We start from the raw sequence: 57,671 nt of genomic DNA, 5'->3' as shown, positions 1-57,671 counted from the left end.
CCATGACCCTCTACTGTGGTGTTTCCTTTTTCAGGTTCGTATCCTGCCAAGTAGTGGTATTGTTCCTCAGTGAGTCCATCCAACTCTTTAACAATAGTTACTAGTGACACAGGATCATTTTGCAATTTCCCTACTAGCCATTTGTTGAATTTCAATTCAGAAGATATACCCCCATATGCAGTAAGACCTGTTTCTCGTTTAAACATATTGACAATGACATCTTCGTCGAATTTCATTACCACTAATGTTCCATTGTTTGTTTGACTGTTCCATCGGATGAATCCTACCATGTTTGTGCCTGCCATTGTTGCAACTCCAATGTAGGCGCGTTTACCAGGTGTATCATCCATGGCGTACACAAAGGCATCATCATCTGAGTTTCCGGGTACACCTAAAACTAGGTAACTAACTCCCTCCAGTGGTAACCCAGTGTCAGTGGTGGGAGGATAATATTTCAGTAGAGTTTGTATCATGGCCTGTCCACTGATAGTTCCCAGACAAACATGACCATGGAAAGCAGCCTGTCTCAAAACATCAGTTGAAAGTCCAATTGCCCATGCATTTGCCAGACTGACATAACCAAAAGCATCATCCCCTATCGCAGGAACTATAATGTTGGTCCAGTGATCCTGACTCATGTTTTCAGAGAAAGTACCCTGATAAGACGGCGTTAGTCCACCATTCTTAAAGAAAACTGCCGTTAAATCTGTTCCTCTTCTGGTTATGAAGGCAAAATCCACAGGATCCGCCCGATTTTTTCTGAGCGTTAAGAGGTTACCTTGACCGTAGCTAATTTTTCCATTTGAACCGTTTAAAATACCTTCTAAACAGTCTTCAGTAGTAGTGCCATTACGGTATGTTAATCCTGCGGTGGTTATGCATAGCACTTCATCTGCAGTTGCAAAGTTTAATGCCTGGTCTGCTTTGGCTGTAACTTCACGACCTAGTTTGTAGTTTTCTGTGGCTTGCATGTTGAAGTTTGCACTTCCAATGAACTCGGGGTCAGATCCTGCCTGGTTAACTGCTATCTGCTTTGTCTGACTTTTGTAGCCTGGAGCGCTTACCATCACATTGAACAGGGTTTCGTTGGCTACACCAGCATAGGTGAAGTTCAACTTGTACAGGGTGTCTGTGTATTTGGTCTTTTCAAATGCCACACTTTTGTTGGCAGAATCAGTTACTGTGATTTCTGGGTTAATCTTATCATCTGCATACTCGTAACCTACATTCAACCATAAAATGGGGTCAACAGGTTCCGAAGCATTAACATCAAGATTACCTTCACCCCCAGTTGTAGATGAATCCGTAGCAGAAACTGCTCCACAAAGAATCAGCGCCAATAAAGCAGCTATTACCAATATTACTCCTTGTTTTTTCATCCTTTTCACCTCCTTTTATAATTTATCTTGACAAATTATATGTCAAAAGACAGTTGTAGTAATATATTATATAATATTTATGTTATTACCATAAGGTGAATTTCCCTTTGAAACGTAATAAATAGTATATAGTTAATACAAAAATTAAGATTTTAAGATAGTTTTTATTACTTATTATTGGGAAACAGCTTCGTTAAAAAAGGTAACTAGTCATGTTTTTTGTAGTTAAAAGAGATAAAATTCCAGTAAATCTCACTTTTGATAATAATCATAAAAAAAGAGAATAAAAAACGATAAGTATTGATTATGGCCCAAAAAAAGAAAAAATGGGGGAAAAGGATTGATTTTTTTTATCCGAAGAGACTTCCCTTAAAGAAGAATCCAATTCCAGCTAAAGCCAGTACAGACACAATTCCCACCACAGCGTAGGTACCCCATGGAGTGTCATCAGCAGCTTCTGCTGAGGGTGTTGAAACTTCATAGGATTTACCAATATCACCTGCTGTTTGAGCTCCTGATGTTTCAGGAGAACTAGCTGATTGCTGGCCAGTTTCACCCACAGAACTAGATTGGTAACCTCGGGAGGCACCATAACTTCTCTGAACATTGCCAGTAGAAGTGGTTGTGGTGCTGGGCTGGTCCGGGTTGCTGCTTTCCACATGAATACCCAGTGCCTGGGCCAGCTGGGCAGCCTGGGCTGATGACAGTTGTATCATACCACGCTGATGAGCCTGGTAAATAAATTTGGTCATTATTTTAGCTGCCGAAGGATCCAGCTTACTGTACATGTTCTGGTCAAACAGGTAAGTGTTTGCAATCTGCTGCCAGGTCCTGCTGTCTGTAAGATCAACCAGGGCATTGGATGTGAACAAATCCCTTATCTGGAAGGAAATGGATGCATGTCCGGATGGCCCTTCCCTGAGTTTTCCTTCAATCCATTTAGGGTTCAGCAGTGTGACTTTAACATCGTCGTAGTATGATTCCTCCATGGTTTTCACCAGGGGAGTTTCATAGCATGTTTTAACGATGTAACTGTCGATTTTGCTGTTGGTAAGATATCCCACCATGAAGTTCAGGGTTGCTGACACCCGGTATAGACAGGTTCCCTCACCAGGAGTTTGATAGGGCATTATAACCATGGTGGTGTCCACAGTTCTAAGTAATGCCTCCATGGTGCTCTTGGCTGGTACCCCTGACATTCCCCGGCCATAAGCGTAGGAATAGTAGCTGAGATAGGTTTCTGCCAGTTGCTGTTCTGTCCAGTTATCCTGGGACCAGAGTATTCTGTCTACTCCTACTCCATGTGGATCCGCACCCGAGGGGAGACCGAATATCCTACTACGGGCGAATCTTTCTGCCTGTTCTTCAGCTTCCGCGGTGCTCATTCCACTGGATAGGAATTCATTGTAAAGCTGTGTTTTCAGTGCCAGGTAATGTTTACGCACATAGTTGTTTTGGGCTGATTCATTGGCAGTGGCCACTTGTCTTATGGCGTAGTCGATTACATCCATTAGAGCCGGGCACGCGCTTCGGAAATTATGGAAGTCACTGATTAACACGTCGATTCTGGGCCTTCCCAGGGTTTCCAGGGGAATTAGTTCAGTTCCTATTACCAGACCATTTTCAGTGATGGGCTTTACACCCAGCATGTAAAATATGGATGCAATACTCTGCCCATTGGTGGTGATGATATCTCCAATATCTATGGCCACGGTTTCAGGATAGTTATTGTTGTTGGATTGCCTGTATCGTTTTAGCATCTCTTCAGCAGCCTTACCTCCCATGATCATAGCTGCCGAGTCTGGTATGGCTGAAGGGTCAAAGGAGTACATGTTACGACCAGTAGGAAGTGTGTCCAGTAGTCTTATGGGATCTTTGGCACTTACCGGCTGGATGAACTCTCCACGCAGTGCGCTTAACAGGGAATTCATTTCATTGGCTGCACTCTGGATAAGGAGATTCCTGATCTGGTCTCGCAGGGCAGTTCGATTAACCGGATCAAAGGCAATGATGGCATCAATGAATTTTTCCAGTGTTTCATTGTCTGGTAACTCTCCAAAGGTATGCAAGCCATAGGGAGTCAGGATTAACTGCAGATCATGTAAATAGTTGTGCAGTTTATTGTAGGCCACCAAGAAACTGGTGTTGGATGTTATGCCCAGACGTTCCTTTAAACCAGGTTCATTGTTGATCTTTTCCCATATCAGATTTTTTATGATTTCCTGACGTTCTGTGTTATTTTTAGCCACTGCGTCATCGTATTGGCCGATAAGATCGTGCATTTCCTGTAAGTTCCCGTAGAGTGCTGTTTCTGTCACTGGGGGGATCAGGTAGGATATGGTGACTGCGTAGCTTCTCCTTTTTACCGGGTTGATCACTGCTTCCAAGGGGTCCGACATCTTGAGCAGGTGGATGTTAGGCAGATACCCTATAAGGGTATTGGGCCAGTCATCCTCAGTTAGGGCGTTGGTGTGTCCGGGTAATAGTTCCAGTGTTCCGTGCTGTCCAATGTGCACCAGGGCATCGGCATGTAACTTGTTTTGCAGGTAGAGGTAGAAGGCAATGTACTGGTGTGTGGGTGGTAGTGTGTTGTTATTGAGGCTGGTGAGGGTTCCATTCCATTTCCAGACTGGTTGGGGTGCCAGGAATATGTTTCCAAGCATAAAACCTGGGATAACGATTTTATCCTGGTAAACCATGACATTACCCGGTGCTGGTCCCCATACATCCTCCACTTGTTGGCGGAGAGATGCGGGTAGGGCTGAATACCATTGTAGATATTCTTCCTTAGTTACCAGAACTGCACCGTTTTGGATCAGGGTAATAACATCCGCTGGAGCGTATATAGATGGATTTCTACCTTTGCTGTTAATCAGAGCAGTTAAGTCACTGGCTGTTAGGTTGGCTGTCCCTGTGTTGTAACCGTTGGCTTGAAGAGCTCCTATTATGTTACTTAAACTTTCATAAAGGTTCAGCCCATTGGTTACTGGGATTCCCTCATCGTGTGTGCTGTCAAAGTAGACTATTGCCACTGTTTTATTGTTGTTATCCTTGTTTCTGAGCTGTGACCAGGCCAGGGTGCGGTTGATAAGCTGATCAATTCCTGGCTGGTAGGGTACGTATTCTTTAAGGTTGTAACCTGTTTCCGGGTCAGTTCCGACATAATTGTCCCCTCCGATGAGGATGGGTTCGATTCGTCCCTGCATTTCAAACATGGCAAGCCAGAAGTATTCCAGACCCTTTAGATTGTTGTTGCTCTTTTTTTGCACGTAATCATCCAGGGTGGTCTGCAGGAAAATTGGAACTGGGCTGGGTACAGCTACATCAAGATCTGTAAAGAACTGTACTGTCTGATTGTCCGGCCAGTAACCGAACTGTACACAGGCTATAAGTGCATCAATTGCAGTGGTTCCATTTTCCATGAAGAATTTTCGGGAAGGGTTAATGGGGTCTGTGCAGTAGAAGTAGGGTATGATATTGACCCCCTTGCTCTCCAGATTATAAATCAAGGTTAGGTAGGTAGCCATATTCCCTGAAATATAGTACCTGTTGAGCATGGTGATACCAATCCAGGGTGCGCCTTCCTTGTAATGACCACTGCTTTTATACCAGTCTATGTAATTCTGACGATCAGTGAAAGTGTTAGGTGCATCTGGGTGGTAAATGAAATCCTGGATTCCAGGTACGAGTTTGGTGTCATTGGGAGATATGTTGATGGCATTGCTCTGTCTTAAAATCTCCAGAAGTACTCTTTTCACATTTTCCTTGCTCAGGGCTGGTGCTGCCACTGCAGAATAGGCAGGTAGCGTGGTGATGTTGACTGTGGTAATGTTAGCTGGTTTGGTAGGTCCCAGGATGAAAACCCTCGCATCCAGGGGCATCTGACTCACCATAGCTTTGAAGTCGGCTGGTGCATCAAAATCTGTGCCGTAGGTCATTCCAGTCAACGGATAATTGGGTCTGGTGAATAGGAAGAATATATCAGTGGTTTTCAGTTCTTCTCTGAATTCAGTGGCTTTGGAATTGAAGGTATTGATATCATCCATGGTGTATATTTTCAGCTGGAAATCGTAGCCCTGTGGTACTAACATGTTTTTGTAGACATCATTGACCATGGGGTCCACTGTTCCCACCACACAGCCCGTCAACAGCACCACCATTTTAACTGGTTTCAGCATCTGAGATGGCATGAAAGTGTGGTTCAGGTTGGCTGTGGGTACAGGTAATCCTGTGGGAGTCACTGTTGTGGTGAAGTTTTTGTAGGTTAAGTAAGATATTTCCACCTTGAACTCGGTGAGACTGGATATGAAATTTATATCATACTCCCCACTTGAATTGGTGGTTCCAGATGTTATCACTGCATTGTTTGTTGGATTCTTGATGGTTATTATCGCCCCAATGGCTGGTGTGGTATTTTCTTTAATTACACCATAAATTCGGGGATCATCATCCAGAGAACCAATATCGCTGTTTGATTGGTCAGAATTACTCTGCAGGATTGTGTTACCGTCCAGTGCACCTCCCTGTGAATCTTCTGCTGCTACCGTTCCTGATAGCGCCAATGCGAAAACAAAGCATGATGTTACTAGAATCATTATGTGTGTCACTTGTTTTCTCATACTTTTTCACCTCCTTTTTCTTTTTGAAATAAAAATTCAATAACAAATTGTTAATAATTATATTTATATATATAGTATTACTAATTTATCAAAAATCTGTAAATTGTAATAATTAAATTAAATATAATACTAAAAACAGGATTTCAGGCAATTTATTATTACCAAAAAAAATCAGAACCCAACTCAACATGCTTCATGACTTTTCCAAAAAAAGATCTGACAGGTTAAGGGGAAAGAATTAAAAAAAAACAATTCAAAAAAAAAAAGAAAAAAAGGATTTAACCCAAAAAAGAAAAGGGGAAAAGGTTATTTTACCTCACACGGAAGTATCCAAACCCAATCAGGCCTACTAACACAATAACACCTATGATTGCGGCTGCTGGTAAACCAGAATCAGATGTTCCGGAATTACCCTGCTGGGAAACCTCATAAGCCTTGGCCTGTCCCTGGTCACCAGGAGTGGTACTCTCTTGAGACTGAGATTGCTCTCCGACCTCTCCAGCCACACCACTACTCTGTGATGATGACCTGGAAGTTGAACCCGCAGACTGTGGTGCACTAGAAGCCTCACTTTGAGGTTGTGAAGGTGTTGGACTGGGAGCAAAACCGGGGTTTCCAGTTGCCTTATAAAGCTGGGCATTTAGCTTTGATAAAATATCTGGATTCACATACTGTGAAGCCCATTCTATCATGGCAATATTACCACAGCTACAGTCACAACATGCCACACCATGAGCAGCAATTAGCTGAGCCCATTTATTGGCCACTAAGTTAAGTGTAGCCTGATCAGCCTGCCAGTAACCCTTATGGGCTGCAGTCAGAAGTGTTCCTGTGATACTGATCATGGCAAAGACCCGGTTACCACTGGAAAGCCAATTATTCACACCAAGATTATACTGATCTTTGATGTAAGTATTGGTTACTTCATCCCACATCCAATCATGGACTAGGTGTGGAGTGGTCACCTGCCATCCCCAGAGATAGGAGACGAATTTATTGGATATGTACCTTGCTCCACTGTATCCTTCATTCATCATTCCTTTGATCCATTCAGGATTGTAGTACCTGCTTCTCATTTCCTGTGCCATGAACTGTTGTAGTGACATGACCTGCGGATTAGCTGGATTTGCATAGTATAACACGTTTAAGGCTGGTGCTTTTCCATTATTGACCTTTTCAATAGCCATTGAAAGTCCACCGAAGTAGTCATAGTAGTCATCGTTGTCAATGACTCCGTAAAGGTTTGTACTTCTACTGTGATATGCTACATTGATTCCCTTAAGCAGGTCTTCGAAGAGCTTCTGATTGGAGACACCCCACCCAGTGTTGGAGTATGAATGACTCATTCTCCTCAGGTAGACATCTGCCAGTTCTTCACGATTATCCCATGTCCATGCTTCTTCTACTCCGTGATTGACTCCAGCACCATAGTCCCCTACAGGAGGTGCGAAAATTCTGGTTATCGCTGTATCCCCATCATAGCCACTTTTTACAAGACTTATCCAGTCTGAAGCAACGTAATTTTTGCTGATGGGATCTTTTAAATCGTATGCTTTAAGTAGAAGATCAAGTGTTTTTGCCTGCGGATATTTTCCTGTTATAAGAGGATCAATTGCCTTTTTAAGCTCTACTTCTAACTCCGGATATTTTTCGAGTATCGTTGAGTAAGATGATACCAGAGCAACCCTATAGGAAACATCCATTTTAGAGGCAAGGTTGGGGAAAAGGTCGCGGAAAAGACCACTGGTTGTGGTAACCACATCAATTCTTGGTCTTTCAGTTAGTGGTGTAAGACCCATGCTTGCCCTGACCTTGTTGAGATCCGTTAATAGCTCAGTTAATGGTGTTGGTATGATGTTGGATAATTTACCTCCACCCAGCCAGGTTTTATCATCAAGTTTGGGTTGAACTCCCAGCATTCTTAGAACAAATGATACCATTGTACCATCATCCCTGGCTGTCTCCACACACCAAACAACAGCGGCTATTTTCTGAGGAATTGTATCCAGTTGAGCTAATGCCATGTCTGCGAGCCTTTTACCAAGATCCCATGCGGTTGATGTTGGTAAAGTATTGTCATCCTGTGCATAGAAGTTTTTACCTGTTGGTAAAGCGTATGGCGCTTTTACTGGATCGCCACCTTTAGCTGGGGTAATGTAATGTCCAGAAAGTGCCTCAACAAGTGCATCCATCTCTGAGGTGAAACTGTCGTTTATGTTCTTCCCATAAACAAGGGCAGTTTCAAGTTTTGTTCTTAGACTTGCTTTCAATGACTGATCATTGATGTTTTGAATTATATCATCGATACTGTTACCACTCAATAGATCTTTGATCATCTCTATGGCCTGATCATTCACAATCTCTGCCTGTCCAAGGGTTAAATTATCGAAGTCCCATCCATTGAGTTTGCTGATTAGTCTCTGTAATGAAGGATCTTTAGAACTATCTGGTGAGAGCATTGAAGCTACTAGAAGGGCTGTTTCATTAAGGCTCCAGGGCTTACCAAATGTAGATAATCCATAAGGCATCAGAGTTTGCTCCAGACTGAGAAGATAATCATGGATTTTGTCAATATCGGCATCAGTGATGTTCTGAGGATCATTTAATCCAATGTCAGTTCCAAGATGGAGTTCAATAACTTTTTCCTTGATTTTGGTTGCGTATTCCTGTTTCATGGGATTTCCATCTGGTGTTCTTTCATAATTATCAACCAGTCCTGAAAGTTCTTGAAGTCCTCCATAGAGATGTGTAGTCATCATGGGTGGTGTTAAATGGTCTATCATTACTGCGAGACCTCTTCTTTTAGCCTGTAATCCTTCACCAACACCGTCCATTATGTAGATGTATATTGATGGTGTGTTAGCTATGCAGATATCAGGGTAGTCAAAGTCTGCCAGTGCATATTGTTTCCTTGGAGTCCACTCGTAAGTGGCGTGTCTTCCGATGTGTACCTGTGCATTGGCCTTGTACACTGTGTTCACCCATGCATACCAAGCAAGATAACAGTGGGGTGGTGGAACAATGGTACTGTGATAGAAATTTGATGCATCAGCCTCCCAGCCACGTTGTGGCTCTGGACCTATGAATAGATTTCCAAATAGCATTCCCGGGATCACTATGTACTGTTTACCATTTTTGGTCACTGTCATTACATTTCCAGGTAATTCACCCCAACCAGTCATTCCAGACATATTCAGGGTACGGAATGCATTCTTTGCTTCATAGAAAGAATTCCAAGCACTTGTTGGGTCCTGGTTTGCTGAAACATTTTCTAAAACTGTTTTAAGAGCATCTCTCATTTTATTGATTTGCAATATTGCACTTGCTGATTTTTCAGGGTATGTGTTGGCATTAGAAACCATTTCTTGAGCCCATTTATCTAGGGATTTGATCATCTCATCTTTTACTCTAGGATCTCCTTTTTTAATGTATTCTACTGCAAGTTTTGTGAGTTCTTCAATGTATCCTGATGGTCCTTCTACCATCTCTTTTTGTGCTATGGGATCGAGTGTTTTGAACCATTTTTCGTACTCTTCAACGGGCCAGAGTATGGTGTTAGGGTTATTGGCCAGAGCTTCAAGTTCACCTGGTGCCCAGTTTGCAACATTTATTCCCCGTTCCAGCATTAAGCTTATGAGTGCATCGGCATTGTCTGGGATCTCACCTACATTGTAGCCTTCATTTTTCAGTCTTTTTAATATTTCAACAATGCTTTCTGGTACGTTGAGATAACTGGCACCAATGTTCTGTTTTCCTGGTGGGTAATTGTAGTATACCATTGCTATTTTTTTAGCAATGTTTGGCAACTTACTTAACAGGCACCAGTTATATGCTCGGTCAGTGAGTTTTTCAATTCTTTCAGGTATGCTAACGGTAATATCCCATTGCGCACCTGTTTCCGAATCTTTGCCAATCTCACCAACACCAATTGCTATAGGTTCTATCATTCCCTGCATTTCTGGTTGAGCCATCTGCCAGTATACTGACACCCAGCTGAAACCTTCATCAGAAACCATCCACTGACCTTCTGTTCTATAAGTGGAAGATGTGATCATTGCCTTTAGAACTGGAATGTCAGAATAATCAAAGAACCTGTTTACCTGAACTGAAGATGTTGTAGAACCTGTGGTAAATGTAAGAAGATCTATCATCACATGGGCATTAACTGGATACTTTTTAGGATCTGCTTCGTATTGTACCACATTTTTAGCATCTGTTAAAAATTTAACCATTGCAGAGTAGATATTTGCAGGTTGTAACTGGCTAATTTTAACATTTTTTACTTTATTACCCTGTGAATCTAGTATGTCTATTTCATAGATTATCGCTGTAGTATCGGAAACAACACCACATATATCATTTTTTTCATCCTCGGTGTAGTTACCAATTCCTTTTTTGGCAGTTATGTTTACTGTTTGTCCCTCCGAGCATAAAGTTTTAGCAAGGTCCAGTATTGCTGTGTCATTGAGTTTTAATGAAGCTGACCAGGTTCCCACTACTGGAATTACATTCATTCCTTTGGAAACCAGTTTGTCAATGATTTGTTGGAAAGCAGCTTCATAAGTCACTTCTCCGGTACTGCCCACGTATGTTAAAACCGCCACTGTTGGTTTACTGGAGTCTAGGGGGTATTTGGCAAAGTATTGTTCCTTGGTGTATCTTTGACCATCTCTGTAAAGGAATTCTTGTGAGAGAATTGCACCTTTTTCAACAGGCTTTGGAGCCCATTTGGAAGGCCAGATTGCACCTTTTATTTCTGTAAATTTCTGCAATGCCCATTTAAACTGGTTTTCAAGGTTTTCACTACCTCCTCCTGCAAAATAAACAGCGCAGTCTATCCAATCATGCAGTGCAGTATTTAGAGGATATTTTTGTTTGTAACTGAGCAGTGTGTCTACATCACCATCATGGCATGCACCAATTAGCGTTCCTGGTTTATTGTATGCGCCTAGGTCACTATCAGTAACTCCAGTGAATACTTGGGTTCCATTTATTCTACATAGTTTTAAAAGTGAAGGTTCACTTTCGAACACGAAGAATAATTTATTTTGTATGATTTCAGGGTTATTCACTATCACAGATTCGAATCCATTGGTTTTCAGTTGGGTTCCCCACTCAGCTAGTATTATATCTGAGCTATTGATGAGATTTTTTAGCTCTTCTGCGGTCATGTTTCCAATTTGAGAAGTGGATCTAATCTGAAATTTCACCAGTCCTGGGTATTCAGAATTAGTCTCATTCATCAGCGTCTTTGCCACCTCATTATATGATTTAACCGCAGTAGAAGAACCTATTACAAGAATTTGTGGATCCACCAATGTTGAATTGGAAGACTGTGTGTCTGCTGAATTTAAATAGTTTCCGCCAGGATCACCTTCTGTTGTTTCTTCTGCTGCCACCGTGCTGGCAAGAGATAATGCGAAAACAAGACATGCTGTTACTAGAATCATTTTGTGTGTCGCTTGTTTTCTCATACTTTTTCACCTCCTTTTATGTTTAATTAATTTAATTGTATTAGTCAAAATTAATGTGGAGTAATACCACATATATGTTTTATGTTATTACTAAATCAACAGAATTACAAATAATTGTAATAACTAATTAAAAAGTAATACCAAATTTATATTGTTAAAAGGTATTTGTAATAAAAAATCATGGAAGAGAATAAATTAAAACCAACTAAGAGAAACCCATAAAAAATACTACGCAAAAGCATTATTGGACAAATATGACCCTATTAAGGACTTTTCGAGGACATATAGGCGATTAAGGTCGCTGAAAACCGAAATTAATGCCCTTTGTGGATTATAAGTATGCCCAAGTAGTGAAGGAACTAGAAGGGTGGAAAATCGTTAATATTAAAAAAAAAACATTATATAGGGTCGTAAAAAAGATTTGAGCAATTTATTATCTCTAAGTCTTACATAGAACGAGAGAATTTGACTCATAGGATAAGATAACAACAGATTAACAAAAAAAAAACATTGAGTATAAAAAAAAGATGAATGGCTCCAAATCACACCATATTATAAATGTCCAAATATAACTTCGTAAGAACACATGATTCCATAAAAAAACCTTTTAAAACTCATTTTAAACGTTAATATGGATAAAATATCAAAAAAGAACTCCAATGATGTCTGCAGAAATTATAGACCACCTCTGGACCCTGGAAGAATCCCTAACAGCACCATACTCCGGGAAATCAACACATAAAAGGGTCAGACCAAATTTTAATCAATCAAAATTTTTAGAGGTTTTTAGAAATTCCCATAATTTATTATCTATTTTCAAAATAAACTTGTTGAGTAGTTAAATAGATTTTTAGGGCTGTCCAATAGTTCAAAATCAAGAAAAAAATAAGGACAAATAAAACTTTGAATTGCAGAATAAGAAAAATTTCAGTTATCAGAATCATATATATTGGACAACCCTAAAAAAAACTGGAAACCAAAATGGAAAAAATTAAAAAAAACAATATATTTTGTAAATAATCTAATTGAATATCATTTTGCAACAGAATCAAGATACAACTCATATTTAGGGCGATAAAGTTCATATTCCTTGGATGTCTCAATTGCAACATCATAAAGCATATCTTCATCCTTTACATGAATCACTTTACCTTCTCGAATAATGCGGGGCCTTATGTATATGGGCAGATCCTGAAAAACTTGAACATCAACCACATCATAGTAAGAATATTCTATCCGCTTATCTAAACCTTTTCCAACTTTATCTGGGAATAAAACCAGACATAAATCCACATCGCGGGCTTCTTCCCCCCGAGCATAACTACCATAGATTATTACAGCCAGAATATCCTGATCCTTTTCCATCAAATGTTGAAGTTTGCCTAAGATGGCCTCTACTTTTTCAACATCAATCATCTCTAATTTCTCCTAAGAAAGTCTATGACAGCTTCTTTAAATTCGACTATATCACCCAGATCGCGAGTAAGAATTTCATAAACCCGTTCGTCATCGATTCTAGAGTATCCATGTAACAATACATTCCTAAAACCCTTCATTTTCCTGAGTTTCATAACTAAATCCGGATTTAAAACTGTTCCACTAATTTTATCCAGGAAATCTTCCTCCTGGTAAGGTAAACCCAACCTCATCTCCTTAACAAGCATAGCCGAAACATCCATAACCGCCTCTATGGTTATCTGAATCAATCTTTCCAACGCCCTCCTCGTTACCCTGTCTGGAGAATACTCTCCAGATGAAGAAGGAATAATGTCTTCTATCTCCTGAAGGTACTATCTATCTCATCTAGCTTGATGTATATTCTCTCTTTATCCATAAAATATTCTCCAAGACAATACTTATTATTATGAATTTAGAGCAAATATAATAATTGTATTTCAATATGTGTTTTGTTAATTTGGTTTAAAATGCTTTTGATTAAACATAGCCTAATTGAATATTGAATAATATGAGAAAAACTTGTTAATCTTGATTTGAACATATTCTACTACTTTGAAACAAATTTTTGAATAAATACAAATTGCTTTAAAAAAAGTATATAAAAAAAAGAAAGAATAAAAAATATTTTTAAACATGGTGTCTGATTTGATATGGAAATTTATGAATTGTTTGGACATGATTTCACACATCAATTCTTATCCGAATGTCTTTAATAAAAGTACAATCGAAAAATCTCCATATATCATAATAGGGTCTTAAGAATCGAAATATTTATCAATTATGGGATATAATATTTTATTGGGTGATAAAAATGAATATCCCTCTAAATCCTGATTCAAAAGACCCTATTTGGACCTTGTTCGGCAAAGTAATTAAACTTATCGATAGTAGAACATTTCAGCAAGAATTAGCTCGAAACGGGCTGCAAAGCATTAAAAGATATCAAACTATGCTGAAGATAGTTTTACTAGCTTCATATTTTAATTTAGAAGTTTCACATGTTTACTTTGAGGTGAAAAACCGTGAAAAACTCCGTAAATTCTTAATATTGACGACTTGTTAACATTAAAACAGGTGAGAGAGGTTTATTCACGAAAAAATGAAGAAAAATACTTGGAACTCGCATTAAAAACATTAAATAAACTAGAATTCAAAAAAATACGCGACATAAAAACTGTTTTAATTGATTCAACCCCTTTAATCATTGATTTGAAATTTAATGGAAAATACATTTCAAAGCAAACATGCCTTGATAAAGACTACAAAAGAGGCTTTTCAACCTCAAAAGGCCACTACGCAGGCTTCAAGATGACATTAGCAGTCGAATACGAAACATTAAGACCACTAGCAATACTAATTCATCCTGGTTCACCTCATGATACTAAAATATTCGATGAAATAATGCATGAACTAAAAAGAAGAAGATTAATAAGAAAAGGACAACTAATACTAGCAGATAAAGGATTTTACAGTACATGTAATTACTTAAACGGTATAAACAAATACAAAATTGTTCCTTTAATATTTCCAAAGAAAAAACCAACTCTAGAAGTGTTAAAAGACAAAATAACCAACCCATTAGATTATTTTGACTATAGAAATAAGTCCGGAGCAATATACAAGAAATTAAGAGAACGATTATTCGAATTACTCCCCAAATGGGAGGATTTTCGAAGAACAAGATGGAAAATCGAAAAAGTATTCCAATTCCTCAAAGAAAAATTAGGATTAGGCCATATACACGCCTATACCAAACGCTCAGTCTATAAAAAAGCCTACCTAAATGTACTTTTACTAGGAATAATAATATCCTACGGCCAAAACGAAATCCAAGAAATCTACGCCTTGGAAAACTTCACATAAAACAGACACCCTATTTTTAAAGTAACGACATTTCCATTTTCATGACTTTTCTATTGAGAATTTGTCTTACTGACTGTACTAGTAAGTTTGACGTGTTGCACACCCTTAAGGCTTTTTATTTTTTCGGTTAAGTCCCGTAAATACTTCACATCACCCCTCACTACGATAATCTCCTGGCAGTACTCTTGCCCTATGTCGGTACGCATAACTGCAGTTATTTGTTTTCTAAAATCGTGCTGGATCTCGGCAAGGTCATTCAGGACGCCTGTGTAATGGTATTTAAAAACCACTGCTATAGTCCCGGTTCTTTCCCCTTCCATCTCATTCATCCACTGATAACGTAGAATGTAATCCTCCAGAGCGTCCCGGATTCCCTTAGATCTTGAATTATAACCTCTATCATGCAAAATTGCATCAAATTCTTCAAGCAACTTTCTGGGTAAAGACATACTAATTCTCATCAACTTTAACTCCCTCCTGAATTAATCAAATTGACATATTTTAGATGATAACCGTATTTCAATAACCTATTTTATTATATTTTAATACATCTTTTTATCTGATTTTTTTATCTGATACTATTGGATTCTATTGGCAATTGTATTCTAATCAACAAATCATCTCCACAAACAAATCCGACCATAAAACGAACAAACTCCCCATGTTCATACAAAACTTGCATCGACTATTATTTCTATTTTTTATTATTTTTTTAAGTTTATAAACATTTCCCCAATAAATGTTGCAGATGATTAGTACCAGTAAAAACCCTGAAATATTTCTCAAAATAATTTTTCATAATCTCCTAATAATATTAAATATTCAAGCAAAAATATTCCCATAATTAAAAATTATCCTTGATAAATGTAAAGAACAAATTAAAAAGTGATTAGAGGACTAAAATAAGTAAAAAAAGAATTGAAAGACGAGATAGTTTTAAATCACCCAAAGGAGGAAAAATGATCAAATTATGGGTTAAACCATTTTCCTCTTCATCCACACTGCACCAATTCCCAGACCAAAAACCAGTCCAATTAAAAGACCAGATAAAAGGGGTGTTAAGAAACCTGCACTGGTTGCTCCGGCTATGTTTAACTTGGTTAAACCCTGCTGGATGGAATTCTTGTTGGCAGAAGCTATGACTATCCTCCCGGATACTTCCGGGTGCTGGTTGATGAATTTTTGTACTGTGTCAGTGTAGGCCACTGCCAGGATCTTCTGATTCGGATTGGTGAGAGTGCTTTCCAGTTCATGGGCCACATCATCGGCTGATGCAAACTTATAAACCGTAACATTGACTCCCATCTCGTCCACCACGGATCTGGCCAGTTTACCTGTGGAGTTATCTGCTATGATAAATGCCGATTGATTGGTGGTTACATGTACCCCATGGGCACTCACAGGAACCACAAAGGCAGCGATTATCAGGATGAAAATACCCAGGTTTATACCACTTGACTTTAAATCTATCATCTTTAAACATCCTCTAAATTTTTTCTATGTTTGCCATTTCCGGTTTTAGTTTGAACACGGATAGGATGATGAAAATGTTGATAATGCCTTCTATTACACCTACAAAGAGATAAAAGGGCACCAGGGTGGCCAGTAATACTTCCAGGGTGGCCACACCGGCAATGATTAATATTATAATCTGTGCGATGGTGGCCATGATTATTCCCATAAAGGTTCCCGAGAATACGCTCAGCCGGTCATCAAGTTCTGCGGTGAATTTGTAGAAGTAATATGTTGAAAAGCTCATCACTATTCCCATGGTCACTACATTAGCCCCTAGAGATGTTATACCTCCCATTCCCAGGAATAAAAACTGTACTATAAAACATAAGAAGGCTACTGTAACCCCACTCAGTGGTCCGAGCAAAATTACCACAAGGGGTATTATAAACAGGTGTATGGGTACTCCGAAGGGTGAGGGTATGGATATGGAAGAAGCAGCGATAGTCACTGCGGCCAGGATGGCAGTGTTGACCATAATCTTTTCCTTTTCCTCGGTTTTTGAAAGTTTGTACAAATATAATCCCAGTACAGCAAGGGTTAATATCCAGTAGATTGCAGCCTGCCATAATGGTAGCAGGCCATCAGGTAAATGCAAATTAATAACCTCCATTAATATTTTTTTGACAAATCTGATTCTGATAGTTCATTAAACATTATTAAAACTAATTAAACTTTAAAAAATGTTATTAGTCATTTTTTCCTTTTCAAACAAAAAAAATAAGGAAATAAAACAATTTTTTAAAATCTGTCAATAATTCTTATCTCTCAAATAGTCTAACTTGTAGATTTCGTAGAGTACCGCCTTCTTTATATGGGAAAGACATGCCAATCAAACCAGTAACCACCATTAAACCAATCATGGCAATTGGTCCTCCTGGAGAGCTGCTTGAAGATCCGGAAGTGTCAGTAGCATCCTCAGGGGTGCTTACAGCCTGATTTGCAGTGTTATCCGTTGAACTGTCTTGACTGTTACTTTTGTCAGTTGTGCCTGTCTCGCCAGATGTTTTTGCTCCGGATGTGCTGCTTGCAGATTTGGAACTGCTACTGGTGGAAGTGTAACCCGAGGAACTTGAGATTGAACTTCCAGATGAGGTGCTTGAACTGGTGTCAGTGGTGGTAGTTCCACTGGAGCCCGTGCCTGTACCAGTGCCACTACCAGTTCCAGGGTCTGATGGCTCTTCTATGGGAGTTCCATGCCCGGGATGTGCTGTAACAGCACCAATGGAAACTATTGATAAGACAATTACAAATATTAGAAGGATTCCGTTTCTTTTCATGTTTTTAATAACATCATCCCCTTTCATTTTATGAACAACTTCACAACTATGTAAAAAAATAAGTAGTAATATACTATATATGATTTGTGTTATTACTATTGAGCTTTAATCTTTAAAAAAAGTAATATTAACGGGAACCTTAAGCTCTTGAATTCACTAATATTATGACCATCCAAAGGATGAAAATAAACTAATTCAAGATAAACAATCTAATAACCAATTCCATGTTAATACCACCCATTATCCATATTAAAGTTTTTCAATAAAATCTATTTAAAAAATAAAACCATTACATCCACAATACAATAAAATAGTAGGTTATCGAAGGTTTCAGAATTTTTTTTAAGACCACAACTCGTATATAAAACTCGTAATAATATATTGAAGTATTATTATTTCAAAAAAATTATTATATTATATGAAATTTCAATATCTGTTCTTAATAAGTTAAAATTAATAATAAATTATATAAGTCCTCTAAATGATTATAAAAAATAGATTATTCAACTAATAAAAATCATACTTTAATCAGTTAAATAATTAAATATATACCAGTCAAGTTAAGGAATATTTGTCTACAACCATTTAAGCCCTCCAGATGTTTTATACAAATGGAGTTTTCAGGGATCTGATAACAACCACCTTAAGATGATAGCAGGAGTTCAGATCCCTGATTAATGTCATTGGGAAAATGATCTACCTTATGAAAAAATATATAACCTGCTTTTTGAAAATAATCTGATAATAAAGTTTTTTCTATTAAATGATGCCCCCTGAATACTTTGATAAATTATTGCAATAACACTCTATTCCGACCAAAAAGTAATAATAAAAAATAAATAGAAAGTCTTAAATAGGAGTTGTTCCAATCCAGTCATTGTACGAATAACACCAGATAAAGTATTAATAGAGGGGTTCAAAAAGGTGTTTTTGTATTAATGATGAACTTGCCAATTTCCTCCTGCAAGACGTCTTCAGTGGAGATCACTGGTGATCTCTACTGGATTTGGTATACGGGGCATCAAAAATCCTTAAAATAATCCGCTCAAATGTATCATACCCCCCTCTGATGCCCCTTATATACTCATCTAGGCTAATTTTCCAAAAATTATAAAAAAAATATATTTCCTTAGGTGTAAAAAAAATGCGAAATAAATCAATTGAAAAAATAACGGTTATGGAAGAATTGGAAAAAATTGAAAAAAAGCTCAATGAAGGATCCCACATTGCTTGGGCAAACTTTCCTTACAGTGAATCTAACCTGGCCGTGATTAGAAGCACATTAAAGGATTTAGGATTGTGCCATGAAAATCTTCGTATAAGCTTTGATGAGAATGATATCTTCATTGAAAAGGATAATTTTTTGGTTAATGAAGAAGAAACATTGAATTATAAAGAAAAAGCCGGAAATATTTCTAATTAATTAATTTCTTTTAAATATTTTTTTGTTCATTGGAAACCCTTTAATTCATAAAATTCTACCTTATCAACCATACCATAGCATTCTAATCATTTTAAAACCTAATTATTTTATTCCTTTTTTCATAAAAAATTTCTCATTTTTAAAACACTTACATTCCACCTTATCAAATTCTCATTTTTTTATTACTGATAACCCTCAAAACCATTACCTCAGTAATACTAATATAAATATATTTATTTGTAACAATTTATTAATATTCATAAAAAGGGGGAGATAATGTGTTTAGTAACCTTAAAACCAGAATACTGGCAGTTATTTTTTGCCGTGCATACTCATAGCCATTGATGGATCTACAGTATATCCTATTTTAGAGGAAATACAGGAGGTTTTCAGTTAACAAAAGTAGATTGATATGGAATAAAATACACCATTAAAGAAATTTGGGCATTTGAAGATAACTTCATGGAATAGTGATTTAAACAACACCCCCCAAAAAGAAGAAGTAAAAAAATGATGGTTTTGGAGGAAAATCTTTCTTGAGTAACTTTCTAATTCCTTGAATAATCATCAAAGCAGGGAATGCACACCACAGCACCCTTTTCCACTCTTGCCCTATGCTCTGCCACCAGCTCTCCACATTTGGCACATCTAACTGAACGGAAAAGGCGGGCTTCCCCGGGTATGTCTATTTCCACTTTTTCAATTTTAAATAATTCTTCGGCTGGCAACTCCATGATCTTTTGGGTAACCAGGTCCTTCTGTTTTTCAAAGTTCTTTTTATCATCCAGAGTGGCTGAATCTGAAAACGCCTTATCCCGAGCTTTATCAAAATCAGATCCTATTTCATCCAGCCCTTTCTTTAAAGATAATCTTATTGCTTCCCCTGTATCCCGGTTTAAGAAGGTGTATACATGTTTTCCATGATCCCTGAATATTAAATTTCCTTTCCCAAAGGTACAGCCAGTTAAAACCTGTATGGCATCCACACTGCAACTATCATTCTCCACGATGGCCAGGAATTCCTCGTCTGCGGCTCGCGGTGATCCAAGCTCGTTTATAGCGATTTCACCAGCCCGATATCCTATGGCGGTTCCAGGACATACATGTCCATGAAATTTGGTTACTTCCGAAAAAGGAATCATATTTTTTGATTTTTCCATATTTTCACCTGCATACAAAAATATTGTTAAATTTCATATTTACGGTTAAGATGTAGTTTCAATTATCAGTCTTATTCTATTGATAGTTAAAATTATAGTTTCAATAAAAGAAGTTTCAAAAAAAGAGTAAAATTATAGTCGAATTGTTTCGGTTAGTATCAAGAATTAGTTTGAGTTGTTAGCTTCATCAACATATACCCGGATTTTACATGAATTAAAATAATTTCTTTATATTCATATTATTCTAGTGTTGATTAGTCCGATTCTAGGGGTTGATTAGTCCATGGTTCCAGAACAATGGCAGGGCACGAAGTATTCTCAGGACAATCCCCACAGCTTCTGGGATGACGATAACACCCTGCCTGATTTAGAATGTGATAAGTATTTTTTAATCCATTTTTAAGTGATGAATCCCTAATCAGATTTCCAGGATAGTATCCAGAGTAATCAACATTGTTAAGCCCTATTTTTTGACATTCCTTCACCAGTTTCTGCATGTAATCCCGGGTTGGTGCAGGATGGTAGTAGAGCATGAAGTGGGGTCTGAAACCCACCAACCGGTAGGGAATATCCGGATCAATTTCCTGGATAAAACTGGCTATTTTTGGTATCTCCCCATCATTTATTCCAGGGATGACCACCGTGCGGAACACTCGGATCTTTTCAAGATTTTCAGAAGCCAACCACCGGGCATTTTCAAGTACTGGTTTGCTGGGAGCGCCGGTGATTGCCTGGTGCAGTTCCATTTCCAGTGCCTTGATTTCAAAATTGATGTATGAAGATATTCTAGCCAGGCGCTTCATGGTATGATGGGTGCAGAATCCATTGGTGGCCAGTCCCACCTCCAGATCTGGAATTTGTTCCCTCATATTGATAACCACTTCCTCCAGGTAAGGGGTGTGGATGGATGGCTCTCCCCCAGTGAAGCTGAGTTTTTTCACACCCATTTTCTGGGCGAAACTTGTTTGAAATCCTTCTAAAGCTTCCTGTGCCAGTTCATGAGGTTTGACATGTCCCCTGTAGATCCAGCCAGAGTCTGGGTACTGGGACAGGCGGTAAGCATTACAGTAAATACATTTAAATGAACAGCCAGGTAGTGTTACTGCAAATGTTTTCAAAACCTGTGTTAGTCCTGTGTAAGCAATCTCAGGCTTTAAAACGCGACATACTCCTCTTTCACCCCTAAGACGGTTCACTCCACATTTCCAGGGGCAAAGCTGGCATTTTTCTAAATCCTTCAAGTATCCGTGATTATCCATGAAATTAATTTTTCAAACCTATCCAACAATCTTTACCAAACAACCCCCCTCAAACTACCTTCCTGATTAAAACTGAGGTGTTGTTAACCTTGCCTGAGGGGAGGATCATAACCTCTTTATGGAAACCCCGGGTGGCTCTTTCTGTGACTGGAGAATAAAGAATGGCCCTCATACCGGTGTAAGTACGGTAGATTACAGGGGTGACAGTGTCCACTATATCCCACAAGTTGGCAAATACCCTCTCTTTAGGTTCTGCCAGGGCAGCTACCATTACCACGGTGTAGTCAATTTCCTTCAAGACTGTTTCATCCCCTTCAACAACCCTGATCTGGGATTCCAGTCCCAGTTTCTTTATAACCTGGCGGGAGAGTTCTGCCACCTCAGGCATTATCTCCACACTCACTCCCTGGGCTTGGAACAATTTGTTGAGAAGAATTAGTGTCAGGGGAAGTGGTCCTCCACCAATAAACACCACCTTTTGTTGGGGGGTGAATTTCACCAGCTGGTTTTCATTCTTTATGAGTCCCTGGTATCGGTCATAGAAATGGAATGATTTCAGGGTGGCCCAGGGGTCATCTGACTCAAGTATTTCCCGGGCATTTTCTGTTTCCAACCTGGCCCCCAGACCTACGTAGAACTTTCTGATTAACTGGAGGGCTTCATTCATCTTTTCATCATCCAGGATATGCTTGGCAGAGTCAAAATCTATCTCCTGATCATGGGCAATGACCTCCACAGAATCCAGGAGGGGTATGATTTCATCCAGGGGCATCTCATTCAATTCTACATCCCCATATTTTTTCAGGGCATGTGCTATTGATTTTATTTGTTCCCAGTATTTGTAACAACTCATTATAAATCTCCACTAAGGTGATAAACATCATTTTTGTCATTAAAACTATTTTAAAATCGTTGATAATTGATTTTTAGGAAAATATGCGAAAATTGATAAACGATCCATTTTTTTAATGTTGGGTAGGGGTGCGAGTATCACTATAACTTATTATTGGTTTTAATCCATTTAACTGATGCGGAAATTTTATATATCTCTTTTTATTTCTTTTTTAATATAAAGAACCTAGTAAGTATTACTATTTGGCCTTTAAACCCCTTGAAAGTATTAAAAGATGAAAATGAACTAAATGGGAGAACTATCCATGGACTATTTCAGAATAAATGAGCTGCAAAAAGCTGATGATTTACAGATTAATGTTAAAAATTTCCTTTTTAACATGATCCGAGATGAATTTGGTTATGGATTTATCCCCGAATACCATCAGGATATAAAAAAAATGGGAAGATATTACCTTGATCCTGAGAGAAACACTTTTTTCCTGGCTATACATCAGGATACTGGAAGAATCATTGGCACCATAGGTGTAAGGGCTTATGATAAGGATTTTCCACTTTTTAGGGACATTTACAATTCTGAGACTACTGCCAGCTTATGGAGAGTTTTTGTGGATAAAAAGTGGCGTAGGAATGGAGTTGCATCATCTTTAGTTCGTCGGGCAGAGGATTTCTGCCGGGTTAAAGGTTACGATAAGATTTACCTCCACACCCAAAAGACTGTTAAGGGTTCCCTTGATTTTTGGATTTCAAATGGTTACCAGATAGTAGATGATACTGGAAACCAGCTTCAAACTGTTCATATGGAAAAGAAATTGTACCATTTCACTCCTGTCTGTGATGAAGATGAAGTGCTCATTTTCCAAGGATAAGATATGGTTCCTGGGTCGTAGTTACCAGGAATACATGTCTATGTTCAATTTAACTCCTGAATTTCTTGAAAATAAAACAATTCTGGATTGTGCTGCCGGGGCAAGTTCTTTCACCCCATCCCTGGGAAAGCAGGGATATGACATAATTGCCATTGATCCCCTTTATGGGATGGACCACCAGAGAGTTAGAGAAAGAACCATTGATGATTTTAACACTCTGATCCAGGCCCACAGTAGAATGGATCACAAAGTGGATTGGGGTTTCTTTCAAAACTCCAAGAAAATGGTTGAAGAGAGAATGCTGGCTTGCAGGGAGTTTATTGATGATTATGAAAAATACCAGGGTTTAAGGTATGTGGAGGGTAAACTGCCCAATCTTCCCTTTAAAGATGAGCAGTTTTCACTCACTTTATGCTCCCATCTGCTATTTCTATATGATGATCGTCTGGATTACCAGTTTCACCTTGATTCTGTTGGTGAAATGCTGCGGGTGACCATGGGAGAGGTGCGCATCTACCCTCTGGTTAATCTGGAGGGAAATGGGAAGAGATCAGAATTTGTAGATATGATCAAAGAAGATATTGCACATTCAGGCAAAGTTTACATAGAAAAAGTGGATTATCGGTTCCGCAAAGGTGGGAATGAAATGATGAGGATTATAAATCTCTAATGAATCTTGATTAATTCCATATATTAAGCATTATTTTGAGAGAAAAATCAATTGGAAAAAAATTAAATATATTTATCAAATTTTATTATAATTTATGAATAACGAGGTGGTTTAGTGCATATTCCTGATGGTTTTATACCCCTGTGGCAGTGCGCAATATACACAATTTTGATGTTTTTAGCCTGGGCTTTCACCATCAAATGGGTTGTTGAATGCTTAATTAAGCTTGAAAAAGAAAAAACGAACATTAGGAAGATTTTCACCTATCTAATCTTTGTAGTTTTTGCCTTACCATTATTTGTTTTTTTCATAGAAGCAGTTAACATCCCTGTTCCCTTTGGAACCAGCATTCAACTCCTTGGAGCTGCCCTGGTAGCCATAATACTTCGAAGCCCCTGGGGAGCAGTCCTGGTTATGACACCAGTGTTAATAGTACAGGGTTTGATATTTGGAGATGGAGGTTTAACAACTTTAGGGGCAAATCTTATTAATATAGGAGTCATAGGTGGTTTTACAGGTTTCTACGTCTACAAATTCGCCAAACCTTTAGGTAAGACTCCAAGGGTGGTGATTGGTGGCTTTTTGGCAGGATTAGTATCTTTAGTTGTAGTGGCCGCAGCAGTTGCCCTGGAGATGTGGATGGCAGGTACCTTTCCACTGGTAGAAGGAATTATTTCCATGACCATGACTGCAGCAGTACTTGGTATATTTGAAGGGATCATGACCATGACCGGATGTATTGTTGGAATGTTTTTAAGATCTAAGAACAAAATTATTAATAAAAATAATTTATGAAATATTATTTAGACAAAAATGAACCCTTTTTAATAGATTAAGTTTAACAAAACCAAATATTAAATATCCAGAAACTATTATAGGGTATAAAAAACCTCATTTTTTTAAAAAAAAATCTATAAACTGTTAAAAAAAATTGATGTAAACCAATGTTATTACTATAAAGACTTTAAAATTAGAAATAGTAATACTTATGGAAAAGCTTATAATATGTTTGTTGGCAATTATAATAAACATGGATAAAGGCTTTTTCCAAGTATTATCAGACAAATCTCAAATCAGGAAAATGATCAATACTTAAAAAAGCTTTAAATTAAAAAAAAATTCGGAGGTAAACAATGCATATACCAGATGGTTTTTTAGGTTGGACCTGGCCAATTTACTGGATCATTGCCATTATAGCTATTGGATATTCACTGAAATGGGCTAGGGAAAACCTGGATGAAAGAAACGTACCGCTTTTGGCTGTTTTAGCTGCAGGTATATTTGCCATACAAGCACTGAACATACCCATACCATGGGGAACCAGTGGACACATGGTTGGTGCAGCATTGATAGCGATTTTATTCGTCAGCCCCTGGGCAGCAGTGCTGGTTTTATCCATAGTACTCATACTGCAAGGGTTAATATTCGGAGACGGTGGAATGACTGCTCTCGGAGCAAACATCGTTAATATGGGAGTTATAGGTGGTTTTGTAGGATTCTATGCTTACAAGGCACTGAAAGGAATTGGAAGGATACCGGCAATTTTCATTGCGGCATGGGCTTCAATATTCCTGGCGGCAATTGCATGTGCCATTGAAATGGCTATAGCAGGTACATTCCCCCTGGTTGAAGGACTGATCTTCATGGGACTTTATCATGCTGTGATAGGATGTATTGAAGGTGTTATCACCGTAGTGGTAATTCTGGGTATTGACAGTGTAAGGCCGGATCTGGTACCAGCATGGGTAAGTGGCAAAAAACAGGAGGTGGTAGAATGAGCACCGCAAATCGTAACCTATTAATAGGTGGTCTAGCTATCGCCCTGATCATCGCCATTATAGCTCCTTTCCTGGCCTCAAGCAACCCAGACGGACTGGAAAGTACAGCAGAAAGTCTGGAAGTTCCAGAATCTGAACCAGTAATGCAATCCCCCCTACCAGACTACGCCATACCTGGAATGGAGGAGAATCCACTGGGTGGAGTTATTGCTTTAGTGGTTGGTACTATACTGGTACTCTTAGTGGCGCTGGGACTGGCTAAAGTTCTTGCCAAAAAGAATGGAAATGAAAAGGAATAACTAGACAAGAAGAGCTTTTATAAGCTCTTAATTTACTTTTTTAGGAAAAGAATTATAGTTTTTATATAATAAAATAAGCTATATTTACACTGAGAGATTTTATGAAGGGATTAGCTGAAATCGATAGAGAAGCCCGGAAAGAAAGCTTCATGAACAATTTAGATGGTAGAATAAAACTCATATCTGCCATGTTAATCATTATATATGCCGTTACTAGCACTAATCTCATAATTTTGGCTCTAATGGAAGTTTACCTTTTATTTCTCATTTCATTATCCAATGTATCCCCTAAATATGCTTTGAAGCGTATAGCTCTGGTCATCCCCTTCGGAGGGTTTGTGGCCATGATTCAGCCTTTCTTCCAGCCAGGGAATGTTATCTGGACGGGCCCATATGGCCTTTTACATATTACTGATTATGGATTATTCTTCGGAACCTTACTCCTCTTCAGAGTTACGGTTTCAGTTACTTCCATTGTATTTTTATCCTCATCCACTTCCATGCAGGATCTGGTGGCCTCTGCCCAGAAACTAGGAGTACCCTACCAGTTAGCCATGCTCCTGAACCTCACCGTGCGCTACCTATTCTTTTTCTATGACCAACTGATGAACATCTTAAATGCCCAGTCAACCCGTTGCTTTGACATCTTCAACAAGAAAACCCCCTATAAATGGAGGTTGAAGAAGGTGGGTGAAACCATAACCATGATGTTCATCCGGGCCTTTGAACAGGGAGAAACTGTATATATAAGTATGGTGTGTCGGGGATATTCAGAAAACACGCGTATTTACAAGGCTAAAAGTAAAATAGATTATAAAGACTATACACTACTATCAATTACCATAATTTTCATAATTTCCCTGCAATATCTTACCATGTTTAAATTTTAAGAATATAATTCTAGAATCCTATAATATGTCCTTAATAATAAATCTGAACCATGAATGTTTTATTAACTGAGGGATAGTAGATGCCCAGACCAATTATACAAACTGAAAACATGTGTTTCACCTATCCAGATGGAACCGTTGCACTAAATAATATAAACCTGGAAATAATGGAGGGAGAAAGAGCTGCCATTATAGGCTCCAATGGGGCTGGTAAATCAACCTTATTTTCCCATTTTAACGGGATTTTAAGACCCACTTCTGGTTTGATAAAAATAGATGGAAAACCTGCCAGTTACAAAAAGAATGATCTGATTAAAATCCGGCAGAAAGTGGGTATGGTGTTCCAGAACCCGGATGATCAGCTTTTCTCACCCACTGTGGAAGAGGATGTGGCCTTTGGACCAATGAATTTGGGACTTTCTGATGAAGAGGTGGAAAAGAGAGTTGAAGAATCATTATCTGCAGTGGGAATGCTAGAAGAACGTGGAAAAGCCCCCCACCATTTGAGTGGGGGTCAGAAGAAGAGAGTGGCCATTGCCGGTATACTGGCCATGCAACCGGATATCATGGTACTGGATGAACCCACCACTGGCCTGGACCCCCGTGGAGTGGAACAGGTAATGGAAATCCTTTATGACTTGAATCAGAAAGGTATGAGTATTATCATTTCCTCCCATGATGTGGAGATGGTAATTGAATTCGCAAATAAGATCTTCGTGCTGCATGAAGGTGAAATCATACAACAGGGCACCCCTGCAGACATATTTAATGACCCGGAAACAATTAAAAGAGCTCATCTAAAAATACCTAAAGCTGCGGCTCTCCTGCACCGTCTAAAAACTAATGGTATGAATATAAGGGTTAAGTTAACTGTGGAAGAAGCATATCATGAGATCCTTCACGCTGTAGGGGTAGAAACCTACCATAATCTCTTACACTTGGTTCATGAAAACTGCCAACATAGATTACTGCATACTCTTGGTGAAGAAAAGTATCATCAAATGTTACACATTCTGGAAGAAGAAAGCGAGAATATGCGATCAGGGAAAAAATAGATTTTTATTTGTTTATATTAATATCCTATCCTTCGTCACCATTATTCCACTTCTGCATCCATCTCCACCACCAGATTCCTTAACTCTTTTATTTTCTCTTCATCTGCCTCCCAGTATCCGCGTCGTTCAGTTTCAAGCAATGTTTCTCCCATTTTCACCGCAGCATAAGGATTGTTTTCTTGTATTCTTTTCCTCATCTTTTCATCAAATAAGAGTTTGTCAGCGGCTTCATCGAATAACCAATTTTCAACCTGTCCAGTGGTGGCTGCGAATCCCAGGAGGTATTCCAGGCTGTTCTGTATCTTCTGTGCCCCGTGGAATTCATGGTTAAGCATCCCATCAACCCAGGCCGGGTTTAACAGTCGAGTGCGACTGGCTCTCTGGATGGTCTGGGATAATCCTTCCACCCTCACTTCCTCTTCAGTGGAGTCCACCACCATTATATCTGCCTTTTCACCCCGCTTACTTTCTATGGTTCTGGCCAGTCCACCTAAAAATTCGTAGTAATGGTCCAGGTCGGTTACCTCGTATTCTGTGTTGTCCCTTTCCTGGGTGACCAGGTCCACCTGTGAAATGGCACGGTTGAATGCCTCTGCGCTCTCGGTGATGGTTCCTTCCTGGTAGGCGTATTGCATGCTTTCCTGGTAGTTTTCCACCAGTTCTTCTTCCTCCTCCCAGTTCCCATTCTCCACCCGGGTGCGCATGCTGGTGGCGTACTCTGTGGGTGCTGGTCCGAAGATACGGGCCATAGCCAGATCACCCAGCTTTTCAGAATCCTCAAGGTAATGTTTACGTGGATAATTATCTTCCGGGGATTCTTCCAGTCGGGTTACCCTGCGAACTGCCCGGTTGATAAAGTCAATATGGGTGGCCAGAGTATCCCTGAATATACCGCATATAGTAATAGTTACATCGATTCTGGGCCTTCCCAGTTCTTCTAAAGGTATCACCTCTATGTTCTTAAACCAGGCCCCTTTCTGGTGTTTGATACGCATTCCCAATAGAGCCAGGATGGTGGCGATGGTGTCTCCTCCGGTTTTAAGGGTTTCAAAACCCCACAATACTATTCCCACCCTCTCTGGATAAGTACCATGTTCTTCCAGGTAAGATTTTATTAAGAGTTCTGCTGCCATCTGCCCCCGGCTTTCAGCAGCCACTGTAGGTATCTGCCGGGGATCAAAGGCATACATGGCCCTCCCCGTGGGATACACATCTGGATCCCGGATAGGATCCCCTCCACGGCAGGGTGTGATGTATCGCCCTTCAAGAGCCTTTAATAAACCCTGAGATTCCTGGGAACCATCTATATTGGCGATTATTCCCTGCACATATTCCACATACCCGTCGGGAAGATGGGGAAGGATATTTCCTTTAGTCTGAGGTTCTCCTTTACCTGAGGCGTTCTCTTCTAAGGTGTCTTCTAACCTGGAACTTACCTTGCTTAATGAATTTTCTTTAATTAATGATTTAATGACTATTTTTGCCTCATCTTCAAGTTGGGACTCATTTATCCTAGTTTGTTGTGTTTTTTCTGTCTCATCTTCTTCAATAGCCTCAGCAACCAGTTTCAATATGGACGGATATTGGCGTTCTATTCTTAAAACTCCTAGAAGATAGTCTGTAAGTTGTTCCTGGTTAGGTTTATAATCTAAGACGTGCAGGCCATGAGGTATTAGTCTTTTTTTCATTCGGTAGAGTTCCTTTGAGATTTCATCCGCACTTAGGGGCAGGTGGAGTTTTTCAGCCATCTCTTCTATTATTTTAAGGGTTTTCTCATCTTTATTTTCCTGGTACTGGTTTAGGAGTTCTTCCAGGTTCAGGTAATCCTCATATAGTCCTGAGCTCTTCATGGGTGGTGATGCATGGGATATGCATTGGGCATAGGATCTCCTCTTGGCTATAGTAGATTCTGAGGTGTTTCCCACCCAGTAATAGTAGATGTGGGGTAGTGTTCCGATTAGCAGGTCAGGGAAGCAGGATGATGATAGTCCCACCTGTTTTCCTGGAGTGAATTCCAGGGTTCCGTGCATCCCGAAGTGAAGGAGTGCATCAGCCCCATAGACATGTTCCAGATAATAGTAGTATGCCAAGTATTGGTGGTGTGGTGGTAATTCCTTATCATGGTAGGCATCTTCCGGGTTTTCATGCACTCCCCGGCTGGGCTGCACCCCTAAGAAAATGTTGCCCAGATTTATTCCAGGTAGGATGATTCTATCGCCCTCTACCATAATATCTCCTGGGGGTTCACCCCAATGATTTTTTACCATTACCTGAACATCTTCAGGGAGTTTTAAGAACCATGATATGTATTCATCCTTCCGGATCTTTATCCCGGTTTTCTGGTGATATTTGGGGCTGTTTAAGATTCCTTCTTTCAGGAATAAATCCTTGAGTTTCTCATCAGGCAGATCAAAGTGGTAGCCATTCTCCTGGAGTTGCTTTAGGAATATCTCCATACTGGCAAACACATCCAGGTATCCGGATCCTGCCAGGTTCTCCTCACCAGGGGGGTAATTATAGGTGAGTATGGCTATTTTTTTATCTTTATTTTCTTTCTTCCTGAGACTCAGCCATTTGCGGATCCTTTGCGCCTGTTTTTCCATCCGGTCCGGGAGGACTTTGATGATCTTCACCCGGCCCATTTCCGGATCCTGGATGGTTTCCAGGCCTGCAGTGAATAATGGTTCAATGGCACCATCCAGCTCAGGCATGGTCACTCCCAGAATAATTTCCAGGGGACTGAGATCATGCTCACCAGACTGCCATTGATGCACATCAGTCTCGTATCCACGGAGGCTCAGGAGGTAGGGAACATCCACTTTCTGGAAGAATTTCAGAGTGGGTTCTGGACTTCCACCCATGGGTCCTCCGTTGATCTGGAAGTACTGCAAGTTCACGAAAAGATCGATATCTTTAAGGTACTCGTTGATGGCAGTGATGTTCTTTTCCACATGGGAGAAAACCACCAGGACATTGGCATCCCCTCTGAGGTGTTCGAAGAGTGCATCTGCCAGAGGTCGGGTGTCATCAAAGTGCATCCCCCCGTAAAACAGCACACCCACCGTGGGCAGTTCATCATCGAATCTTATTCTCCTTTTATATTCCTCCATATCCTGGTAGATGCCCTGATAAGGAAGGTATAAACCGTAGAGGGGTTGTTCTATGGCGGGAGGAATCTCTCCCAGACCTTCAACACCAGCAAAATTTTTTAAAAGGAATAATATGAAATTTTTAAGGTTTTCTGAGTCATTCTGCCCATAGTATTCCAGGGACTGGAGCCATAGTTCCATATCTTGGCGGACTTCATCTTCCAGTAGTTCATCCATCTTTCCTGGCAATTCATCCTGCTTCTGGTAGCGGATAATATGATCCAGATCCATGTCGTGGGCTTGGAAGGTTTTTATGACTTCCTGACCATTAAAATTACCCATTTTGGTCATGGCCAGGATCTGGGGACTGCCCCACACCGTTACCACCACGGTTTTATCTTTACCATCCAGGAGCTTAGGTAATTCTCTGGCTAGACGAATATCTCCCCGGATGTCAACCAGGATAATGTCCGATTGTTTGATGCTTTTTTCAATATCCTCCAGGGAGATGGTGGGATCCTCGTATTCTTCCAGGTAGACCTTTCTTATTTTTACCAGTTCTCCATGTTCCTTTTTAATTTTCTCCACTGCATCCTTCAGTGATAGAGTGTTGTTAATGGTGGTTAGAGCCAGAATCTTTTTCATATAGTATACCTCTAATTTTCCATTTAATCCATAACTTCAGAATATTAATTTGAATTAAATTAACCTTGATTCATCTCAATCATTCATTTAAATCTTTTTATATTCTAATAAATCCCCGATTTCTACCTTTGATAGTCAAATTATCCTTTCAATTTTTAATAAAACCTTTATAATAACTTACATGTTTGATTTAATCCATTATCACCTATGTGAATTGATGCATGTATTTATCATCGGTGATCTGACCATGGGAAATTGTGATGACTCTAGTGGCTGCTTTTTGTATGAATTCCTGATCATGGGAAATTAAAATCACTGCCATTCCTGTTTTTCTGAGATTTTTAATTTCTTTTACCAGCTGTTTCATATGATAGTTATCCATCCCTGTGGTGGGCTCATCCAGGATTAAAATCTGAGGTTTGCGAGTCATTAAAGCAGATATTAGTGTTCTCTGCTTTTCACCGCCACTCAGAGAGTGAGGATGTCTATTTTTAAGTTTTTTGAGATTCATGGAATCTATAACTTCTTCAACTTGCTCCTTAATTTGCTGAGAGCTAAATCCTAACTCGGGTAATCCAAAGGATAGTTCCGTGTATACACTGTCCATGAACAGCTGATGATCAGGATTTTGAAGAACCATACCCAGTTTCCTGGCAACAGGCAGTTTTTTACTGTTCTGAGAAAATTTTATTTCTCCCTGGGATGGTTTGATGAGTCCGGCCAATAATTTGGCCAGGGTGGTCTTACCCGAACCATTAGCTCCTTTTATACCCAGAACCTCTTTTTCGAACAGAGAAAATGACACATCCCCTATTCTGAATCCGTTTCCATACTGATAAGTGATATTTTTTACTTCAAGAACCGTATTTTCAGCTTTTCCCATTTTTTGATGATTTTCATCCTCCAAGTGATATTTGTAAGTGGATGGCGGTTTTGGATTCCTTATTCCATGTTTTTCCCGTAGAAGGGGATCATCTAAAAGTTCAGGGCCTCCTTCCTTTACGATTTTACCATCTTCCATGATTAAAATCCGGTCTGCGAGTTTTCTGGCATAATGGGTGCGGTGGTCGATTAGTATAATTGTTTTACCTGTTTTTTCCAGTTTTTCAAGCACCTGGAAAAGTTCGAAGGCTCCCTGGGGATCCAGGTTGGAGGTGGGTTCATCCAGTACCAGTACCTCTGGATTAAGTGCCAGGTTGGCTGCTACGGCTACTCTCTGCTTCTGACCTTCAGAAAGGTTGAATACGTTACGTTTTCTGAAACTGGGCATGTTCACATATTTCAGAGCCTCAGTAACCCTTTCATGAATCTCATCTGGATTCAATCCCAGGTTCTCCGGGCCAAATGCCACCTCATCCTCCACGCGTAGAGTGAAAAATTGCGACTCCGGATTTTGAAAAATAAACCCCAAATATGGAGCAATTTCTGAAACATGATAATCCTTAGTGTTTTTATCCTTAATTATGACCTCGCCTCTCATTTCCCCCTCCAGTATATGGGGTATGGTTCCGTTGAGTGTTCGGGCCAGGGTGGACTTGCCACAGCCACTTCTTCCTGTGATAAAGATGAATTCACCCTTTCTGACTTTGAAGTTAACATCTTTAAGGACTGGCTGCTTGCTATGAGGGTAACGGTAAGTTAAATTACTGACTGTAACTTCAGCTATGGTATCAGCCCCCAGGTATTGCTAATAAAGATGATTTATCTATTAAAAGCAGAGAAAAGGCGGCTGATGCAATGAAAAATGCGAACAATAGGTCGTTAGCCCCTATTTTTAGTGTCTTCAAACTGGATCGTCCTTCTCCACCTTTAAATCCGCGACTTTCAGCGGCGATGGCGATTTCATCTGATAGTTTAAGGGTGCGAATTAATAAGGGGATTATTATTCCCCGGTAAAAGTAAGATGGTCTGCGGATGATGTCCCAGGCGGTCAGGTTTATTCCCCGCAGCTTCAGGGCGTTCATTATGGCAGCGGCTTCCCGGGCCAGGGTGGGGATGTAACGGAGGGTAATGGTGAGGGTGAAACTTAAAGCTGGGGGAAAGCGCATCTTTTCCAGGGCCTGGGCCAGGTTGTTGGGAGATGTGGTTAAGGCGAATAACAGTCCAGCAGTGATCATCACCCCGAAACGGGCGAAAAAGGGACTGAATGACACCAGAGAATAGTTGAAATTTCCGGTTATTAAAGCCAGTGCCACCACAGCTATTAAGCCAAAGATGAAAAAAAGTAAAAGAAATCGTATCATGCTGCGAAAGGTTCTGGAGATAATCGCTAATAATAGCAACAATATTTCCAGTGTTAAAAGCAGGATTATGTTTTCCATATATACTGATAGGAGAGTTACACCTAGAAGAAGTCCCATTTTGGTGCGGGGGTCCAGCCGGTGCACCATGGAGTCTACTTCATTTATATCTGTGGTGAATGGTGAAAAAAGACTCTCCAGGATCACTCGCCAATCGCCCCTGCTTTTTTGAGTTCCTTAACTATCCTAGAACCAACCCAGCCTCCCAGGGCACCCAGGGTGGTGGTGATGAGTGCAGAAACCAGTATCAGGGTAGGGGTGAGGATGTTCTGTGAAAATCCGAATAAAAAGGGGACAGTGAGGATCACCAGGGTTTCCACAAACTGGTTAACTCCGCAGGCTGCAATTAAAGAATTTCTGGAACCGTATTGGCTGAATTTGATCTTAGTCACTGCATCAGCTGCTAATCCTCCCAGAATGGTGGTGGGAAGCAGTGGTAAAAATGCAGGCATGATAAAGCCGCATATTATCCCATTAACCACACCAATAATGGTGAATGTGCCTATCTTCCCTACTTTAGCCAGTCCAATGGCAATCACAATGCTTACAAAGAATGCTGAGGCCACTGATTTAGCTGGTTCTATGGGTGTTAGGGCAGAGATGCCCAGAATGGTTACGGTCTGCACAATGAACATTAAAGCAATTATCATACCAATAAAAGCCAGGTCTCGGGTGGTAAACTTTTGTAGATTCATATTTATCTCCATTTTTATTTTTAGTGGATTTTATTCAGTTTTTTAGTTTTATTCTGTTTTATCATTTCCAAAGGCCATCTAAAGTCCAGTAAATCTTTAAGATTGCATTTATACTTTCACACCACTTCATCCAGATAAAAATGTGCAGCGGTTAGAGTGGTGGAAATATCCTCCAGAACACCTATGCTCCTATTTCTGGTTTCGGCATTGACAAATACCAGATTTACTCCTTCAATCATTTCAGAAATCAGTTTGATATCTGTTTCCAGATTATCCTCCAGGAAAACGTTCCCTCTGCCATCTGAAATTATAATCAAAGTGGGGGTTGCTTTTTTCTCCAGTTTTGCCATTTCCAGGGCCTGATAAATGGCAGGAGTAAGTGGTGTTTTTCCTCCGGTGGGCAGGTTCTCCAGGGATTCTTCAATTTTATTCACATCACGGGTGGGTGGAGATAAAATCTCGGCCTCATCTCCCCGGAAGGATAAAAGAGCTACACGGTTCTTTTTTTCGTAAGATTCTTTGAGAAGGAGCCAGGAAAGGCTTTTAGCAAACCCGATTTTTTTATCCAGGCTCATGGAAGATGATGAATCAAGTAGTATGATGTAAAGGGATTCACCCTTGCTGACCCGGACCTTTTCCATAACATGCTCTGGTAATATTACCAACTCTCCTTTGACTCCAATACTATTTTCCCGAGCTGCCTTGCGCACAGTGGCATCTACTGCCACGCTGGTGGGTTTTTTACTATCCCTGGCCTTCAAGTACATTCCCCTTTTTCCTGTGACCTTGGAACTGTTTTTACCCTGCACTGCCCCCATGGCCTCCTGACGGGTGATATCCTTTTTCAGCTGTCGCTCACGATTAATTTCAAAAACTTCTTCTGGAGGTTCGCCCTGTATCAGGTTTTCAATGGTCTCCGGGGTGAGGGGTTCATCCTTCTGGAATGGTAACTGTTTCATCCGGTGGGTTAATGCCATTAAAGCTGCCTCTTTCAGGTCTTCTTCGATTACTTCGCGCCTTCCATCCAGTGCTGCCAGAGCGCGGGATGTTTTTTCCATGACGATATCTGCTCGATGGGTTTTTATACCCAGGCTGGTGGTGATTTCCACTATTTTCTCCATCATTTCCTTTGAAACTTTGACTTGGGGTAGAATTTCTTGGGCATTTATAATGACATCCTGCAGTTGTTCCTGACGTGATTTGAATTTCTGTTCAAATTTCCAGGGATCCTGGTCAAATTCTCTACGGTACTGCATTATTTTAAGACGTTCTTCCTTTGATTCCAGGGCTCTGACCTCAACTGACAAGCCGAATCTGTCCAGTATTTGCGGGCGCAGATCTCCTTCTTCAGGGTTCATGGTCCCGACCAAGATAAATCTGGAGGGATGGTAGATGGATATTCCCTCTCGTTCCACCAGGTTCACACCCATGGCTGCAGAATCCAGTAACACGTTTACCAGGTGATCATCAAGTAGGTTCACCTCATCGATGTAGAGGATGTTTCTATTTGCCCTTGCCAGAATACCTGGCTCTAACGCTTTAACACCGTCTTTTAAAACTTTTTTAATGTTTATGGTTCCAATTACCATGTCTTCAGTGGCAGATATGGGGAGGTCCACTATTTCCATTCTCTTGGAAACTGAGGGAAGAGTTCCTTTTTCTTTGTATTTTTCCTGACAAGAAGCACACATTAACTTCAAATCAGAGGGATGGCAGTTAAAAGCACACCCCTTCACAATTTCTATCTGGGGCAGTAAATAGGATAGTGAACGCACGAAAGTGGATTTTCCAGTTCCCTTGTCTCCTTTTATTAGTACTCCCCCAATTGATGGATCAATGGCATTGATTAGAAGAGCTTTTTTGAGTATGTCATGACCCACCATGGCAGTGAATGGAAAAATAACAAATTTATGATGCATAATCGTAACTCCCATTTTTAATAAAGATTGATACTATTCTAAATCTATTTCACTCTTTCTAGTGTAACCAAATCATTTAATATAATACTTTCGATCTACACTGTATTATTACTTTGACCGGGAAAATAGGGTTGAAAGTAATAACATGTTGATTGAAAATTAAATCTAAATACAAATAGAAACTTGTAAGAATCTCTAAAAAACCTGATTAAACCAAATAAATTGTTTTAAACAATTCAATCTTTTATTAACCCTAAAATTTGCAGATTTGAGATTAATAAGACGACCATATAATTATAAAAAATAGTGAAATTTTAGGGATTATAAAATAAGAAGTTGTAAAGTTTTGGGAGTTAAGCGATATTTGAAAACAATCTTTGCCCTAATTTGTATTTGTTTGGTGAAAGATACTATTGAATGATGAAATTTTGATGAAGAGTTCACCACCCATTAACTTTCAGTTCCCAAAAAAACAAAAAAATTCTAAAATCTTAATCTGCCCAATAGAGTTTTTTTTAACTGGGAAAAAAGTTCTGAACTGATTTTAGACATAATAATATTATTTTATTTGAATATAGCTTATTATAGAATATTAGGAACTGGGAATCTTATAAGAAAGATTTAACAGATTAGATTATTTTTTTCCGATTTTGACTTTCATCAAATTATTCTGTACTAAAAGTTATTCAGGAGCTAAAATCTCTTCCAGAAGAAGCAAGGTTTTTTCTACACCGGATTTCTGTCTCAAAAGAAGCTGCTCTGAGTCAGGCATTAGCAGATCTGCGTATACATCAGAAGTAGCTCGAACTGTGAATTCATCGCCCGCTATGGCAATTCCTCCCTTACCAATCCCAGCGGTGGTTCCGATACCTATATCCGCCCCTGATATGTCTTTAACAGCTTGAGCCATTAATACTGCCACCTCCTGATCCTCTTCTTCATAGTAAACCTTTATTCCTCTCTTCAATTCAGCAGGTTCAGGAGCATCAACCTTCAGAACTGTTTTAAGTGCACTGAGTGTGGGAATGAACAGTCCACACAGAAGCAGGACCTCACCTTGGAGTTTATCTATGCTATCTGGCTTCAGTACATTTGGACCGAATTCTCCCTGATAACCCTGGGCCCAGGCATGTATTTCGCGGGCTACTATTCCATGGGTGAAACACTCGGCTGTGGCAATTTTCAGAGTCATTGAATTCCCTCTAATACAAATTTACTGAATAATTATTTCCAATAATTCATTCCTTTCATTTCCTCATCTTTAAGGATTTTAAGATTTCCTTAGTCATTATATCAGCAATTTCCTGCAGTACATAGGGAGTTACTGGTTCCGGGTCTTTTATGAACTTTCCCGTGGTTATGATGGTGTGGTTTTCTTCAATTCCAGCCTGTTTTAACTCATTGACAACCGGATTATTCGAATCTGCTTGGGAAATCTCCAGTACTTCTATTTCCTCTTCCCCTACACCAAATACTCCCGCCGTGCTTATGGTAGTGGCACCAATCATATGGGCCTTTTTTATGATGGCTGCCGTGGTAGGTATGGTATTTCCCCCGGCTATTTCCACACAAACCACATCTCCCTTGATTAAACCTAAATTTGTCAGGTTAATGTCTTCGCGGATGGGTATTACCTCTTTAATTCCTCTGAATTCACGTAAAAGATCCACTTTGTATTGTCCCAGTTTTCCTCCCAGGATTCTGAAGATTACATCCCCTTGTGAGATTTTCTGGGAATCAATGGCAGTTATTGTTTGAGGACCTCCCCGGTGGGTTTGAACCAGGTTAAGTCCGGTACGTATGCCCAGTCTTCCCAAGCCAACTAGAGTCACATGGCCCTCTGGAACCTTGTTATTTTCAATTTCTTCTATTCTCATATAACACCCTCATAAGCCCGTCTTGAAAAAAATTTAAAACTATTTAACTCAAACATATTTAATAATAATCTTAATCTAATTCTTAAAATCTTTATATATCCTTTCTTTGAAAACTGGAGTGATATCATGTTTCAAAATTGTGGTTGCAGTCATTATTTGTAGTTATTATTATTTCAGGAATATTCTAGGTATATTTCAGATACTCGGACTAAGGATAAGTTAAGAGAATGTTAATTTAAGTACTATGAACAACAGAAATAGAACTGCAGGGCATCTAAATATTGTGATACATTTGAGCGAAAAATGTTTTTTTTAATCTTCAGATGCCCTACCATTCATACAATATCCGGATTTTTCTACCTAAAGGTATTAAATCCTTCTATTGACTTTTGGAGGAGGTGTGATGAGGCAAAACCTCTCCAAAGTTTTATTAGTACTAAGTACTATAAATACTTTGTCTTAAAATAGTATTACTACATGGTTTTCTTATTTCACCTCTTTAAAGTGTTTAAAATTTTTAATTAAACTATTCCAATATAACAATTAGAGTTTTAATTACCCTATAAATTATCTTTGGATTTTAAATGAGTTTTCCAGGGCATTTCAGAGAAATTTAAATGGGCTTTTACTCCCAAGTCACTGAATATCTGGCAAAGTTTGATTAACCCTGGAATTTCTGTGGCCTGGTGAGTAGCATCCACCAGATTAATGCCTAATTTCCGGGCAAGTATGCTTCCAGGATGAGTGAGATCCCCTGATAATAATAAATCTGCTCCTTTTTCACTGGCAAGTTTTATATAATGAGGATTTAAACCAAAACCTGATATTAAGGCTACTTTTTTTATTCGATTATTGTTCCCTGGAACAATTCGAATATAATCTACATCAATGGAATCAAATACATTTTTCGTGAAATCATCAAGGCTGCAATCTGTTTCACAAATCCTTCCTATTCCGGTTTCATCTTCTAAAACATGGGAAGCTTTTAGTTTTAGGGAGTGGGCCAGGGCGTCGTTGGCTCCGCCCTGGACAATATCCCAATTGGAATGGATGATGTAAGTGGGAATAGTTGGAGGAAAGAGTGGTGGATGGTGACAAACCAGGAGGTCCACTTCCCTACTTTCCAGATCAGTTTCTGGAAGCACATCTAAAATTACTTCTACTTTTTCCACCTCAATTTCACTCGGAAGGCCGGGGCCTATGAATCCTACTTTATCATCCTTTAGGGCCAGTTTGAGAGGAACCTTTTTTTCAAGTGACTGGAATAATTCAGATGCTAACATCTTCCACCCTTGAATTTATTTTCCGGAGATATTTCTCAATAATCCCATCTGAGGATAAGGGTTGAAGTGCAGATAGTATTAATGCAGGTTCCTGGAGGAGGGATAGAAATTTTTTATGATCTTTTTCTTTGAAAAGAACCCCTTCATAGAAATTCATACCAGCCACACCATATAGAACTCCGCTACTTTCTAAAACATCATCCAGGCTTTTTCTGAGAAGTTCCATGGTTAGAGTCATGGTCCCGGAAGTTTTAGTGTTCAACCCTCCTGTTTTTAAAATTCCCTTGTATTTAGAAGTAGAAACATTAATTCTGTGCTTTATGTTACTTTTCTTCATAATTCGGTGGTCGCTTCCATCAGAGGTGGGGTCCTCTGCCAGGAATATGGGAACATCAGAATTAACATACTCTCGAACAGTTTCCGGGCTTAAACCCCCTAAACCTGTGGTGTCCATTACCAGATCAGCTTTTCTGATCCTGGTTAAGTCATCAGAAAACTCAACACCATCTCCTAGAAGGTGTGCTAGGTGGGGTTGAATGTCAATAACTGTGACCTTTGAAAATTTCTTGAATTGGTCAGCCAGTTTCATTCCAGTGATGTAGGCTCCTACAATCACTGTCTCCTGAACCTCCACATCCAGTGACTTAACCCACCCCAGAGTGGCCTCAGCTTTAATATCCGTTATTCGGTTAACTATTTCTCCGACTTCTATTCCTGAATACATGGTAAAAACTTCTTCTGTGATTCCCCTTTCCTTAATGATCATTCCACCACCGAAAAACCGATTCTCAAAAGTGCCTCAGTTATTTCATCTTTTACTGCATCCCGTACATCTTTACCATGAAGGATATGAGATGGTGAAGTGGCAGCGGATAATATCCTGCCCTTTTTATCCATTATTACCAGTAATGATCCGGAACCTGGTACTCCCAGCCGTCCCCTGGCAATGACCAGGTCACAGTCACATATATCAAGGGCCAGTAAGGCTTTGGTAATTGCAGGAGTTCGTGATAGGTCTGCAGAGTTGGTGTGAATGCACATGTGCTCGGCACTGGGTAAATTAAATTTTATTAAAACTTCGTTTATGGCGGAAGTTTTCACCGTGTTTTTGTTAGGAACCACAATCCTTTTACAGGATCTGATATGATTGCGAAGGGCAATTAATTCGTCTTCTGTGTCTCCGAAGCGTTCATCATTAATGGATTCCTGATAGGCGTTTTTAACAGATTCTTCGAAGTTCATAATGTTACAACCTACCTTTAAATTGTAATTCCAAGTTATAGATTAATTATTCGTGAATTATTATTCATGAATTCCATCCATCATTATACATCATGGTCATTAAAAATTATATTCCTAAATTTCCTAAATTTGATTGTTAAATTTAAGTTATCCCCACTTCCTTAACCGGGCAGAGGATTTCATTTATTTGAGGGTTGAGTCCGAGCTCCTTAATGGTCTTTACGACTTCTTTAAGGTTTCCAAATGTGGGAGAACCCACTCCTTTAACATCCAGGGGATAGTTATCTGGTATAACTGTTGCCACATTATCCGCCCCTGCCATCAGGGAATACTTCACATTTTCTGGACCAATTGTGGGTGTGGGAACTGTGATTCTCAGGTTATTGAAGATCAATCTGGTAATGGCAACAGTCTTCATTTGCTCAATTAGGGAACACGGAGGATGATTTTCCATGGGAGTCTCCAGGTAGGGGTTGAATCCCATAATGGGTACTTCACCCAGTGTGTTGAATTCCTTTAGGAAGAAGAGATGATTCACCCGATCCAAGTAGGATTCACCTATACCAATTAACAAACCCGATGATAACTCCAAACCAATATCGTTAACCATTTTACATGTCATTAATCTGTCTTTAAGTCTTTCTCCAGGTTTCAGATGATTGAAGAGTTTTAAATTTATAGTTTCCAAATTACAGCATACTGTGTCGGTTTGGTAATCTGCCAGTTTTTTTATGGATTCCTGATTCAGATCTGAGCCGACATTTACCAGTAATTCAAGGTTGGTGTTTTCTTTCACAATTCTGGCAGCGCGAACAGCATGCTGACCTTTATATCCATGGGCTCCGGAACAACTGACACGTGGAATTCCTGCCTTTTCAATTGATTGAACAGCCATGGAAATTTCTTCTTCAGTTTTTGAAAAAGAATGATAATACCCTTCCGAAGATGTTTTAGCTGCAAAACCACAATATTTACATTTAGGGGTTATGGTGCACACATTGGTTAAATGTACAGTGGAGGTTAATTTAATCATACGACTATTTGAGTCCCGGATTTGACTGGCAGCTTCAAAAATTCTGGTAAGATCCTCAGAAGGTCTTGTTTGGAACAATTCCAAAACTTCATCTTTTTTTAGTTCTTTTTCAGCTAAAGCTTTGCTGATAATTTTTTTTATCAATTTAGCACCTGAAACCGTTTTATTGAATGATTATTTATAGAATGTGATGATATGAGAATTTTAAACTTTTTTAAGATAACATAAAGGATTTCTTTAAGTTGAAGATAGTTTCTAAACTTGGATTATTCTGAACATGATTCATAGTAAATACTTTCACCAGTAAATACTGATTTACCAATAATGGGGTGCGATTTTATTTTAATTTGGCCATTTTTTTGCTTTAAATTTTAAAAAATAATAATGAAAGGGCATGTTTATTGTGCCCTTTTCTCTAAAGCTTCTAAAATGGTTGGTAATATTTCTCCTGTGGCTCCGAAGTTCATGGAATCTGCGGTTCCCAGTAATGCTCCTGGGTCCAGTTTTTCTTCCATGTGGTCGATTCCAGCAGTGTTCATAAGGGCTGTGATCTGTTCCAAGGATTCTTTGGCCATCATCTGGGCGAATCCTGCAGGAGCTCCCAGTACATCCATCACTGAGTCTCGGTAACCTAATATTCCGGCATAGGTGATGGCAGTTAAAGCAGAACACATATCACAAACTGGACCTAAAAGTTCAGCAGGTAATTTGAATGCATTTGCCCTTGCTTTTTGACCCATGTTAAATAGCTGGTCTATTGATTCGTTGTTTGCGTATCCTTCAGCAATGTAGACTTGTCCTTTCATTTCTGGAACTGCACCAGGGTGATATGATGAAACATTAACTTTAGGGGCCACATTCATTTCTGGACTGCTCAGTTCATCGAATATATTTTTGAACATGGTGGTGGGCACAGTACAGGCATGAGTTAATATTGCGCCCTCTTTGAGGTCGTCAGCGAATTTTTCTATGATTCCCATCTGCATGTCACCCTTAGGGAACCAGGTCATTACCCAGTCAGCATCCTGCACAGCCTCGTTGTCATCTGTGGTAACTTCGAAACCTAAATCTTCAGGATGTGTGAAGTGAATTGCACCTTTTGGTGGTTTTGGTAGATCTTTAGCCACTTGGTTTACTTTTTCCCTTATCTGAGGCATTATAGATTCTGGGTTTTCTTTGTGTGCTGCTATGACATCTTCATAGGCAAAATCATCAATTACCTTGAAGTCATTGTCAAATACAGGGTCAGCCACAACGACTTCATCCACTCCGGCCAGTTCCATGAGTTCTGCACCCATAATTATGGTTGAATGAGTCATGGCTATTTCTGGTTTTCCAACTTGTTCTGCTACTTCACAGGCTCGGCTGAAATTTGTTATTCCGCTGGCAGCATGGGTCCTGTAACAACCGGCTCCTAATATTGCAACTTTCATACTTTCACTCCTTTTTTCAGTTAAATTGTAATACTACATATCACTTTAGTAGTACAAAATTAGATAGTCTAAATGTAATATAAATGTTTTGATTTATGACACAAATATAAAGAATTCAAATATAAAATAATAAAAAAATTGAAAAAATAATATTATATACAAGCATATACACAAAATAGTTTTTTACTAATAAGTCCAAAAAGAACAAAAAAAATTTGTTGTCCATCAAATCAGATTATTTCAGAGAAATGAAGGAAATGATGGACAAAATGTTTGGTATTGAAGGAAAAATCCCTTTATTTCTTGATAGTTGTTGCTCTTTCACTCATTAAAGCATTCTGATCAGTTAATCCCACCATCTGATCTGGAATTTGATCTAAATTCTCCCCATATTTTAGTTTATCACTGACTGTTTTCTGTTTACGGATGAAAGTTCCTTCAGTGAGGTTGAATCCAAAGGGTAAATGTCGCCTACATATATTCCTCACATTTTCATGGAATTCATCTGGATCTTCTACTTCCTGAGTTGTGATTTCAATTAGAACCCGGCCTGTTTTAATATGTAAATCTATTTTTTCACCTTTAATAGTGATAAATCTAGGTTCTTCTCCGTTTTCTGGAGGCATTTTCCTCCCATGGAGAACTATTCTGTTAACTGCATCAATATCCTTCAGGTCAGTTAATAGTTTTTCCGTGGTCTTGCAACCTAACAATCTGTGGGGAAATATTTCAATATCTGTTTTTTGAGCTTCAACACCCATAATCATAACCTCTTTTAGTTTTTTTTTGATTTAAATTGAATATTATTCATTTAATCACCTAAGTACAATTCAATTAATAAATTTCCATTCGATCTCTAATTATTTTCATTTGAAATTTGATCTTCTATGATGATCTTCTATGATCTTCTAATAAGAATAAAGGAGACAAGTCGTCTCCATTTTTCTGTAGGAAGGAATTTGGCAGTAAATGGTGGCATTCCATTTGTTTGCCATACACAGTTATAACCGACAGTAATAATATAACTATTATTTATTTTATTACTATCAGTTAGTCATTAAAGAAGTAGTAAGAAGTATATAATCTTTTCGATTAACAGGGGCTAAAAGTTATTAGCGTTTGAGCGATATTTGCAAACAATCTTTGCCATAATTTATCTTTGTTTGGTGAAAGAACCATAATAAACGAATTTCAAATTTTAATGAACAGTCCAACACCCTTTAACTTTACAATCCCCATTTATTTAAATGAAAAGAATTAATTTAGAGGAACTTTTGAGGTTTTTTTAATGAGAGTAGTCTATAAAGTCATCCGCTCAAACTGATTTTGATAAAAAATGCATCCCTTTATTTGTAATAAATAGTATATGAATAATAATATTTTTTCCTGTTTTTAACTTAGACCAAAATCATTTATAAAAGCCTCATTCAATAAACCCCGCCCTAATTTTCCCATACTTCTTTTGAATATTATTATTACTAAAGCAAATAAAAGAGTCATTCTTACTTATTTTTACAATAAAAATATTATTTAGTCTTTCTAATATAAAATAAACAATATTTCATTGACTTATTCTTTTTAAATGCTTAATAATAATTTTGAATAACCAAAACCTTTATAAATGTAATACTACTTAAGCAATTATTAATCAGAGTAGGAGTAATATAAAAATGATAACTAGTAATACAAATGTGGATATTTCCATAAACAAGATCAAAATGATCCGGCCCAATACAAATCCTCGTAGCTGTAATCTTAATTTGAACGTGGATTGGAGTATTGAATACATCAAATCAGATGAAGGAAACATGGAATATGTTTGCACCCTCAAATCGATAGGTGAAATGCCACTTCAATTCGCAGTCCAGGGTATTTTAGAATGCAAAAAGCAAGTTGAGGATTTGGAGAAAAGGTCCCATGAAATTTCCCCATTAATTCTGGAAAAATGTATGAAAACCATGATGAACCTGATAAACATTACCAAAAATGACGTAATCACCATTAAAACCGTTCCTGAAGTATATTTAAACTGTGTTTACGACGATTTCAAGAATTAATTTCAAAAACATTCATTCAAAAACATTCAAGTTGCATTAAAAAAACCACATTTAATCGTTTATTATCATTTTAAAGCCCTTAGATAAATAAAAGTTAGATTTTCAATCTGAAATTACTCAGATTTTGATTTAACATCATTAATATGCCAATATCATAATATGGCAGGTGAAAAAAAATGTTCAAAGTTGCACATACCATTTGCCCCTCCTGCAGTGTAGGATGCGGCGTGAACCTGATAATTAAAGACCAAGAAGCTGTAGGAACCTATCCATATAAAAGACATCCCATAAACGAAGGAAAAAACTGTAAAAAAGGAAGAGATTCCTTTAAAATGCTAGGCGAAAACCGTCTGAAGAATCCTTTAATAAAAAAAGGTGGTCTTGAAAAGGCAAGCTGGGAAGAGGCTCTTTATCTGGCTGCTTCCCAATTTAAATCCTATGAGAATCATGAAATAGGAATTATTGCCTCAGGAAATTGCACCAACCAGGAATATGAAATACTGAAAAAGTTCTCAGAAAAACTGAAAATTGAAAATATTGGATACAATTCCCCAAACAGCACCACCTTTGACCTGGAAACAGCCACCCTAAGCGATGTGGAAAACTCCAATTTCATCCTGATTATGGGAGACATTTTAAAAGAAAACCCTTTAATTGGAAGAAGAGTTATTTTAGCCAAAGATGATGGAGCAGAAATAATAACACTTGATTATCCTGAAAAAACACTCACCAGCATCAACTCGGAAAAATATCTACAGATTCAAGCTTCAACATCAATTATGGAACAAATAGACAGTGACATTCTGAATAAATTAGACCAATCTTCCACAGTCCTTATTGGGAAATTAGAAGATAAAAATGAGTTTAATAAGGTTTTAAAATTTTTCCAACAGTCTAATGCTAAGATTCTGCCAGTTCTGGAAGACTGTAATGGAAGAGGAGCTATGAACATTCTCCCTGCTTTAGGGGAAGATGATCTAAAGGGAATGGTGGAAAAAGTAAAACTTTTATACGTATTGGGAGATGATCCAGTTTCTTACATGGAAGACTACCTGAAAAATGTTGATTTTATAATTACACAGGGTTATTTCGTTAATGAAACGGTTTTGATGTCTGATCTGGTACTTCCAGGATCTTGCTGGGCAGAAAAGTCAGGATCTTTCACCAATACCACCGGAGAAATTCAAAAATTCAAAAAAATCGTCGCAACTCCAGGAAATGCTATGGATGATGTGAAGATTATCCATAAAATTGCAGATAAATTGGGACTGGATTTATAGGGTGATGTAAATGGAATCACAATTTTTACTTGCCAAAGCAAAGGATGAAGAAATAGCCAAGAGAGGAGAATGTGGAGGTGCTGTAAGTGCCTTATTCAAATATTTGTTAGATCAGGAACTGGTTGATGGTGTGCTTACTTTAAGTAGAGGGGATGATGTATATGATGGTATTCCCATCCTGGTTGAAGATTCAGAGGACATAGTTGAAACCTGCGGTTCCCTGCACTGCGCACCAACCATGTTTGGGGATTTGATAAGCAAACATCTAAATGATATCAGATTGGCAGTCAGTGTTAAACCCTGCGATGCCATGGCCATAAAAGAACTGGAAAAAAGGCATCAGATAAACCCGGACACCATTTACAAAATAGGGCTTAACTGTGGAGGTACAGTGATGCCCATAACCGCACGCAGAATGATAGAGATGTTCTATGATGTGGACCCGGCAGATGTAGTGGCAGAAGAAATTGATAAAGGGAAATTCATCATCGAACTGGCTGATGGTACACATAAATCTGTGGAAATCGATGAACTGGAAGAAAAAGGATTTGGAAGACGTGGCAACTGTCAAAGATGCGAACTGAAAATCCCACGCAATGCGGATATGGCCTGTGGTAACTGGGGGGCAGAACCGGGTTGGACCTTCATAGAAGTAGTAACCGAGAAAGGAAAGGATCTGGTGGAAAATGCTAGACAGAATGGATATATAGAAGTTAAGACTCCTTCTGAAAAGGCAATGGTTATAAGGGAAAAAATAGAGGGAGTTATGATTAAATTAGCCCGTAAATTCCAGGATAAATATCTGGAGGAAAATTATCCTGATCAAGAAAACTGGGATGAATACTGGAACCGTTGCATAAAGTGCTATGCCTGTCGGGATGTTTGTCCTTTATGTTTCTGCAAGGATTGCGATCTGGAAAAAGATTTCTATGCAGATGAAAAAGAAATAGCACCTGATCCTCTCACCTTCCAGGGAGTCAGACTGTCCCATATGAGCTTCAGCTGTGTTAACTGTGGACAGTGCGAAGATGTGTGTCCCATGGAGATTCCTCTGGCTCGCATATTCCATAGAATGCAGAAAAAATACCAGGATGAAACTGGATTCGTAGCTGGTGTGAGTGAAGAATTGCCACCACTTTACAGTCCAGAAAAGGAATAAAAAAACAATTAGAGAACGTGAATCTGTAAAAACTTGGATCTGAAAATATTATTAGAAAACTTAGGGATTAAAAAAACTAAGGGTGATAGAATGTCAGAAGATGATACAAAAATCGTGGGATTTTGTTGTAACTGGTGTTGTTATGGAGGTGCAGACACTGCAGGTACTGCACGGATGCAGTACCCACCCAATGTTAGAATTTTAAGGGTGATGTGCTCTGGTAGAATCAACCCATCAATGGTGCTTAAAGCTTTCAAAGAAGGGGCAGATGGTGTTTTTGTAGGTAGTTGTCATATGGGGGACTGCCACTACGATGCAGGGAATTATAAATGGAACCGAAGGGCTAAAATGGTTGAAGACCTTCTACCGGAATTTGGTATAGACAAAGAAAGGTTCAGATTTGAATGGATATCCGCTTCCGAAGGAGAGAAGTTCCAAAAAACCATGCGGGAATTTACAGATACCATCAAATCTAAAGGACCCCTAAAAAGATCCCTGCCAAAACTAACTGCCCCTGCAAAAACTGCAGCAAAAGCTTAAAATAATACTATTTTAATTTTTTTAATCTTATTTTTTGGTGATAAAAAAATGAAAATTGCAGTTTATGGTGCTGGAAATCAGGACCTTTACGTGAATCAGCTGAAACTACCTGAAAAGTATGGGGGAACCCCACCATATGGGGGTAGCAGAATGGCTATGGAGTTTTCAAATGCAGGCCATCAGGTTTACCTTGCTGAACCTGATGAGAAGATGTTTCCCTCCAATATGTGGAAGATAGTGGAAGATGCTGGGGTTACAGTTACTTCTGATGATGCTGAAGCGGCCAGAAACGCAGAAGTAGCCATCCTTTTCACACCCTTCGGAAAACCCACATTCAAAATTGCTAAAAATATCATATCCCACCTCCCTGACGAAGGGGTGATTGCCAACACCTGTACTGTATCTCCCCTGGTACTCTACTATGTACTGGAGGTTGAAATAAAAAGAAAAAGGAAAGATGTTGGAATCTGTTCCATGCACCCGGCAGCAGTTCCAGGAACTCCACAACACGGACATTACGTGATTGGAGGGCACACCACCAATGATCTGGACCTGGCAACTGCAGAGCAGATCCAGAAATGTGTTGATCTGGTTAAAAGCTGCCAGAAAGATGCCTACATTGTACCAGCTGATGTTTCATCGGCAGTGGCAGATATGGGATCCCTGGTAACTGCGGTGACACTTTCTGGTGTTCTGGATTATTATCAGGTTGGAACCAAGATCATTAAAGCTCCGAAGGAGATGGTTGAAAAACAGATACTAATGACCCTGCAGACCATGGCCTCCCTGGTGGAGTCTTCCGGAGTTGAGGGGCTCTTAAAGGCCATGGATCCAGAGTTACTGGTGAAAAGCGCCAGTTCTATGCACCTTTTAGAAGAACAGAAAGAATTAGATTCTGCTTTAGAAACCCTTTCCCATCTGGATCCGGAGCTGATGCAGAATGCTAAGGATGCAGAAATAAAACCAACCAACCTGGTAGCTGCTCAAGCATTATCCAATGAATTACTGGCCCTTATGGGAGAACGTGCATCCGAAGGCACTATCAGAAGGTGCATGCGTAAGATGTTTGAGTGAAAACCATTTAAAAACAAAAATGGTTTGAATTTCTATTTTTTTATAAATTTTTTACATGCCATATTGACTCCAAAATAATCTTAAGAAATTCTACTTTATAGTTATGATTTTTTCCCGGCTTAATCACTATTATGTAATACTTAAAATTTATTTTATACTAACTTTTAAATAGCTTAACCAATTATTATAACTAGAACCCACTAAAACCGGAAGGGGATTAAAAAACTAACAATGTGTATTCTTAACCATTAAAGACTTTAAAAAATTTAAAAGGTGATTTTAGTGCACGATATAATCAAAGATGCAGTAGGTGACATGGATTCAGCTCTTGAACTCAGTAAATCAGATAAAAATGTCCTGGATGTGGTGGATGCAGTCAGTGAATTATCAACTCCCGAAGCCACACAACTGGGAATGAATTTCAAAAAATTCCCTCTGGGATGCGATCTTACCGAGATAGTGGTGGGTACCTGTGCATCAGACATAAGTAAGGATGATTTGCTGGGAAACTGTATTCTATCTGATATGATCGGTGCTTCAATTCATGTGTGTGCCTATGCATTTGCAGATATCGCAGAAAAAGAGGGTATGAGGGGTATTGATGTTCTCCAGGAGGTTCGGGAGACCACAGATGTGCCCCTGGATTTGGATCACTTTGGAAGGTTCGGAGCCATGCGCTTCCCCAGGGAGATAGTTAAATGCCCTGGTCAGTGCTACTTTGAAGGTCCTCCATTTGAGGGATGCCCCCGGGACCGTATTCATGCCCGACTGCTGGATAAAGAGGAATCAGCTTTAGATGAAAGGGATGATTGGATTAAATGCTCTTCATCAGTGGCCATAAACCTAACCAGTGCCCAGGGTGGAGAGGGACATGCTGCACCCGTGGAAGAGGCTGAAGAGATTGCTCAGCTGGCCAAAAAATATGGTAAAGGAGTGGAGGCCATCATGTTCATTGGTGATGGTTACGATGATCTTATCACCGGTTTTGAGAAAGCCTTACAACTGGGAGTGGATGTTTTTGTACTGGAGGGAGGTCCCTTTAACCAGTCAAATGACCGTCTGGAATCCTTTGCCAAGGCAGTGGCTATGGCCCGTATTCTGGTGCCAGGTAAGATCGTGGCCACCAATGGTGCCTATGAAGATGAATGCCGGGTGGGACTGCGTGCTGGTCTTAATGCCATTATCACTGGTTTTCCCAAAAACCATCATGGTTACATGTGTGGTTACAGTCCCGGAACTGCCAAAAAAGGCAATTTTGGACTTCCCCGTGTGATAAAGATCATTAGAGAAGAACTGAAGCCGTCGTTGACCAGAGTACCCATCCAGAGGGATGAACTGGAAGCACTGGCCCGTGCCATTAAAGTGGTGGGGCCGGAGAATGTTTATCCCCAGAAGATAGGTGAATTCCCCATTGGTGATGCTCACTGGGCAGTGGTTCCATCATCGCCTCTTTATGAGAAAGTGAAGGTTAAAAGAACCATTCAGAGTGTTCATGAAAGTTTGACTGGTAGTAGTGCTGCACTGCTTGGGGGAAGATTCGTTTCATGGGCTTTGGCTAAAGAACTGAGTCAAGATATGGATGAGATCATCATCAGTGATAAGGATCCTTGGGTGGAGAAGGTAACTGTGGATATCTTAAATGAACAACTACCATCCACCATCATTGGAGCCTCCACAGATGATATAAAAGCATCCCAAAATGCGGAACACACTATTATTACTTCCACCATCCCCGAACTGGTTACCCAGATATCCCGGAAGCTGGACGAATCCATTACCCTAATTTGAAGATAAAAATTTAATGATTAAAATTTATTTTTTTATAGGCAAACTCAAAAATAAAAAATAATACAATCCCATTAGTTTAATGCGCAAAAAACTGTCTTAAAAAAATAAAACAAAAACATATAATTAGTTCAATTTTAATTACAATTAATTTTTCCTGTTATGGAGGATGAGTTATTGATATGATCACATGAATCAAAAAAAGAGTAGAATATAAAATATTTAAAAAATGCATTCAAACCTGATTCCTATCTAGTTTAAGCCTTCCTACCAGCCATAACCACATCAAACTCATCCAGGTTAACACTTCCAATAATCCGGTAGAACTCTTCTTCTGGTTGGTTGAGTAGTTCCTTGGGATCTATTCCTCTTGTTTGTTTAAGGCCACGGATGAAGTACTTAGAGTCTGGGCCCAACTCATCTATTAGACGGTAACCTCTTCCAATGTTAATCAAATCATTCTGGTCGAACTGTGAAGTTAACTTCTTAATCTTATCCACCAATTGTTCCGTGGGTTGTTTATAAGTTCCCCATTCTATGGCTGTCTCGATTTCCATGGGTACCTCCAGTTCCTGGGCAATTTCACTCTGGGTTTTTCCAGTGTGTTTCCTAAATCCTAAAAGTAGATCTTTCAAATCTCCTTGCATACATAATCCTCCTACTTTTTATGGTATTAATATGACATAAGTTCTATAAATAATTTTATAAATAAAAGTATTATTATTGAAAGAGGTTAATTATTTCCTATTTTAGGGTTAAGTAGTTTAAGTTAATAATTATATGAAAATAATTCCAATATTTGGTTTATTTGAAAAATTAATCAATTATATTTTTTACTTAAGATGATCACTAAAGATTATTTAAGATTCATTAAACAGAACTATCTTCAAGAATTCCCCATTTTAAGCATAATATTAGCGATAGATTTGATACAGCGAAAACTTATTTAGATGAAAAACGTACCTAATCTAAAAAACATTTGTAAAATAACAGTTCTTATTACCTAAAAATTCCACTCCACCAATTAAGCAGGATTATATCAACACGAAATACTCACATATATCTCCAAAAAACCTATTAAAATTCCAAATAAATCCATAATGTAATAAAATCAACTCATTATAGGTGTCTTTTTGATCAAAAAACGTTACTTGTTGGCATTAGTTGTTATACTATTGCTGAGTTACATGTATTTCATAGAGCCTCACTGGATCGAAACCAAAACGATAATCATTGAATCTGACCAGATACCAGCCCAGTTCGATGGTAAAAAAATTGTTCTCCTAACTGATATTCACGCCGGACCTAATTTTAGGCAGGATCAGATTGATAATCTGGTTAATCAGGTTAATGCCCTGAAACCGGACCTTGTACTGCTGGGAGGGGATTATGTGGATGGTGATCCTGAATACATAAATTCAACATTTAGTTCATTATCCCAATTAAAAGCACCTCTGGGTGTTTACGCAGTTTTGGGAAACAAAGACCCCCAGTATTACACCCTGGAAGCCATTCCTAAATATGGAATCACCTATATAGGGAACAAAGGAACCTGGATCCAAGAAAATGGTGCCCGGATCCGTCTGGGTGGAGTGGGAGACTACAACAATGGAGCCCATATCCAGAGTGCCACCACTTCAGTGGTCACTCCCCAGGACTTTGTGATCTTACTTACCCACAACCCGGATTACTTTCCCCAGGTGAATAAATCCAAGGTTGACCTAGTTTTATCCGGCCATACCCATGGAGGGCAGGTGACCTTTTTCGGACTTTTCGCACCAACAACACATTCAGATTATGATAATAAATACAGAACAGGCGTTATAAAAGAGAAAAACAGTACCTTAATCGTGAGTAATGGTCTGGGCACCACCATATTCCCCTTAAGGTTTTTTGCAAGACCCCAGATCATCGTGGTGGAACTTGAAAAGAAGGGATAGATCTGAAGGGATAGAAAAGGGATAAAAAAGGGATAGAAAAAAAGACTTGAAAATTAATTGAAGATTATAGAAAATGAAATTAGGATTATAAGATACTATTTAAAAGGATTATAAAATATTATTCAACTTTCAAAGTCACCTAATCAATCAAAAATGTCATCTAAAGTTTTAAACACATACCCTTGGTTATGCCCGGTTTCTTATCTAAGAGGAGTTTGATTGCTTCTTCAAAGTGTTCCAGTGCTTCTTCAGTTCTTCCCAGATTTCTGAGAGTAACTCCTTTGTTATACCATGCTGGGAAATATATGGGATGTAACTGGATGATTTTATCAAAACATTGGATAGCATCTTCCTCCCTACCCATATCCATCAGTATAAGTCCTTTATAATTAAGGACATCCCATTCTTTAGGCTCAATTTTTAATGCAGACTCGATATATTGCAGTGCTTCTTCAAGTTTTCCCATTTCATAGTAGGCACGACCAGTATTGTAAAGAGCAATGAAGGATGTGGGATCTGATTCTGTTGCTTTTTGGAAGAATCCAATGGCAGCCTGGTAATCTCCCTGGTCAAAGAGTATCTCCCCCTTGGCATTACACAGATCAGGGTAAAGATCATCGGAGGTTTCAATTAATCCCAGAGCTTCATCTATTAATTTTTGAGCATTTTCATTATCTCCTATGAAATGGTAGGCTAACCCATTAAAGTACAGACCATCCACATCATGGGGTTCTTTTGAGAGAAATTTTTCATAAGAACGAATAGCTTTATGATACTCACCCAGGTAGAACAGAACTGTTCCTTTATCAAAAAATAGTCCGATATTTTCCGGGTTGTATTCTAATGCCTTATTGTAATCTTTAAGTGCTCGATGCAGATCCCCCACATCAACGTATACTGCCCCCCTCAACAGATGAGCATCAGGATTATGTGGTTCGAATTCCAATGCCCTGGAAAAAAGGTTGATTGCTTCAAAATAATCTTTATGGTCTAACCATGTTTCTATCCCCTTTTCAATGTAGTAGTGAGCACCCTTGGATTTCATTAGAACCCTCCTGTCCATATTATATCTTTATTATCAAATATAAAAATTTGGGATAAAGTTCAAAAACTGTTCTAAATGGTTTTATTGGTAATGGGAGTGATTAATCTTAAAAAATCCAAAAATAAAGTATTTGAAGATAATACTAGTTTGAAGTAGGCAGAATTTTACTTTATGAAGCAAAGATTGATTCACGAGAAATTAGCGAGTATCTTTGTTACAATATTTTACAATATTTAAAAAAAAAATAGATAATATCATCTCTCATTCCACTAAAATGGATTTAAGGAGAGATGATGCCAGTTTTCAAGTTTTTTTTTCTAGGTGCCTTTCTAGGTGCCTGCCCCACCAGTTAAAGTGTCAGTGGAGATGTCCATTAAGACTGGTTTGGGTAGTTTAATACCTATGGTTTCTCCTATAACATCTTCCACTGTTTCTACTGGTATGAACTCCATTTCTGCCTTGACATCCTCTGGAACATCATCCAGGTCTTTAAGGTTTTCTTTAGGTAGGATGACCCTTTCTATTCCTGCCCTGTGGGCGGCGAGTACTTTCTCTTTAATACCTCCCACTGGTAGCACTGCTCCTCGGAGGGATATTTCACCAGTCATAGCCAGTTTAGGATCCACCTCATGTCCAGTTACCAGAGAGGCAATGGTGGTGAGTAAGGCTACACCGGCAGATGGTCCGTCCTTGGGAATGGCACCTGATGGTACGTGTATGTGCAGGTCTTTCTTGTCAAATTCCACAGTTTTTAGGTTGAGAGCCAATCTGGAGCGTATGAGGCTCTGGGAAATCTTGGCAGATTCCTTCATAACGTCACCTAACTGCCCAGTTAGCATTAGTTTCCCAGTTCCGGGCATGAAGGCCCCTTCAATGAAGAGGATGTCTCCACCCACTGGAGTCCAGGCCAGACCAGTTACCACCCCCGGAGGGTTCTTTTTACCTGCCTGGTGGATCTGGATAAGTTCATGACCAAGTAGATCATACAACATATCCTCTCGAATCACGTAGGGGAGGTCGACTTTGCCCAGGACAATTTTTTCAGATGCCACCCTGGCCACAGTAGCTAGTTGGCGTTTCAGTCCTCTGACACCCGCTTCTCTGGTGTATTTTTCTATTATGGTTTTAATGGCATCATCATCGAACACCAGCTGCCCCTCATTCAGACCATTATCCTCCAGGACTTCTTCAATAAGGTGGTTTCGGGCAATGTGGAATTTCTCATGGCTGGTGTAGCTTCCTATTTCTATGATCTCCATACGGTCCTTTAAGGGAGCTGGTATCCCCTTCAGGGAGTTGGCAGTGGCTATGAAGAACACATCTGACAGATCATAGGGCACTTCCAGGTAATGGTCAGAGAAGGTATGGTTCTGTTCCGGGTCCAGGACCTCTAATAGGGCGCTGGCCGGATCACCACTGTAGGAGGCCATGAGTTTATCCACTTCGTCCAGGATAAACACCGGATTTCGTTCACCGGCACGTTTCATTCCCTGAATTATACGTCCGGGTAATGCTCCCACGTAGGTTCTCCTGTGCCCACGGATTTCTGATTCATCCTTAACCCCACCCAGACTGATACGAACGTACTTACGTTCCAATGCTTCGGCTATACTCCTTCCTAGGCTTGTTTTACCAGTTCCTGGTGGGCCCACCAATAGGAGGATGGATCCCTGTTTGTTTTGTTTGAGTTTCATCACTGTCAGGTGCTGGATGATGCGATCTTTAACTTTATCCAGACCGTAGTGTTGTTCATTTAAGAGCTTCCTGGCGGCTTCAATATCAATATCCTTAATCTGGCTTTCACCCCAGGGTAGAGACACTAAAAGGTCCAGATAGTTTCTTATGACATTTTCCTCAGAACTGTGCGGACCCTGTCTTTCTAGTTTGTTCACCTCTTCCAGGGCAATTTCCCGTACATGATCAGGCATACCTGCTTCTTCAATGAGATCCCGGTAATCCTTTTTACGTGGACTGCCCTCTGCCTCGTCTAGTTCATCCTGAATTACACGTAGCTGTTCTTTCAGGAGGTTTTCCCTGTGTTTTTTGTTCATTTCTTCATTTAGTTTGGCTGCCATTTCCATCTGAAACTGGATAGACTCTTTCTGTTCAATAAGTATGTCCAGGAACTTCAGGCTTTTCTCCCTAAGTGAGCGTGTTTCCAGGAATTCCTGTTTTTCTTCCAGGGATAATCTCATGTAGGGGAAAATAGTGGCAATAACTTTACCCACGTCAGTCATTTTATTTATCTGATCTGCATAGGCTTTGGATTCTTTGAAGTTTTCACTTATTTCACTAACCAGATAACGCACGTGTTTAAGGATTTCTTCCTGATTATCTGGGTCTAAATCAGCCAGGTCAGGGATTAGCTGGTACTTAGCACGATAGTTTATCCCGTCCTGTATGAATTCGTCGATTTGTACTCTTTCAATGATTTCCACCTTTAAATGATAAAAATCTCTCATTTCAGTGGCATTTTCTATTTTTACCAATGAACCTACATGGTATAAATCTGATGTGGCATAGAACCTGGCAGGTAGCCCTTCTTTAGTAGCCACAGCTACACCAAAGTAATCATGGTCTTTAACCCGGTTGTGAATTTCCCTCCCCATCTTTTTAGTAATTTTAAGATTCATGTTAGTTTCAGGTAATAAAACCATGTCTGGTAAAACTAACACAGGCAGTTCTTGATTTTCGTTTATTTTCTCCATATTATCACCCGTAGGCTTTTAAATCTCCTTTTTACTCATATGATAAGTCTAATACTCGCAATTTCAGTTTTAACTCAATTTAGTTTTTAATTCTCCATTTTAAACTTCTAGTTAGTGCTCTGAAAAAAGCTTTCAGAAAAAAAATGCAGGCTTTTATGGGGTCTTCTATTGGGCTGGATTTATTCTTCCCCTTTTTCCAACTGGCAGCATTTTGATTTTTCCAGTTGATTGCATTTGGCAAAAGCACATTTAAATAAAAAATCAATTCTTTTATGGTGTTTTTGAAGGGATTGTTTGTTGAATCGGTAGTATATATAGTTTCCCTCTTTTTTTGCCTTGAGGATCTTAGCATTTTTTAGGATTTTCAGGTGCTGTGATGCTGCAGGTTGTGTGATGCCCATGTTTCTGGATATTTCAGTTACACTGATTTTCTCCATTTCTCCAGATGCCAGTGCATAAATAAGAAGCAACCGGTTAACATTGGCCAGGGCCTTAAAAACCTCTTCCATTTCTTCGGTTGCCTCCAATGTTGACTTGGAATTAATCCTCAGCATAACATGTAGTATATAAGAATATGCTTATATACTTTTCTATCATACTGATTTTATGACCGTTATTATTATACCATACTCAAAATTCATTAAAAACATTAAGAAAAAAATAGACCATCATTAGAAAAAAAACTGATAAAACCATGATGAAAATAATTCAAGACGTTTTTTGCATT

At 39.1% G+C, this 57,671-nt stretch carries 46 protein-coding genes (1 of these 46 running past the window's edge); 17 read left to right on the top strand and 29 right to left on the bottom strand.

Features of this window, described 5'->3' with window-relative positions; all coding sequences use genetic code 11:
* The 5 genes from HVN35_06240 to HVN35_06220 form a co-directional block, all read right to left on the bottom strand.
* Positions 1-1,379: the 5' portion of a metal-binding protein gene (locus HVN35_06240; protein ID NYB52138.1), read on the bottom strand. 1,348 nt of this gene lie to the left of the window's left edge; the window shows 1,379 of its 2,727 coding nt (coding positions 1-1,379); it begins with the start codon at positions 1,377-1,379; its stop codon lies beyond the left edge, outside the window.
* A gap of 350 nt (positions 1,380-1,729) precedes the next feature.
* Positions 1,730-5,569 carry a cobaltochelatase subunit CobN gene (locus tag HVN35_06235; GenBank protein NYB52137.1) on the bottom strand — a complete coding sequence of 1,280 codons (3,840 nt, stop codon included), beginning with the start codon at positions 5,567-5,569 and terminating at the stop codon, positions 1,730-1,732.
* 740 nt (positions 5,570-6,309) lie between these two features.
* Complete coding sequence (locus tag HVN35_06230; GenBank protein NYB52136.1) at positions 6,310-11,472, bottom strand: cobaltochelatase subunit CobN; 5,163 nt, start codon at positions 11,470-11,472, stop codon at positions 6,310-6,312.
* Between the two features lie 1,032 nt (positions 11,473-12,504).
* Complete coding sequence (locus tag HVN35_06225) at positions 12,505-12,888, bottom strand: nucleotidyltransferase domain-containing protein (protein ID NYB52135.1); 384 nt, start codon at positions 12,886-12,888, stop codon at positions 12,505-12,507.
* 2 nt (positions 12,889-12,890) lie between these two features.
* A complete protein-coding gene (locus HVN35_06220; GenBank protein NYB52134.1) occupies positions 12,891-13,250 on the bottom strand; it encodes a DUF86 domain-containing protein in 360 nt (119 codons plus the stop codon).
* Positions 13,251-14,043: 793 nt separating this feature from the next.
* On the opposite strand from HVN35_06220, the gene HVN35_06215 reads away from it, so the two are divergent.
* Positions 14,044-14,793, top strand: a complete 750-nt coding sequence (locus HVN35_06215; GenBank protein ID NYB52133.1) for a transposase — start codon at positions 14,044-14,046, stop codon at positions 14,791-14,793.
* A 50-nt stretch (positions 14,794-14,843) separates the two neighbouring features.
* Here HVN35_06215 and nikR read toward each other — a convergent pair whose 3' ends face one another.
* The 4 genes from nikR to HVN35_06195 all read right to left on the bottom strand — a co-directional run bounded on the left by nikR (position 14,844) and on the right by HVN35_06195 (position 17,612).
* The gene (gene nikR, locus HVN35_06210; protein NYB52132.1) at positions 14,844-15,254 is read right to left on the bottom strand and encodes a nickel-responsive transcriptional regulator NikR; all 411 of its coding nucleotides are present in this window, start codon (positions 15,252-15,254) and stop codon (positions 14,844-14,846) included.
* A 514-nt stretch (positions 15,255-15,768) separates the two neighbouring features.
* On the bottom strand, positions 15,769-16,266 hold the full coding sequence (locus tag HVN35_06205; GenBank protein NYB52131.1) for a hypothetical protein: 498 nt from the start codon (positions 16,264-16,266) through the stop codon (positions 15,769-15,771).
* Between the two features lie 13 nt (positions 16,267-16,279).
* On the bottom strand, positions 16,280-16,903 hold the full coding sequence (locus tag HVN35_06200) for an energy-coupling factor ABC transporter permease (protein ID NYB52130.1): 624 nt from the start codon (positions 16,901-16,903) through the stop codon (positions 16,280-16,282).
* 163 nt (positions 16,904-17,066) lie between these two features.
* Complete coding sequence (locus HVN35_06195; protein ID NYB52129.1) at positions 17,067-17,612, bottom strand: hypothetical protein; 546 nt, start codon at positions 17,610-17,612, stop codon at positions 17,067-17,069.
* A 1,117-nt stretch (positions 17,613-18,729) separates the two neighbouring features.
* On the opposite strand from HVN35_06195, the gene HVN35_06190 reads away from it, so the two are divergent.
* Positions 18,730-19,008: a hypothetical protein gene (locus HVN35_06190; protein NYB52128.1), complete on the top strand. Its 279-nt coding sequence runs from the start codon at positions 18,730-18,732 to the stop codon at positions 19,006-19,008.
* A 548-nt stretch (positions 19,009-19,556) separates the two neighbouring features.
* On the opposite strand, the gene HVN35_06185 is transcribed toward HVN35_06190, so the two are convergent.
* The 3 genes from HVN35_06185 to HVN35_06175 form a co-directional block, all read right to left on the bottom strand.
* A complete protein-coding gene (locus HVN35_06185) occupies positions 19,557-20,168 on the bottom strand; it encodes a TraR/DksA C4-type zinc finger protein (GenBank protein ID NYB52127.1) in 612 nt (203 codons plus the stop codon).
* A 254-nt stretch (positions 20,169-20,422) separates the two neighbouring features.
* Entirely contained in the window at positions 20,423-21,427 is a 1,005-nt protein-coding gene (locus tag HVN35_06180; GenBank protein NYB52126.1) for a radical SAM protein, read from the bottom strand.
* 49 nt (positions 21,428-21,476) lie between these two features.
* The gene (locus HVN35_06175; GenBank protein ID NYB52125.1) at positions 21,477-22,280 is read right to left on the bottom strand and encodes a methyltransferase; all 804 of its coding nucleotides are present in this window, start codon (positions 22,278-22,280) and stop codon (positions 21,477-21,479) included.
* Positions 22,281-22,584: 304 nt separating this feature from the next.
* On the opposite strand from HVN35_06175, the gene HVN35_06170 reads away from it, so the two are divergent.
* The 7 genes from HVN35_06170 (at position 22,585) to HVN35_06140 (ending at position 27,840) form a co-directional block, all read left to right on the top strand.
* The gene (locus tag HVN35_06170) at positions 22,585-23,148 is read left to right on the top strand and encodes a GNAT family N-acetyltransferase (GenBank protein ID NYB52124.1); all 564 of its coding nucleotides are present in this window, start codon (positions 22,585-22,587) and stop codon (positions 23,146-23,148) included.
* Positions 23,123-23,818 carry an SAM-dependent methyltransferase gene (locus tag HVN35_06165; protein ID NYB52123.1) on the top strand — a complete coding sequence of 232 codons (696 nt, stop codon included), beginning with the start codon at positions 23,123-23,125 and terminating at the stop codon, positions 23,816-23,818. Before HVN35_06170 ends, HVN35_06165 begins: the two co-directional genes overlap by 26 nt.
* A 114-nt stretch (positions 23,819-23,932) precedes the next feature.
* Entirely contained in the window at positions 23,933-24,613 is a 681-nt protein-coding gene (locus tag HVN35_06160) for an energy-coupling factor ABC transporter permease (protein NYB52122.1), read from the top strand.
* 338 nt (positions 24,614-24,951) lie between these two features.
* Positions 24,952-25,596, top strand: a complete 645-nt coding sequence (gene cbiM, locus HVN35_06155; protein NYB52121.1) for a cobalt transporter CbiM — start codon at positions 24,952-24,954, stop codon at positions 25,594-25,596.
* Positions 25,593-25,895, top strand: coding sequence for a PDGLE domain-containing protein (locus tag HVN35_06150; GenBank protein NYB52120.1), 303 nt, complete (start codon positions 25,593-25,595; stop codon positions 25,893-25,895). Before cbiM ends, HVN35_06150 begins: the two co-directional genes overlap by 4 nt.
* 101 nt (positions 25,896-25,996) lie before the next feature.
* On the top strand, positions 25,997-26,785 hold the full coding sequence (gene cbiQ, locus HVN35_06145; GenBank protein ID NYB52119.1) for a cobalt ECF transporter T component CbiQ: 789 nt from the start codon (positions 25,997-25,999) through the stop codon (positions 26,783-26,785).
* An 80-nt stretch (positions 26,786-26,865) separates the two neighbouring features.
* On the top strand, positions 26,866-27,840 hold the full coding sequence (locus HVN35_06140) for an ATP-binding cassette domain-containing protein (protein NYB52118.1): 975 nt from the start codon (positions 26,866-26,868) through the stop codon (positions 27,838-27,840).
* 41 nt (positions 27,841-27,881) lie between these two features.
* Here the strand turns inward: HVN35_06140 and bchH are convergent, their stop codons facing one another.
* A complete protein-coding gene (bchH, locus tag HVN35_06135) occupies positions 27,882-31,574 on the bottom strand; it encodes a magnesium chelatase subunit H (GenBank protein NYB52117.1) in 3,693 nt (1,230 codons plus the stop codon).
* 205 nt (positions 31,575-31,779) lie between these two features.
* Positions 31,780-33,054, bottom strand: coding sequence for an ABC transporter ATP-binding protein (locus HVN35_06130; protein ID NYB52116.1), 1,275 nt, complete (start codon positions 33,052-33,054; stop codon positions 31,780-31,782).
* Positions 33,055-33,069: 15 nt separating this feature from the next.
* Between HVN35_06130 and HVN35_06125 the strand changes: the two genes are divergently transcribed.
* Positions 33,070-33,216 carry a hypothetical protein gene (locus HVN35_06125; GenBank protein NYB52115.1) on the top strand — a complete coding sequence of 49 codons (147 nt, stop codon included), beginning with the start codon at positions 33,070-33,072 and terminating at the stop codon, positions 33,214-33,216.
* A 28-nt stretch (positions 33,217-33,244) separates the two neighbouring features.
* On the opposite strand, the gene HVN35_06120 is transcribed toward HVN35_06125, so the two are convergent.
* The 11 genes from HVN35_06120 to mcrD form a co-directional block, all read right to left on the bottom strand.
* Positions 33,245-34,021: an energy-coupling factor transporter transmembrane protein EcfT gene (locus HVN35_06120; protein ID NYB52114.1), complete on the bottom strand. Its 777-nt coding sequence runs from the start codon at positions 34,019-34,021 to the stop codon at positions 33,245-33,247.
* The gene (locus HVN35_06115; GenBank protein NYB52113.1) at positions 34,018-34,569 is read right to left on the bottom strand and encodes an MptD family putative ECF transporter S component; all 552 of its coding nucleotides are present in this window, start codon (positions 34,567-34,569) and stop codon (positions 34,018-34,020) included. The genes HVN35_06120 and HVN35_06115 overlap by 4 nt, the downstream gene beginning before the upstream one ends.
* A gap of 116 nt (positions 34,570-34,685) precedes the next feature.
* Positions 34,686-36,488 (bottom strand): VWA domain-containing protein, encoded by a 1,803-nt coding sequence (locus tag HVN35_06110; GenBank protein NYB52112.1) that lies wholly within the window; start codon positions 36,486-36,488, stop codon positions 34,686-34,688.
* Between the two features lie 682 nt (positions 36,489-37,170).
* Complete coding sequence (locus HVN35_06105; GenBank protein ID NYB52111.1) at positions 37,171-37,680, bottom strand: UPF0254 family protein; 510 nt, start codon at positions 37,678-37,680, stop codon at positions 37,171-37,173.
* A 55-nt stretch (positions 37,681-37,735) separates the two neighbouring features.
* Complete coding sequence (locus HVN35_06100) at positions 37,736-38,365, bottom strand: hypothetical protein (GenBank protein NYB52110.1); 630 nt, start codon at positions 38,363-38,365, stop codon at positions 37,736-37,738.
* Between the two features lie 560 nt (positions 38,366-38,925).
* A complete protein-coding gene (locus tag HVN35_06095) occupies positions 38,926-39,648 on the bottom strand; it encodes a Nif3-like dinuclear metal center hexameric protein (GenBank protein ID NYB52109.1) in 723 nt (240 codons plus the stop codon).
* A complete protein-coding gene (locus tag HVN35_06090; GenBank protein ID NYB52108.1) occupies positions 39,635-40,414 on the bottom strand; it encodes a DUF1188 family protein in 780 nt (259 codons plus the stop codon). The genes HVN35_06095 and HVN35_06090 overlap by 14 nt, the downstream gene beginning before the upstream one ends.
* Entirely contained in the window at positions 40,411-40,890 is a 480-nt protein-coding gene (locus HVN35_06085; GenBank protein NYB52107.1) for a DUF3236 domain-containing protein, read from the bottom strand. Before HVN35_06085 ends, HVN35_06090 begins: the two co-directional genes overlap by 4 nt.
* 142 nt (positions 40,891-41,032) lie before the next feature.
* The gene (gene bioB, locus HVN35_06080; protein ID NYB52106.1) at positions 41,033-42,067 is read right to left on the bottom strand and encodes a biotin synthase BioB; all 1,035 of its coding nucleotides are present in this window, start codon (positions 42,065-42,067) and stop codon (positions 41,033-41,035) included.
* A gap of 254 nt (positions 42,068-42,321) precedes the next feature.
* The gene (gene hmd / locus HVN35_06075) at positions 42,322-43,356 is read right to left on the bottom strand and encodes a 5,10-methenyltetrahydromethanopterin hydrogenase (GenBank protein NYB52105.1); all 1,035 of its coding nucleotides are present in this window, start codon (positions 43,354-43,356) and stop codon (positions 42,322-42,324) included.
* Positions 43,357-43,652: 296 nt separating this feature from the next.
* Complete coding sequence (gene mcrD / locus HVN35_06070; GenBank protein NYB52104.1) at positions 43,653-44,117, bottom strand: methyl-coenzyme M reductase operon protein D; 465 nt, start codon at positions 44,115-44,117, stop codon at positions 43,653-43,655.
* A 909-nt stretch (positions 44,118-45,026) separates the two neighbouring features.
* On the opposite strand from mcrD, the gene HVN35_06065 reads away from it, so the two are divergent.
* The 6 genes from HVN35_06065 (at position 45,027) to hmdC (ending at position 51,254) form a co-directional block, all read left to right on the top strand.
* Complete coding sequence (locus HVN35_06065; protein NYB52103.1) at positions 45,027-45,413, top strand: pilus assembly protein; 387 nt, start codon at positions 45,027-45,029, stop codon at positions 45,411-45,413.
* Positions 45,414-45,589: 176 nt separating this feature from the next.
* Positions 45,590-46,693, top strand: coding sequence for a molybdopterin-dependent oxidoreductase (locus HVN35_06060; protein NYB52102.1), 1,104 nt, complete (start codon positions 45,590-45,592; stop codon positions 46,691-46,693).
* Between the two features lie 10 nt (positions 46,694-46,703).
* Entirely contained in the window at positions 46,704-47,852 is a 1,149-nt protein-coding gene (locus HVN35_06055; GenBank protein NYB52101.1) for a Coenzyme F420 hydrogenase/dehydrogenase, beta subunit C-terminal domain, read from the top strand.
* Between the two features lie 90 nt (positions 47,853-47,942).
* Positions 47,943-48,392, top strand: a complete 450-nt coding sequence (locus tag HVN35_06050) for a hydrogenase iron-sulfur subunit (GenBank protein ID NYB52100.1) — start codon at positions 47,943-47,945, stop codon at positions 48,390-48,392.
* Positions 48,393-48,440: 48 nt separating this feature from the next.
* On the top strand, positions 48,441-49,466 hold the full coding sequence (locus tag HVN35_06045) for a H(2)-dependent methylenetetrahydromethanopterin dehydrogenase-related protein (protein NYB52099.1): 1,026 nt from the start codon (positions 48,441-48,443) through the stop codon (positions 49,464-49,466).
* Positions 49,467-49,748: 282 nt separating this feature from the next.
* Positions 49,749-51,254: a 5,10-methenyltetrahydromethanopterin hydrogenase cofactor biosynthesis protein HmdC gene (gene hmdC / locus HVN35_06040; GenBank protein ID NYB52098.1), complete on the top strand. Its 1,506-nt coding sequence runs from the start codon at positions 49,749-49,751 to the stop codon at positions 51,252-51,254.
* 254 nt (positions 51,255-51,508) lie between these two features.
* Here hmdC and HVN35_06035 read toward each other — a convergent pair whose 3' ends face one another.
* Positions 51,509-51,898, bottom strand: a complete 390-nt coding sequence (locus HVN35_06035; GenBank protein ID NYB52097.1) for a hypothetical protein — start codon at positions 51,896-51,898, stop codon at positions 51,509-51,511.
* A gap of 540 nt (positions 51,899-52,438) precedes the next feature.
* Here HVN35_06035 and HVN35_06030 point away from each other — a divergent pair.
* A complete protein-coding gene (locus HVN35_06030) occupies positions 52,439-53,191 on the top strand; it encodes a metallophosphoesterase (GenBank protein NYB52096.1) in 753 nt (250 codons plus the stop codon).
* A 160-nt stretch (positions 53,192-53,351) separates the two neighbouring features.
* Here HVN35_06030 and HVN35_06025 read toward each other — a convergent pair whose 3' ends face one another.
* The 3 genes from HVN35_06025 to HVN35_06015 all read right to left on the bottom strand — a co-directional run bounded on the left by HVN35_06025 (position 53,352) and on the right by HVN35_06015 (position 57,498).
* Positions 53,352-54,236, bottom strand: coding sequence for a tetratricopeptide repeat protein (locus HVN35_06025; protein NYB52095.1), 885 nt, complete (start codon positions 54,234-54,236; stop codon positions 53,352-53,354).
* A gap of 329 nt (positions 54,237-54,565) precedes the next feature.
* Positions 54,566-56,944, bottom strand: coding sequence for an endopeptidase La (lon, locus tag HVN35_06020; protein ID NYB52094.1), 2,379 nt, complete (start codon positions 56,942-56,944; stop codon positions 54,566-54,568).
* Between the two features lie 179 nt (positions 56,945-57,123).
* Positions 57,124-57,498: a winged helix-turn-helix transcriptional regulator gene (locus tag HVN35_06015; GenBank protein NYB52093.1), complete on the bottom strand. Its 375-nt coding sequence runs from the start codon at positions 57,496-57,498 to the stop codon at positions 57,124-57,126.
* Between the last annotated feature and the right edge of the window lie 173 nt (positions 57,499-57,671).

The organism is Methanobacteriaceae archaeon, from assembly GCA_013403005.1.
GTDB lineage: Archaea > Methanobacteriota > Methanobacteria > Methanobacteriales > Methanobacteriaceae > Methanobacterium.
Note: the sequence above shows the minus strand (reverse complement) of the source record. Positions and strands in the feature narration are given on the sequence as shown.

Coding starts and splice junctions, on each gene's coding strand:
- HVN35_06165 (NYB52123.1), top strand. CDS start 23,123: ATGAAGTGCTCATTTTCCAAGGATAAGATATGGTTCCTGGGTCGTAGT.
- HVN35_06110 (NYB52112.1), bottom strand. CDS start 36,488: ATGCATCATAAATTTGTTATTTTTCCATTCACTGCCATGGTGGGTCAT.
- HVN35_06015 (NYB52093.1), bottom strand. CDS start 57,498: ATGCTGAGGATTAATTCCAAGTCAACATTGGAGGCAACCGAAGAAATG.
- HVN35_06185 (NYB52127.1), bottom strand. CDS start 20,168: ATGGAAAAATCAAAAAATATGATTCCTTTTTCGGAAGTAACCAAATTT.
- HVN35_06085 (NYB52107.1), bottom strand. CDS start 40,890: ATGAACTTCGAAGAATCTGTTAAAAACGCCTATCAGGAATCCATTAAT.
- mcrD (NYB52104.1), bottom strand. CDS start 44,117: ATGGGTGTTGAAGCTCAAAAAACAGATATTGAAATATTTCCCCACAGA.
- lon (NYB52094.1), bottom strand. CDS start 56,944: ATGGAGAAAATAAACGAAAATCAAGAACTGCCTGTGTTAGTTTTACCA.
- HVN35_06030 (NYB52096.1), top strand. CDS start 52,439: ATGTATTTCATAGAGCCTCACTGGATCGAAACCAAAACGATAATCATT.
- cbiQ (NYB52119.1), top strand. CDS start 25,997: ATGAAGGGATTAGCTGAAATCGATAGAGAAGCCCGGAAAGAAAGCTTC.
- HVN35_06095 (NYB52109.1), bottom strand. CDS start 39,648: ATGTTAGCATCTGAATTATTCCAGTCACTTGAAAAAAAGGTTCCTCTC.
- HVN35_06045 (NYB52099.1), top strand. CDS start 48,441: ATGAAAATTGCAGTTTATGGTGCTGGAAATCAGGACCTTTACGTGAAT.
- cbiM (NYB52121.1), top strand. CDS start 24,952: ATGCATATACCAGATGGTTTTTTAGGTTGGACCTGGCCAATTTACTGG.
- HVN35_06225 (NYB52135.1), bottom strand. CDS start 12,888: ATGATTGATGTTGAAAAAGTAGAGGCCATCTTAGGCAAACTTCAACAT.
- bchH (NYB52117.1), bottom strand. CDS start 31,574: ATGAAAAAGATTCTGGCTCTAACCACCATTAACAACACTCTATCACTG.
- HVN35_06175 (NYB52125.1), bottom strand. CDS start 22,280: ATGAGTTGTTACAAATACTGGGAACAAATAAAATCAATAGCACATGCC.
- HVN35_06195 (NYB52129.1), bottom strand. CDS start 17,612: ATGAAAGGGGATGATGTTATTAAAAACATGAAAAGAAACGGAATCCTT.
- HVN35_06090 (NYB52108.1), bottom strand. CDS start 40,414: ATGATCATTAAGGAAAGGGGAATCACAGAAGAAGTTTTTACCATGTAT.
- HVN35_06100 (NYB52110.1), bottom strand. CDS start 38,365: ATGAGAATAGAAGAAATTGAAAATAACAAGGTTCCAGAGGGCCATGTG.
- HVN35_06130 (NYB52116.1), bottom strand. CDS start 33,054: ATGAGAGGCGAGGTCATAATTAAGGATAAAAACACTAAGGATTATCAT.
- HVN35_06065 (NYB52103.1), top strand. CDS start 45,027: ATGATAACTAGTAATACAAATGTGGATATTTCCATAAACAAGATCAAA.
- HVN35_06125 (NYB52115.1), top strand. CDS start 33,070: ATGGGGTATGGTTCCGTTGAGTGTTCGGGCCAGGGTGGACTTGCCACA.
- HVN35_06115 (NYB52113.1), bottom strand. CDS start 34,569: ATGAATCTACAAAAGTTTACCACCCGAGACCTGGCTTTTATTGGTATG.
- HVN35_06140 (NYB52118.1), top strand. CDS start 26,866: ATGCCCAGACCAATTATACAAACTGAAAACATGTGTTTCACCTATCCA.
- HVN35_06190 (NYB52128.1), top strand. CDS start 18,730: ATGCGAAATAAATCAATTGAAAAAATAACGGTTATGGAAGAATTGGAA.
- HVN35_06105 (NYB52111.1), bottom strand. CDS start 37,680: ATGACTCTGAAAATTGCCACAGCCGAGTGTTTCACCCATGGAATAGTA.
- nikR (NYB52132.1), bottom strand. CDS start 15,254: ATGAGAATTAGTATGTCTTTACCCAGAAAGTTGCTTGAAGAATTTGAT.
- HVN35_06055 (NYB52101.1), top strand. CDS start 46,704: ATGGAATCACAATTTTTACTTGCCAAAGCAAAGGATGAAGAAATAGCC.
- HVN35_06050 (NYB52100.1), top strand. CDS start 47,943: ATGTCAGAAGATGATACAAAAATCGTGGGATTTTGTTGTAACTGGTGT.
- HVN35_06235 (NYB52137.1), bottom strand. CDS start 5,569: ATGCCATCTCAGATGCTGAAACCAGTTAAAATGGTGGTGCTGTTGACG.
- hmd (NYB52105.1), bottom strand. CDS start 43,356: ATGAAAGTTGCAATATTAGGAGCCGGTTGTTACAGGACCCATGCTGCC.
- HVN35_06035 (NYB52097.1), bottom strand. CDS start 51,898: ATGCAAGGAGATTTGAAAGATCTACTTTTAGGATTTAGGAAACACACT.
- HVN35_06060 (NYB52102.1), top strand. CDS start 45,590: ATGTTCAAAGTTGCACATACCATTTGCCCCTCCTGCAGTGTAGGATGC.
- HVN35_06150 (NYB52120.1), top strand. CDS start 25,593: ATGAGCACCGCAAATCGTAACCTATTAATAGGTGGTCTAGCTATCGCC.
- HVN35_06230 (NYB52136.1), bottom strand. CDS start 11,472: ATGAGAAAACAAGCGACACACAAAATGATTCTAGTAACAGCATGTCTT.
- HVN35_06180 (NYB52126.1), bottom strand. CDS start 21,427: ATGGATAATCACGGATACTTGAAGGATTTAGAAAAATGCCAGCTTTGC.
- HVN35_06170 (NYB52124.1), top strand. CDS start 22,585: ATGGACTATTTCAGAATAAATGAGCTGCAAAAAGCTGATGATTTACAG.
- HVN35_06205 (NYB52131.1), bottom strand. CDS start 16,266: ATGATAGATTTAAAGTCAAGTGGTATAAACCTGGGTATTTTCATCCTG.
- HVN35_06025 (NYB52095.1), bottom strand. CDS start 54,236: ATGAAATCCAAGGGTGCTCACTACTACATTGAAAAGGGGATAGAAACA.